Source organism: Streptomyces sp. NPDC001617 (assembly GCF_053596855.1).
In genome coordinates, this window is sequence record NZ_JBSFHA010000076.1 from 1 (window position 1) to 53463 (window position 53463).

General features: G+C 71.2%; 42 protein-coding genes and 3 pseudogenes. 25 read left to right on the forward strand and 20 right to left on the reverse strand.

The genetic code is table 11. The features are described 5' to 3' along the window. Nucleotides 1-224: 224 nt before the first annotated feature. Both ACWC09_RS39475 and ACWC09_RS39480 read left to right on the forward strand, forming a co-directional pair. A complete protein-coding gene (locus ACWC09_RS39475; RefSeq protein ID WP_450855879.1) occupies nucleotides 225-1655 on the forward strand; it encodes a protein phosphatase 2C domain-containing protein in 1431 nt (476 codons plus the stop codon). 65 nt (nucleotides 1656-1720) lie between these two features. Beyond that, nucleotides 1721-3463 (forward strand): pyruvate dehydrogenase, encoded by a 1743-nt coding sequence (locus ACWC09_RS39480; RefSeq protein ID WP_450855880.1) that lies wholly within the window; start codon nucleotides 1721-1723, stop codon nucleotides 3461-3463. Here the strand turns inward: ACWC09_RS39480 and ACWC09_RS39485 are convergent. Beyond that, complete coding sequence (locus ACWC09_RS39485; protein ID WP_450855881.1) at nucleotides 3460-4830, reverse strand: helix-turn-helix domain-containing protein; 1371 nt, start codon at nucleotides 4828-4830, stop codon at nucleotides 3460-3462. The genes ACWC09_RS39480 and ACWC09_RS39485 overlap by 4 nt on opposite strands. Nucleotides 4831-4999: 169 nt before the next feature. Between ACWC09_RS39485 and ACWC09_RS39490 the strand changes: the two genes are divergently transcribed. Then, nucleotides 5000-5134 (forward strand): hypothetical protein, encoded by a 135-nt coding sequence (locus tag ACWC09_RS39490; protein ID WP_450855920.1) that lies wholly within the window; start codon nucleotides 5000-5002, stop codon nucleotides 5132-5134. Nucleotides 5135-5234: 100 nt separating this feature from the next. Then, on the forward strand, nucleotides 5235-5696 hold the full coding sequence (locus ACWC09_RS39495) for a hypothetical protein (RefSeq protein ID WP_450855882.1): 462 nt from the start codon (nucleotides 5235-5237) through the stop codon (nucleotides 5694-5696). Between the two features lie 6 nt (nucleotides 5697-5702). On the opposite strand, the gene ACWC09_RS39500 is transcribed toward ACWC09_RS39495, so the two are convergent. Continuing rightward, entirely contained in the window at nucleotides 5703-8714 is a 3012-nt protein-coding gene (locus ACWC09_RS39500; RefSeq protein ID WP_450855883.1) for an alpha-mannosidase, read from the reverse strand. 216 nt (nucleotides 8715-8930) lie between these two features. Between ACWC09_RS39500 and ACWC09_RS39505 the strand changes: the two genes are divergently transcribed. Beyond that, nucleotides 8931-9389 (forward strand): ATP-binding protein, encoded by a 459-nt coding sequence (locus ACWC09_RS39505; RefSeq protein ID WP_450855884.1) that lies wholly within the window; start codon nucleotides 8931-8933, stop codon nucleotides 9387-9389. A gap of 79 nt (nucleotides 9390-9468) precedes the next feature. Here ACWC09_RS39505 and ACWC09_RS39510 read toward each other — a convergent pair whose 3' ends face one another. Both ACWC09_RS39510 and ACWC09_RS39515 read right to left on the reverse strand, forming a co-directional pair. Then, on the reverse strand, nucleotides 9469-10506 hold the full coding sequence (locus ACWC09_RS39510; RefSeq protein ID WP_450855885.1) for a DUF2637 domain-containing protein: 1038 nt from the start codon (nucleotides 10504-10506) through the stop codon (nucleotides 9469-9471). Between the two features lie 361 nt (nucleotides 10507-10867). Further along, nucleotides 10868-11404 (reverse strand): annotated as a pseudogene (locus tag ACWC09_RS39515) (iron-sulfur protein); the annotation flags it as partial. A 144-nt stretch (nucleotides 11405-11548) separates the two neighbouring features. Here ACWC09_RS39515 and ACWC09_RS39520 point away from each other — a divergent pair. Then, nucleotides 11549-12385 (forward strand): GntR family transcriptional regulator, encoded by an 837-nt coding sequence (locus ACWC09_RS39520; RefSeq protein WP_450855886.1) that lies wholly within the window; start codon nucleotides 11549-11551, stop codon nucleotides 12383-12385. An 83-nt stretch (nucleotides 12386-12468) separates the two neighbouring features. Here ACWC09_RS39520 and ACWC09_RS39525 read toward each other — a convergent pair whose 3' ends face one another. Continuing rightward, the gene (locus ACWC09_RS39525) at nucleotides 12469-12972 is read right to left on the reverse strand and encodes a DUF2231 domain-containing protein (RefSeq protein ID WP_450855887.1); all 504 of its coding nucleotides are present in this window, start codon (nucleotides 12970-12972) and stop codon (nucleotides 12469-12471) included. Nucleotides 12973-13213: 241 nt separating this feature from the next. On the opposite strand from ACWC09_RS39525, the gene ACWC09_RS39530 reads away from it, so the two are divergent. Then, nucleotides 13214-13510: a hypothetical protein gene (locus ACWC09_RS39530; RefSeq protein WP_450855888.1), complete on the forward strand. Its 297-nt coding sequence runs from the start codon at nucleotides 13214-13216 to the stop codon at nucleotides 13508-13510. 7 nt (nucleotides 13511-13517) lie between these two features. Here the strand turns inward: ACWC09_RS39530 and ACWC09_RS39535 are convergent, their stop codons facing one another. Together ACWC09_RS39535 and ACWC09_RS39540 are read right to left on the reverse strand one after the other, a co-directional pair. Further along, complete coding sequence (locus ACWC09_RS39535; RefSeq protein WP_450855889.1) at nucleotides 13518-14300, reverse strand: hypothetical protein; 783 nt, start codon at nucleotides 14298-14300, stop codon at nucleotides 13518-13520. Nucleotides 14301-14417: 117 nt separating this feature from the next. Next, nucleotides 14418-16091 carry a PucR family transcriptional regulator gene (locus tag ACWC09_RS39540; protein WP_450855890.1) on the reverse strand — a complete coding sequence of 558 codons (1674 nt, stop codon included), beginning with the start codon at nucleotides 16089-16091 and terminating at the stop codon, nucleotides 14418-14420. A 344-nt stretch (nucleotides 16092-16435) separates the two neighbouring features. Here ACWC09_RS39540 and ACWC09_RS39545 point away from each other — a divergent pair, with 344 nt between their 5' ends. From ACWC09_RS39545 to ACWC09_RS39565, 5 genes are all read left to right on the forward strand, one after another. Continuing rightward, nucleotides 16436-17326, forward strand: coding sequence for an FAD binding domain-containing protein (locus ACWC09_RS39545; RefSeq protein WP_450855891.1), 891 nt, complete (start codon nucleotides 16436-16438; stop codon nucleotides 17324-17326). Next, nucleotides 17326-17910, forward strand: a complete 585-nt coding sequence (locus tag ACWC09_RS39550; RefSeq protein ID WP_450855892.1) for a (2Fe-2S)-binding protein — start codon at nucleotides 17326-17328, stop codon at nucleotides 17908-17910. Before ACWC09_RS39545 ends, ACWC09_RS39550 begins: the two co-directional genes overlap by 1 nt. A 2-nt stretch (nucleotides 17911-17912) precedes the next feature. After that, the gene (locus tag ACWC09_RS39555; RefSeq protein WP_450855893.1) at nucleotides 17913-20345 is read left to right on the forward strand and encodes a xanthine dehydrogenase family protein molybdopterin-binding subunit; all 2433 of its coding nucleotides are present in this window, start codon (nucleotides 17913-17915) and stop codon (nucleotides 20343-20345) included. Between the two features lie 174 nt (nucleotides 20346-20519). Then, a complete protein-coding gene (locus ACWC09_RS39560; protein ID WP_450855894.1) occupies nucleotides 20520-21977 on the forward strand; it encodes an NCS2 family permease in 1458 nt (485 codons plus the stop codon). A gap of 37 nt (nucleotides 21978-22014) precedes the next feature. Beyond that, nucleotides 22015-23166, forward strand: a complete 1152-nt coding sequence (locus tag ACWC09_RS39565) for an XdhC family protein (protein ID WP_450855895.1) — start codon at nucleotides 22015-22017, stop codon at nucleotides 23164-23166. Nucleotides 23167-23178: 12 nt separating this feature from the next. Here ACWC09_RS39565 and ACWC09_RS39570 read toward each other — a convergent pair whose 3' ends face one another. Both ACWC09_RS39570 and ACWC09_RS39575 read right to left on the reverse strand, forming a co-directional pair. Then, entirely contained in the window at nucleotides 23179-25515 is a 2337-nt protein-coding gene (locus ACWC09_RS39570) for a protein kinase domain-containing protein (RefSeq protein WP_450855896.1), read from the reverse strand. A gap of 71 nt (nucleotides 25516-25586) precedes the next feature. Beyond that, entirely contained in the window at nucleotides 25587-26027 is a 441-nt protein-coding gene (locus ACWC09_RS39575; protein WP_450855897.1) for an SRPBCC family protein, read from the reverse strand. Between the two features lie 161 nt (nucleotides 26028-26188). Between ACWC09_RS39575 and ACWC09_RS39580 the strand changes: the two genes are divergently transcribed. Next, nucleotides 26189-26671 carry a DUF2278 family protein gene (locus tag ACWC09_RS39580; protein WP_450855898.1) on the forward strand — a complete coding sequence of 161 codons (483 nt, stop codon included), beginning with the start codon at nucleotides 26189-26191 and terminating at the stop codon, nucleotides 26669-26671. A 117-nt stretch (nucleotides 26672-26788) separates the two neighbouring features. Further along, complete coding sequence (locus ACWC09_RS39585; RefSeq protein WP_450855899.1) at nucleotides 26789-28003, forward strand: cytochrome P450; 1215 nt, start codon at nucleotides 26789-26791, stop codon at nucleotides 28001-28003. 21 nt (nucleotides 28004-28024) lie between these two features. Here ACWC09_RS39585 and ACWC09_RS39590 read toward each other — a convergent pair whose 3' ends face one another. Further along, the gene (locus tag ACWC09_RS39590) at nucleotides 28025-28780 is read right to left on the reverse strand and encodes a polysaccharide deacetylase family protein (RefSeq protein WP_450855919.1); all 756 of its coding nucleotides are present in this window, start codon (nucleotides 28778-28780) and stop codon (nucleotides 28025-28027) included. A gap of 176 nt (nucleotides 28781-28956) precedes the next feature. Between ACWC09_RS39590 and ACWC09_RS39595 the strand changes: the two genes are divergently transcribed. Together ACWC09_RS39595 and ACWC09_RS39600 are read left to right on the forward strand one after the other, a co-directional pair. Continuing rightward, on the forward strand, nucleotides 28957-30909 hold the full coding sequence (locus ACWC09_RS39595; protein WP_450855900.1) for an APC family permease: 1953 nt from the start codon (nucleotides 28957-28959) through the stop codon (nucleotides 30907-30909). Between the two features lie 327 nt (nucleotides 30910-31236). Then, complete coding sequence (locus ACWC09_RS39600; protein WP_450855901.1) at nucleotides 31237-32034, forward strand: YqjF family protein; 798 nt, start codon at nucleotides 31237-31239, stop codon at nucleotides 32032-32034. Between the two features lie 49 nt (nucleotides 32035-32083). Here ACWC09_RS39600 and ACWC09_RS39605 read toward each other — a convergent pair whose 3' ends face one another. Continuing rightward, complete coding sequence (locus ACWC09_RS39605; protein WP_450855902.1) at nucleotides 32084-32338, reverse strand: hypothetical protein; 255 nt, start codon at nucleotides 32336-32338, stop codon at nucleotides 32084-32086. Nucleotides 32339-32406: 68 nt separating this feature from the next. Between ACWC09_RS39605 and ACWC09_RS39610 the strand changes: the two genes are divergently transcribed. Both ACWC09_RS39610 and ACWC09_RS39615 read left to right on the forward strand, forming a co-directional pair. Beyond that, nucleotides 32407-32619 (forward strand): hypothetical protein, encoded by a 213-nt coding sequence (locus ACWC09_RS39610; protein ID WP_450855903.1) that lies wholly within the window; start codon nucleotides 32407-32409, stop codon nucleotides 32617-32619. Between the two features lie 78 nt (nucleotides 32620-32697). Further along, nucleotides 32698-33645, forward strand: coding sequence for an MIP/aquaporin family protein (locus ACWC09_RS39615; RefSeq protein ID WP_450855904.1), 948 nt, complete (start codon nucleotides 32698-32700; stop codon nucleotides 33643-33645). Between the two features lie 40 nt (nucleotides 33646-33685). Here ACWC09_RS39615 and dmpG read toward each other — a convergent pair whose 3' ends face one another. From dmpG to ACWC09_RS39630, 3 genes and pseudogenes are all read right to left on the reverse strand, one after another. Then, nucleotides 33686-34705, reverse strand: coding sequence for a 4-hydroxy-2-oxovalerate aldolase (dmpG, locus tag ACWC09_RS39620; RefSeq protein WP_450855905.1), 1020 nt, complete (start codon nucleotides 34703-34705; stop codon nucleotides 33686-33688). Next, nucleotides 34702-35130 (reverse strand): annotated as a pseudogene (locus tag ACWC09_RS39625) (acetaldehyde dehydrogenase (acetylating)); the annotation flags it as partial. The pseudogene ACWC09_RS39625 and the gene dmpG, both read right to left, overlap by 4 nt. 36 nt (nucleotides 35131-35166) lie before the next feature. Further along, nucleotides 35167-35805, reverse strand: a complete 639-nt coding sequence (locus ACWC09_RS39630; RefSeq protein WP_450855906.1) for a TetR/AcrR family transcriptional regulator — start codon at nucleotides 35803-35805, stop codon at nucleotides 35167-35169. A gap of 277 nt (nucleotides 35806-36082) precedes the next feature. On the opposite strand from ACWC09_RS39630, the gene ACWC09_RS39635 reads away from it, so the two are divergent. Beyond that, nucleotides 36083-36535 (forward strand): hypothetical protein, encoded by a 453-nt coding sequence (locus ACWC09_RS39635; protein WP_450855907.1) that lies wholly within the window; start codon nucleotides 36083-36085, stop codon nucleotides 36533-36535. Nucleotides 36536-36627: 92 nt separating this feature from the next. Here the strand turns inward: ACWC09_RS39635 and ACWC09_RS39640 are convergent, their stop codons facing one another. Further along, nucleotides 36628-38451, reverse strand: coding sequence for an RICIN domain-containing protein (locus ACWC09_RS39640; RefSeq protein WP_450855908.1), 1824 nt, complete (start codon nucleotides 38449-38451; stop codon nucleotides 36628-36630). A 538-nt stretch (nucleotides 38452-38989) separates the two neighbouring features. Further along, nucleotides 38990-40150 (reverse strand): magnesium and cobalt transport protein CorA, encoded by a 1161-nt coding sequence (locus tag ACWC09_RS39645; protein WP_450855909.1) that lies wholly within the window; start codon nucleotides 40148-40150, stop codon nucleotides 38990-38992. A 374-nt stretch (nucleotides 40151-40524) separates the two neighbouring features. Between ACWC09_RS39645 and ACWC09_RS39650 the strand changes: the two genes are divergently transcribed. The 3 genes from ACWC09_RS39650 to dmpI all read left to right on the forward strand — a co-directional run bounded on the left by ACWC09_RS39650 (nucleotide 40525) and on the right by dmpI (nucleotide 43027). After that, on the forward strand, nucleotides 40525-41835 hold the full coding sequence (locus ACWC09_RS39650; RefSeq protein WP_450855910.1) for a winged helix DNA-binding domain-containing protein: 1311 nt from the start codon (nucleotides 40525-40527) through the stop codon (nucleotides 41833-41835). A 39-nt stretch (nucleotides 41836-41874) separates the two neighbouring features. Then, the gene (locus ACWC09_RS39655) at nucleotides 41875-42741 is read left to right on the forward strand and encodes a LysR substrate-binding domain-containing protein (protein WP_450855911.1); all 867 of its coding nucleotides are present in this window, start codon (nucleotides 41875-41877) and stop codon (nucleotides 42739-42741) included. Nucleotides 42742-42844: 103 nt separating this feature from the next. Continuing rightward, nucleotides 42845-43027, forward strand: a complete 183-nt coding sequence (dmpI, locus tag ACWC09_RS39660) for a 4-oxalocrotonate tautomerase DmpI (RefSeq protein ID WP_450855912.1) — start codon at nucleotides 42845-42847, stop codon at nucleotides 43025-43027. A gap of 108 nt (nucleotides 43028-43135) precedes the next feature. Here the strand turns inward: dmpI and ACWC09_RS39665 are convergent, their stop codons facing one another. The 3 genes from ACWC09_RS39665 to ACWC09_RS39675 form a co-directional block, all read right to left on the reverse strand. Next, the gene (locus tag ACWC09_RS39665; RefSeq protein ID WP_450855913.1) at nucleotides 43136-43927 is read right to left on the reverse strand and encodes a S1 family peptidase; all 792 of its coding nucleotides are present in this window, start codon (nucleotides 43925-43927) and stop codon (nucleotides 43136-43138) included. Between the two features lie 208 nt (nucleotides 43928-44135). Beyond that, entirely contained in the window at nucleotides 44136-46943 is a 2808-nt protein-coding gene (locus tag ACWC09_RS39670; RefSeq protein ID WP_450855914.1) for a helix-turn-helix transcriptional regulator, read from the reverse strand. Nucleotides 46944-47099: 156 nt separating this feature from the next. Next, nucleotides 47100-47933, reverse strand: a complete 834-nt coding sequence (locus tag ACWC09_RS39675; protein ID WP_450855915.1) for a response regulator transcription factor — start codon at nucleotides 47931-47933, stop codon at nucleotides 47100-47102. Between the two features lie 146 nt (nucleotides 47934-48079). Here ACWC09_RS39675 and ACWC09_RS39680 point away from each other — a divergent pair, with 146 nt between their 5' ends. Together ACWC09_RS39680 and ACWC09_RS39685 are read left to right on the forward strand one after the other, a co-directional pair. Continuing rightward, nucleotides 48080-49753, forward strand: coding sequence for an AMP-binding protein (locus ACWC09_RS39680; protein WP_450855916.1), 1674 nt, complete (start codon nucleotides 48080-48082; stop codon nucleotides 49751-49753). Continuing rightward, complete coding sequence (locus ACWC09_RS39685) at nucleotides 49750-51336, forward strand: AMP-binding protein (protein ID WP_450855917.1); 1587 nt, start codon at nucleotides 49750-49752, stop codon at nucleotides 51334-51336. The genes ACWC09_RS39680 and ACWC09_RS39685 overlap by 4 nt, the downstream gene beginning before the upstream one ends. Before the next feature lie 30 nt (nucleotides 51337-51366). On the opposite strand, the gene ACWC09_RS39690 is transcribed toward ACWC09_RS39685, so the two are convergent. Next, nucleotides 51367-52077, reverse strand: coding sequence for a hypothetical protein (locus ACWC09_RS39690; RefSeq protein WP_450855918.1), 711 nt, complete (start codon nucleotides 52075-52077; stop codon nucleotides 51367-51369). 192 nt (nucleotides 52078-52269) lie between these two features. Between ACWC09_RS39690 and gcl the strand changes: the two are divergent. Then, nucleotides 52270-53367 (forward strand): annotated as a pseudogene (gene gcl / locus ACWC09_RS39695) (glyoxylate carboligase); the annotation flags it as partial. Between the last annotated feature and the right edge of the window lie 96 nt (nucleotides 53368-53463).

Here is a 53463-nt window from a genome sequence, read left to right on the forward strand (position 1 = left end):
CCACCCCCCAGGTCATCCGTTCGACAGGGGGCAACAGTCATGCCGGGCCCGGAGGCCAGCGGCCCTCTTGCAGGACCGCAAAAAACATAACGGGGGAGCCGTCCAGCGGCTATTTCGTATGACTGTTCGATGACTCGCTCGACACGCCGTTCGACGCGGCGTGCCGTGCCGGTTTTTCCCGATGCCCCGTTTTCATCCGGCCCGTGCGGTGGACAATTAGGGGCATGAGCCAGCAGGGGGGAAGGTCCACCGGCCACGAGGACGACTGGTGGACGCAGCTGTACGGCAACACCGCCGAGGACACGGGCCCCGCACCGGCGGCCGACACCCTGGACGACCGGTTCGCTTCGGCGGCGGGGGCGGTGAAGGGCGGGGTGGCCGAGAGGGCCGGAGTTCCGCCGCAACGGCCCAGGTCCACGGAGACACGGGACAACGGCGAACACGCCCCTGGGGACCCACCTCCGCAGGACCGCACGTCCACGGATCAAGCCGCGGGCAGTCGCGCCGCCGGTGCGGCACCCGGCCCACAGAAAGACGGCACCCCGCCCGCGCGGGCGAGCGACACCCACCCCCCCACACTCACGCCGAGCACCCTCGAAACCCAGGCCCCCGAAGCCGACTCCCCACCCACCGACCCCTCGCAGCCCACCCACGCAGCCACCCACCTGGACCTCCCCACCCTCCCCCCACCCCACCTCGACTACGTGGGCTCCGGCCCTCCCACCTACGCCGCCGAACCCACCGCCCTCCCCCCGGCCGACCCCGACGACCTGGACGACCTCGTCGCCGACACCGTCCTGGACGGCGCCCGGTACGGCGCCTGCACGCTCCGGGCCGTCTCCGTCCGGGGTGACTCCGCCCGCTACCGGGGCGAGCCCCGCCGTGACTCCCTCCTCACCGCCCGCTTCGGCAGCGCCGAGAACGCGCTGATCCTGGTCGCCATGGCCACCGGCGCCCGCGCCACCCCCGGCGCCCACCGCGCCGCCGCCGAGGCGTGTCACTGGATCGGCCGGGCCGTCGGCCGCAGTCACGCACGTCTCGCCGAGGACCTCAGGGCGGCGCGGCGCGGTGACCTCAAGTCGGGCCTGCACCGCCTCACCGACCGCAGCCTGGGCAAACTCCGCGCCAGCGCCGTCGAACAGGGCATCGACCCGGAGGAGTACTCGGCCACCCTGCGCTGCCTGCTCCTCCCGGCCGACCCGGAGTGCCGTACCCGCGTCTTCTTCGGCGTCGGCGCCGGCGGCCTGTTCCGCCTGAGGGACGGCGACTGGCAGGACATCGAACCCCGCGTCACCGACACGACCGGCGAACCCGTCGTCGGCTTCGGTTCGCTCCCCGCCGAAACCCCCGAGGGCGACCGCCTCACCATGGACCTCGGCATCCCGACACCCCCGAGCCCCTACGACCCCGCCCCCGAACCACCCCGCGAACCCTTCCGCTTCCGTGCCTCCGTAGCCCGCCCGGGTGACACGCTCCTGATGTGCACCGGCGGCCTCGCGGAACCGCTCCGCGGCGAACCCGACCTCTGCCGCTACCTCACCGGCCGATGGTCGGGCCCCGTCCCGCCGGGCCTTGCGGCCTTCCTCGCCGACACCCAGGTCAGGGTCAAGGGATACGCGGACGACCGTACGGCTGCGGCCGTTTGGGAGGCGTGAGAGCGCGGCGTGTGCATGGATGGACCCGGAGGGATCCGCGGAGACCGAAGGGGCATGACAGCGCCATGGCCAAGCAGAACGTCGCCGAACAGTTCGTAGACATCCTCGTCCGCGCCGGAGTGAAGCGCCTCTACGGCGTCGTCGGCGACAGCCTCAACCCGGTGGTGGACGCCGTCCGCCGCAACGCCGCCATCGACTGGGTGCACGTCCGCCACGAGGAGACCGCCGCCTTCGCGGCCGGCGCGGAGGCGCAGGTCACCGGCAGGCTAGCGGCATGCGCCGGCTCCTGTGGCCCCGGCAACCTCCACCTCATCAACGGCCTCTACGACGCCCAGCGCTCCATGGCCCCCGTCCTCGCCCTGGCCTCGCACATCCCGTCCAGCGAGATCGGCCTCGGCTACTTCCAGGAGACCCACCCCGACCAGCTGTTCCGCGAGTGCAGCCACTACAGCGAGCTGATCTCCAACCCGAAGCAGATGCCCCGCCTCCTCCAGACCGCCATCCAGCACGCGGTGGGACAGTCGGGGGTCGCCGTCGTCTCCCTCCCCGGCGACATCGCCGACCAGCCCGCCCCCGACAAGGCCGCCGAGACGGCCCTCGTCACCTCCCGGCCCACGGTCCGCCCGGGCGACGCCGAGATCGACAGACTGACCGAACTGATCGACCGCGCCGAGAAGGTCACCCTGTTCTGCGGCAGCGGCACGGCGGGGGCGCACGCCGAGGTCATGGAGTTGGCGGAGAAGATCAAGTCTCCGGTGGGGCACGCCCTCCGAGGGAAGGAGCACATTCAGTACGACAATGAATTCGACGTCGGCATGAGCGGTCTCCTCGGCTACGGCGCCGCCTACGAGGCCACCCACGAGTGCGACCTGCTGATCCTGCTCGGCACCGACTTCCCGTACAACGCCTTCCTGCCCGACGACGTGACGATCGCTCAGGTCGACGTCAGGCCCGAGCACTTGGGGCGCCGGTCGAAACTGGACCTGGCGGTCTGGGGCGACGTACGGGAGACCCTGCGCTGTCTCCTCCCGCGGGTGAAGGAGAAGACCAACCGCCTTTTCCTCGACCGGATGCTGAAGAAGCACGCGGACGCGCTGGAAGGGGTGGTGAAGGCGTACACGCGAAAGGTGGAGAAGCACGTCCCCATCCATCCCGAGTACGTGGCCTCCGTCCTCGACGAACTCGCCGACGACGACGCGGTGTTCACGGTGGACACCGGTATGTGCAACGTCTGGGCCGCCCGCTACATCACGCCCAACGGCCGCCGCCGCGTCATCGGCTCCTTCTCGCACGGCTCGATGGCGAACGCGCTGCCCATGGCGATCGGCGCGCAGTTCACCGACCGCAGGCGCCAGGTCGTGTCGATGTCCGGGGACGGCGGATTCACCATGCTGATGGGCGACTTCCTGACGCTCGTGCAGTACGACCTCCCCGTCAAGATCGTCCTCTTCAACAACTCCTCCCTGGGGATGGTCGAGTTGGAGATGATGGTCGCCGGGCTGCCCTCGTACGGCACCACGAACAAGAACCCCGACTTCGCCGCCGTGGCCCGCGCCTGCGGTGCCTACGGCCTACGCGTCGAGAAGCCCAAGGACCTCGTCGGTGCCCTGAAGAGCGCCTTCAAGCACAAGGGCCCGGCCCTCGTGGACGTCGTCACCGATCCCAACGCCCTGTCCATCCCCCCGAAGATCAGCGCCGAGATGGTCACCGGGTTCGCCCTCTCGGCCTCAAAGGTCGTGCTGGACGGGGGAGTCGGCCGCATGCTCCAGATGGCCCGGTCGAACCTGCGGAACGTGCCGCGGCCCTAGCTGTCGTACGGCACCCACGCCCGTTCGCCCGAGCTGTCGGTGCCGTACCAGAGGCGGGACAGTCCCTTGATGCTGGTCGTCCGGAACGGGCGGCCGTGGTCGTCGATGCGGACCGTGCCGGTGCGGCCCTGGGAGGACCAGTCGAGTTCGAGGTACCAGCTGCAGTCGTAGGTCTCCGTCGTCGCGGTGACCAGCAGCACCTCGGGGTCCGTGGCGGAGACGCGGTAGGGGAACTGCACCGCCGGGATGGTGCGGCCGGTGTCGTTGCCGGCGACGGGGTGGGCGATGGGGCGGTCGATGTCGAGGTTCACGTCGAAGCCACGAGGAGTGAGCCCGCCGCCGCAGCCCTGGTCCATCGCGTACGCGGTGCCGGGTGCCGGGGAGGTGCGGCCGGCGATCCGGACGCGGAGCGCCTCCAGGACGACGGCCGTGGACGATCGTCCCTGCACGGAGATCTGCACCATCGTCTGCCGCCCGTGCACCGCCCCCTGCGTCGCCGCCCAGCTCCCGGCGTCCTGCGCGACGGGGGGTGGGGGGACCTGGGCGGGTGGCTTGTCGATGACGTAGTCATGCCCGCAGCCTCCCTGCCAGATCTGGGAGTTCGCGCTCCAGGCGAGGGGAGTCCCGGTGGTCTGCTTCCCGGCTCCGGTGGAGCCGGTGCTGGGGGAGGGCGAGGCGGAGTTCTTCTTCCCGGCGTCGGGCGACGAGGAACTCCGGGGAACGGTGGGAGAGGCGCTCGCTGACGGTTTCGTCGAGTGGCCGGGCGAACCAGGGGCGGTTGCCCGCGGACCACCCGAGCCGTGAGCGTCCGTTGCGGAGGAGCGGTCGTTCGACAAGGCGGACAGGCTGCCCAGTGTGGCGAGCAGCGCGCACGCGACGGCGGTGGACACCAGAACCCGTCGACGGCGGGACCAGGGGCGGGGAGCATGAGAGGGGGCGGGTTCCGTTACGGGTTCTGCGGCTACGGTTTCCACGGCCGTTTCCACAGCCGCTTCCGGGTCCGTTTCCGGAGCCCTTTTCGGAATCGGTTCCGGAACCGTTTCCTCCCCGGCACCGCCCGCCCGCACCCGCTGCCGAGCCGCCACCGCGAGCAGCCACAGCCGGTGCAGTTCCAGTCGCTCCTCGGCCGTCGCCCCGCAGAAGGCCGCCAGCCGCTCCACCGGTGCGTACTCCTGTGGAACCGCTTCCGCCGCGCAGTACCGGTGGAGCGTGGAGGTGTTCATGTTGAGGCGGCGGGCCAGGGAGCCGTAGCTCCGGTCCGTGCGGTCCTTCAGGCGGCGCAGTAACGCCGCGAACTCCTCCACCTCGTCCCCAGCCGACACCGTTCCCCCGTCTTCCCGTCGATTTCCGTATCCCAGGCACCTCATATACCTGCACGTCAGATGGGCTGGGATGGTTCCACCGTCGCCGAAGGGCCGTCGGCCGTTGCGACGGGCTGCCGTGACAGCCGATGCTCTTGGTGTCGCACCGACCAGGACCGACCGACCGGCGTCGCGGCGCAGTCCACACCCATGCACTCACTCACGGGGGACACCCATGCCGGACCGGATCGAGCAGGGCGCCCATGTCTGCGGCCTGCACACCGTCACCTCCTGGGGTGCGTCCGACATCCGCCTGCTGTCCGTCGGCCGGGACGGCAGGACCGTGACGGCCGTCGACAAGCTCCACTGACCGCACCACCGGAGCAGAACCGGGGCCGCCCTCCCGCACGGGGGTCGGGCGGGCGGCCCCACAACCGACCGGAAAACGTTCCAGAAACGGGGAAACACACATGAACAGCAAGACCCGCACCGCCCTGACCGCCGGTGTCCTCGCCGTCGCCCTCGGCCTCGGCGCCACCGCCCAGGCCGCCTCCGCCGGCGCCCCGCACAGCGTCGGCGGCAAGCCGTCGGACAGCATCACCCGTGTCGCCGACTTCTACGGCACCTACATCGACGCCGTGACCGACGAGGACCGCGGCAACCTCGGGACCGCCCTGCGTGCCCACTACCTGACCACCGGCTTCCAGAAGCAGCTGAACGCCTGGGAGGAGCGGGAGCACGCCGACGGCGTCCTCCGTGCCCAGAACGTCCCGCTCGCCTGGAAGGTCACCGACAACGGCACCGCCCACCACACCGAGTTCGTCGTCACCCTGACCTGGAGCCGCAACACCAGCACTCAGCTGGTCGTCGACGTGACGCGGGACAGTCACGAGATCTACCGCATCGGGGAGAAGCACGCAGCCAAGAAGTGACCCGCCCTACGCGGGCCTCAGGCGCAGTGTGAGGATCTGGAACGGCCGCAGCTCGAAAGCCAAGTCGCTTTCCCGCTGCGGCCGTTCCAGCAGGTCCGTCACCTCCGCCCGGGCCACCGGGAACCCCGGCGTCAGTGTGGCCCGCGCCCGTCCGCCCCGGGACTCGTAGAGCCGTACCACCACATCCCCGCTGCGGTCCTCCGCCGGCTTGACCGACTCGACGGTCACCGCCGGATGGTCCAGCCGCACCAGCGGCTCCACGACCGGCGCATGGGCCACCCGCAGCGGCAGGTTCAGCGCCAGCCCCTCGGCGACCGCCTGCCCGACGTCCGCGCCCGGCAACAGGGCGTAGGTGAACCGGTGCCGGCCCAGATCCGTCTCCGGATCGGGGCTGTGCGGGGCGCGCAGCAGAGTCAGGCGTACGGTCGTGCCGAGGCCGCCCTCGGCCGGGGTGCGGGTCACGTCGTGGCCGTAGGTCGAGTCGTTGAGGACCGCCACGCCGTAGCCCTCCTCCGCGACCCTCAGCCAGCGGTGCGCGCAGATCTCGAAACGGGCCGCCTCCCAGCCGGTGTTGGTGTGCGTCGGGCGGTGGACGTGCCCGAACTGGATCTCCGCGGTGGAGCGTTCGGCGTGGACGTCGATCGGAAAGGCCGCCTTGAGCACCTTCTCCGACTCCTGCCAGTCGACGTCCGTGACGATGTCCACCCGGCGGCTTCCCGCCGCCAGCCGGATCTCCTGCGTGATGCGGGACCTGCCGAAGGCCCGCGTCACCCGCACCGCCGCGCTCAGTGGCCCCCGCTCCACCAGCTCCACCGACTCGACGTCCGTCAGGTCCGTGTGCCGGCGCCGGTAGTGCCGGTCGATGTCCCAGGCGTCCCAGGCGTTGGGATGGTCGGGGTGCAGCTGCAGGAGGTTGCCGGGGGAGCAGAGGACCTCGCGGTCGGCGACGAGGTCGCGGACGGAGGAGAGAAGTCCCTGAGCGTCCACGGTGACACGGAGCCGGGAGTTCTCCAACAGGATGGTGTCGCCCTCCTGTTGGGCCCGCACGCGCTCGGAGGCGCTGCCACCGAGCGCGGCGGACCCGAGCCCCGGCACGGTCACGAGCGCACCCTCCACGACCTCCGTCCTCTCGTACGGCGACGCGTTGAGCACCGTCGGACCGCCGCCCGCCCCCAGCGCGGCCACCGCCCCCGCCGTCAGCTCCTCGACCTCGGCCAGCACACGCGCATATGTCTCCCGAGCCTCCCGGTGCACCCACGCGATCGACGACCCGGGCAGGATGTCGTGGAACTGGTGCAGCAGCACCGTCTTCCACAGCCGGTCCAGGTCGTCGTGGGGACAGCTGTACGACGGATTCCGTACGGCCGCCGTAGCGCACCACAACTCGGCCTCGCGCAGGGCGTGTTCGGAGCGGCGGTTGCCCTGTTTGGTCTTGGCCTGGGTGGTGTAGGTGGCCCGGTGCAGTTCGAGGTACAGCTCGCCGGACCAGACCGGGGCCTGGGCGCCGTACTCCTCCTCGGCGGCCGTGAAGAAGACGGACGGCTTCTCGACCTGGACCGTCGGTGAGCCCTCCAGGGAGCGCAGGCGCCTTGCCTTCTCCAGCATTTCGCGAGTCGGACCGCCGCCTCCGTCGCCCCAGCCGAAGGGGACCAGGGAGCGGGTCGCCCGGCCCTTGTCGGCGAAGTTGCGTTCCGCGTGGGCGAGTTCGCGGCCGTGGAGCTGGGAGTTGTAGGTGTCGACGGGCGGGAAGTGGGTGAAGACGCGGGTGCCGTCGATGCCCTCCCACCAGAAGGTGTGGTGGGGCATCTTGTTGGACTGGTTCCAGCTCAGTTTCTGGGTCAGGAACCAGCGGATTCCGGCCAGTTTCGCGAGCTGCGGGAAGGCGGCCGTGTAGCCGAAGGAGTCCGGCAGCCAGATCTCCTCCGTCTCGACGCCCAGCTCCTCGGCGAAGAAGCGTTTTCCGTGGATGATCTGCCTGGCCAGTGCCTCGCCGCCGGGCATGTTGGCGTCGGACTCCACCCACATGGAGCCGACGGGCTCCCAGTTGCCGTCCTGCACGGCCTTCCTGATCCGCTTCCAGATGTGCGGCTGGTGTTCCTTCACCCAGGCGTACTGCTGGGCCTGCGAGCAGGAGAAGACCAGCTCGGGGTAGTCGGCGGCGAGTGCGGTGACGTTGGCGAAGGTGCGCGAGGCCTTGCGGACCGTCTCGCGCAGGGGCCACAGCCAGGCCGAGTCGATGTGGGCGTGGCCGGTGGCCGACACCCGGTGGGCGCTGGCCGAGGCGGGGCGGGACAGGACCTCGGCCAGGGCGGTGCGGGCCGCTTCCGCCGTGCCGGAGACGTCGTGCAGGTCGAGGGTGTCGAGCATGTCCTCCAGGGCGCGCAGGACCTCGTGGCGCCGGGGGCGGTCCATGGGCAGCTCGTGCATCAGCTCCGACAGCACCTCGACGTCCAGGACCAACTGCCACACGGGTTCGTCGAGTACGGCCAGGTCGGCAGAGCGGAATCGGTAGACGGGGCGATCCCCGGCGGTCAGGACGTCACCCAGGCGCGTAGGCGTGAAGCCGTGCAGCACGGCCGGATTGGCGGCCGCCTCCAGGAGCAGATGGACCTGTTCGCCTCCGCTCGCCGGGGAGGCGACGGGCTGGTGGCGGTTGCGCGGGTGAATGCCCTTGAGGGGGACGCCCGAGGCGTCGTAGAGCAGCCCTTCGGCCTGGAAACCGGGCCCGTCACCCGAGAACCCGGGGTCGATCACCGCCTCCACCCGGCGGCCCGCCCACTCCTCCGGGACCCGTCCGGCCAACCGGAACCAACTCGTCGACCAGGGCTTTCCCCAGGCCTCGCCGGTCGTGAAGGGCTCGTAGGAGGCCTGCAGTGCCTGGTCCACCGGGACCGGCTCGCCCGGCGCGTGCCACACGGACAGGACCAGCGGCACGCGCGCCGCGTACTGCACGGGACGTACGAACTGGCTCATGGCCCGTTCCAGGCGCGCTTCCACCAGCAGTCGGTCGTCGTGCACGGCGGCTCCCTCGACGCTCGTACGGCAGTGTCCAGGGTGTCACTTTCCCGGCCGGAACGACCGCGTCCGTGGCCGAACACCTGGTCGTTGACGATTCGACATGACTGGCGCGTGTGCCATGGGGCATGGATCCGGTGAACGTGTTCGACAAGGAGGGGAACCGACATCGGCACGCGGGCGGGGGTCATGAAGAGGCAGGCACGAGGGGGCGGTCCCATGGCGATCGGGGCCTCCTCGGCTCAGACAGCGAGGACAGTGGAGGACAAGACCGACGGCGTCACGGAGGCGCAGCCGTCCCAACTACGGCGGAGACTCGGACGGGCGGACCTGAAGGCGGTGCCGGAGGCGCGCAGGGCGCTGCGCGAGCTGTTACGGCACTGGGGGAGGCCCGGGCGCTCCGAGATAGCGGAGCTGCTGACCAGCGAACTCGTCACCAACGCACTCATCCACACCGACCACGACGCGGTGCTCATCGCCACCGTGGGACCACACGGACTCCGCGTGGAAGTAAGGGACTTCGTGGCCCGAAGGCCCAGACTGCGGGTACCGATCGCCGACGACGGTACGCACGGCAGAGGCCTGGTCCTGGTGCAGTCCCTGGCGGACGCGTGGGGCGTACGGGCGCACGGGGTGGGGAAGGCGGTGTGGTTCGAGCTCGACGCCGAAGCCGCCTGACCGGAGTCCCTGACATCGTCCTCCGAACGGGAAGGGGGCGCGGCCCGCAGGCCGCGCCCCCTTCCCATGACGGCTGTTTCTAGCCGAACTGCTGCTCGAGGTCCTTCAGCTTGCGCTCAAGGGAGTCGAGACGCGGGAGGGCCATTGTGTCGTCCTCCGCGGTGAGGTCGACGGTGATCGCGTCAGAGCCGCCCTTGCGGACGGGCTGCAGCGACGGCCTGGAGCGTACGGGCAGTGGTTCCGGCGCGGATATGGCAGGCTCCGCGGTGGCCTGGCCGGGCGCCCGCTCCAGGGCCTGCGGCTCCGGCCGGCCGCCGCGACCGACGAACCCGCGGTGGCCCCGGCTGATCGCCTTGAGCTGGGCGCGCTCCAGGCGGTCCGCCTCGCGGCGGCGCAGGCGGTCCTGCTCCTGCTGCCGCTTGTCCTCGCGCACCTCGTCGACCGCCTCGTCCAGGCTGCGCACGTTCTCCAGCAGCATCAGCGACCAGGCCTTGTAGGTCTCACGGGGAGCCCGCAGCCAGCGCACGATACGGATCTGCGGCAGCGGACGCGGCACCAGACCCTGCTCGCGCAGGGCGGCCCGACGGGTCTGCTTCAGCGCGCGGTCGAACAGCACGGCGGCCGAGAGGGACATGCCGGAGAAGAACTGCGGTGCGCCCGCGTGGTCGATGCCCCTGGGCGCGTGCACCCAGTTGAACCAGGCCGCGGCACCCGCGAACGTCCACACCAGTATCCGGGAGCCGAGCGCCGCGTCACCGTGGCTGGCCTCGCGCACCGCGAGCACGGAGCAGAACATGGCGGCGCCGTCCAGGCCGAACGGCACCAGGTACTCCCAGCCGTCGGTGAGGCCGAGGTTCTGCTGGCCGAAGCCGACCAGGCCGTGGAAGGAGAGGGCGGCGGCGACCGCCGCACAGCAGAACAGCAGGACGTAGGAGGCGGTGCCGTATATGGCCTCCTTGCGCCTACGGCGCTCCTCGCTGCGCTCCCACGAGTCGTCCTTCGCGTGCTCCCCGCCGGACCGCTTGCTGCGCGCGAGCACCGCCACCGCCGCCAGCATGCCCAGGAGCAGTACGGCGCCCGGAAGCAGCCAGTTCAGCGATATGTCGGTCAGTCTCATCTAGGGGTCCCTTGCATTGGGATAGGGCGTAACGCCCGCCATAGTGGCCCAATCCCAACGGCCCTCAGGCGTTTTCGGGGCAAGAGGCCGCCAAGGAAGTGCAAGGGGATGCCCAGGGCGGCGTTCTGCTCGAACTGCCGCTTGAGGTGCGGGAGTTGAGTTCGAATAAGACTACCCGTACGGGTGGTTCTTCGGAAAGTTCCTGCGACGAGTGAGGAAGTTGTGAAGTAACCGTAACCAAGGGCGGTCCCGCTCGTCGGCGATCTTACGGGACGGCCGTCCGGGCCCGCGCATGAGGGTCCCTCAAATGGCGGTCGCGGCCGACGGCTTGGTCACCCGGTCCCGGTGGGCGGCGACTCCAGTCCGGCCCGGTCGGCACGCGGAAGGCCCCCGACCCGCCGTACGGCCGGGTGGCCCCCGGCAGAAGCAGCTCCGACTCCCGCATCGCCCGCTGCTGTTCGCCGAGCGGATGGGCGACGTACCGGAGCTCTTCCGCCATCTCGTCGGTCGCCATGCCCCACGGCGTCCGCCCGCGTCGCCGCATCCGCGACCCGAACCCGCCGAGCACGGGCCCCAGATGCTCGGCCACAGCGGCCCGCACCTCCGCCCGCAGCGCCTCCTCGCCGTCGACCACGCGCACGCCGGGCAGTGCGGCGGCCGGATCGCCGGGCAGGCGGGCGAAGCCTGCGGACCGCATGGCCGGGCGGCCGATGGAGAGGCCGGGGACCGTGCGGTCGTACGAGACATGGGTCACGGGGAAGCGGAGGGCGCGACGGTGCGGGAAGGGGCACGGTGGCGAGGAGGCGGGCGGGTCAGGCGTACCGGTGCTCGCGACGACGTCCCCGTGAGCCCGCTGCCCGTCGTCCCGCAGCACCTGTGCGTCGTCCCGCGAGAGAAAGGGCACCGATCCGGGCTCTAGCGAAGGTAAACCTAACCTTAGCTGTGATCGCTGGGTGTGCGCGTCTTGTGGGGGACACCCCCATTACCCCCGTGACGGCTTATCCGCTTATGGTGCTTGACGGGCGAGTAACAACCCGCCGTAATGACCCCAAGTACCGACACGTCCGGAGGAGGACCCGTGAGGCAGAGCGTGCACGGCTCGGCGGAGACGGGGATTCCTCAGGTGCGGCCGACCGCGTCGCGGGTGCCGCCGCAGCCGGTGGCGGCGGACGTCGACCGGGAGCGGGGCATCGCCGCGGGCGGAGGCACGCGCGGCGAGCACACGCACAGTGAGCAGCCGATACCGGGCCCGCGTACGGTCCAGCGGGCCTCGGTGCGGGGCCAGATCCTCGCGGCGCTGCGTACCGCCCTGGTGTCGGGACAGCTGAAGCCGGGCGAGGTGTACTCGGCGCCGGCGCTGGGCGATCGCTTCGGGGTCTCGGCCACGCCGGTGCGGGAGGCGATGCAGCAGCTGGCGCTGGAGGGCGCGGTCGAGGTGATCCCCAACCGGGGCTTCCGGGTGGTCGAACGCGGGACCCGCGAACTGGCCGAACTCTCGGAGGTGCGGGCGCTGATCGAGGTGCCGGTGATGCTGCGTCTGGCGCGTACGGTCCCGGTCGAACGCTGGGCGGAGCTGCGGCCGTTGGCGGAGGCGACGGTGCGTGCCGCGTCGTCCGGGTGCCGGGCGACGTACGCCGAGTCGGACCGGGCGTTCCATCGGGCGATGCTGTCCCTCTCCGGCAACGAACAACTCGTCCGCATCGCCGACGACCTCCACCGCCGCGCCCAGTGGCCACTGGGCGGCGGCCCGGGGGCGGGGGGCCGGGGTGAGCTGATGGCGGACGCGGCCGAGCACACGGCGCTGCTGGACGCGCTGGTCGCACGGGACCTGGACGTGGTGCGGGCGCTGGTGGGGGAACACTTCGCGGGCGCGTCCTGAGGACGACGGTCCGGCATGTGGTCCGTGCGAGGGTTCCCGCCGACCGGGAACCCTCGCACGTCCCGTCTCCGGGGCGACGGAGTTCAGTTGTCCCCGTCGGCCGACCCCGTCGCCGTCTTCGAGTAGCCGTCGTGCCAGGCCGCCTTCGCGCCGGAGTCGCCGATGCGGTAGACGTCGACCACGGCGCCCGCCGCCACCGCGACGGACAGGACGGCGGCCGCTATGCGCACGATCGACGCGGACCGGTTGCCGGTCTGCTCGGCCGGCGTCCGCCGGGTCGTCCACCACACGCCCGCGGCCAGCACCAACAGGCCGAGCGCCCAGGGGAGCAGCCCGTCGCCGAGCTCCGCGTGCCGCTCGATCAGGGCGTTGCCGCTCACATGGCGCTCCAGCCACTCGCCGGCACTCGTGGTCAGCGGCACGCTCGCCAGGGTGACCAGCGCGAGCAGCGGCAGCATCAGGCCCATCCGGCGCGCGGCCTTCGGCCACACGGCGCACACCACGACGGCCAGTGCCGTCAGTGGTACGAGGACGACTACGAAATGCACCAGGAGGACATGTGCGGGCAGGCCGTTGACGAGGCTCATCGAGGCACTCCTATGAGGGGGTTGGGCGCGCCAGCCTGGCACAGCAACTTCTCAGGTTCCTCTCAGTGGGCTCAGGGTCCGGGGCGCCGGCCGCGGGCCGGTTCCGGGCTTGTGACGGCAGTCACAGAATCGTGGGTTCCCGATGACGGTTCGCCACGCCGGGAACGCGCTTCTCCCGCCCCCGCGTGGCACCCCGTACAAACCCGGCACGCAACGGTGCCGTACGTCGGAGGTGACACCGATGCCCGACCCGTCCTTCATGGCACAACAGCAGGCACAGCAGGCCGCCCAACAGGCCCAGCGCGCACACCAGCAGGCCCATCGCCAGGCCATGCAGCACCACATGAACCACGTCCACCGGGCCGGCCACCGCCCGCCCCCGACGCACGGCGGCACGTCCTACCGGGGTCGCGGCGGCAGCGTGGTGTCCTTCCTGGTGGTCGCCGTGGTGGCGGTGGCCCTGGCCCGCGACACGGCGCTGCGCGACTCCATACTGGGTTCGATCGAGCACCTCTGGGCCCGCATCCACAACGGCTAGGGGTCCCCTAGGCCGTCGCGGCGTCCGGGGTCGGTGGGCTCAGCTGGCGGGCCAGCCAGGTCGGTACGCCCCCGAGGAGGCGGAACAGGCGTCGCGCCTCCTCTCGTAGCCGCGAAGCCTCAGGCTCCGCCTCCGCGTCGGCCAGGGACGCCAGAGCAGGGGCCGTGCCCACCAGGTACCCCAGCTCCTCCCGGATGCGGAGCGATTCGGCGAACCCGTGCCGTGCCTCCGCCAACTCCCCGTCCCGCAGGGCGAGTCCGGCGAGATGCCGCCAGGTGAAGGACAGGAGCAGCGGGTCCGACTGTGCCGTGGCCCCCGCATGCGCCCGCCGGTAGGCCGCCCGGGCCGCCTGCGGAGAGTGGGTCAGGTTCTCGGCGAGCAGTCCGCGCCGGAAGTCCAGCAAGGCCCGCCCCGCCGCCCCCGGAGGGATCAGCGCCGCCGCCCGCCCGAGCGCCGCCCGCGCCTCGTCGGCCCGGTCGCGCACTCCGTGCAGGGTCGCCGCATAGGCAAGTTGCCCGCGTTCACAAGCGGCCGCCCCCCGCTCCTCGTCGTCATGGGCGAGCGCCTCCGCGGTACGCAACGCGTCCTCGGCCTCCTCCCACCCCTGCTCCGTGTACAGGCACTTCTCGACGAGGAGAGCCGTCCGTTGCAGCGCGGACGCGGCCGTGACCGGTTCCAGCAGCGCGGCCGCGTCGGCCCAGCAGGCGCGCGAGCGCAGCCGCCACACCGCGGTCTGGAGGGGATCGTCACCTGCGGTCGTTCCGGTACCAGACATGGCGGTATGCGCCACGTTGCCCTCCCCGAGCACGCCATCGAGCTATGAGTGGTGGCCGCATCTCAGCACGAATATCCGCGCCCGGCCAAGGGGGTGGGTGAAGGATTTCACAAAGTCGTGGGACCCGAGGCCTCAGCTCATGCGCAACGCCAGGAAGAAATCCAGCTTGTCCTCCAGCCGGGACAGGTCACGACTCGTCAACTGCTCGATACGCCCGACCCGATAGCGCAGGGTGTTGACGTGCAGGTGCAGCCGGGTCGCGCACCGCGTCCAGGAGCCGTCGCAGTCCAGGAAGGCTTCCAGGGTGGGGATCAGCTCGGCCCGGTGCCGACGGTCGTAGTCCCGCAGCGGATCCAGCAGCCGCGCGGTGAACGCCCGCCGTACGTCGTCCGGCACGAACGGCAGCAGCAGCACATGCGAGGCCAGCTCCTGATGCCCCGCCGCGCACACCCGCCCCGGTCGCGCGGCGGCGACCCGGCGTGCGTGCCGCGCCTCTTCCAGCGCCCCGCGCAGCCCCTCCGCCGAGTGCACCGCCGCGCTGACACCCAGCGTGACCTGCCCGTCGTCGTCGAGACCGGCCGACAGCGGGTCCCGTACGGACTCCAGGAGCGCGTCGGCGAGGATCCCGGACTCGGAGCCGTCGTGTTCGGAGGAGACCGCCGGAAGGGGTACGAGGGCGATCGCCTCGTCACCCGTGTGCGCCACGGCGATGCGGTCCGAGGGCTCCGGGCCCGTCGACAGCGGGTCGACCAGGATTTCCTCCAGCAACGACTGCGCCACCGGACCCGCCTCGATGTCGGCGCCCTCCCAGTCGACCCGGGCCACGACCACCTGCCAGTGCGGGGCCGCGCCGAGACCCGGCAGCAGCACCGGGGCGGCCACCCTCAGGCGCGCCGCGATCTCGGCGGGCGCCGCGCCCGTCTGGACCAGCTCCAGGACCTCCTGGGCGAGCCGGCGGCGGACCGTGCGGGAGGCGTCCCGGCGGTCGCGCTCGACGGAGATCAGCTGGGTGACGCCCTGGAGGAGGTCGAGGCGCTCGGCGGGCCAGTCGCCCGCGTCCGCCTCGACGGCCAGCAGCCAGTCCGACAGGACCGTCTCACGGACGTCCCGGGAGGCCTGCGGGGAGCGGCCGCTGCTGCGGATCGGGAAGAGGCTGTACGTCGCCGGGCCGAGCGTCAGCCGGTGGGGGCCCCGGCGTCCGGCGCGGGCGGCGGCGAGGTGCTCGGCGGCCAGCTTGGCGCAGGTGTCGGCGGGAAGGCCGGGGCCCGCGATCTTCGAGCCCGCGATCAGGCGGCCGGTGGGGGAGAGCACCCAGGCCCGCAGGTCCAGGTCGGAGCCGAGCAGGTCCAGGACCACGTCCGGGCCGCCGCCCGCCGGGCCCGAGGTCATCATCCGCCGGTGCCGGTCGACCACGGCCGCGAGGTCTCCGGCGCGCTCGCCGCTGACCTGCCGTACGACATGCTCGGTGATCGTCGCGAACGCCACCGACTCGTGCACGGCGAAGAGCGGGAGGCGGTGGCGGGCGCAGGCCAGGACGAGATCGTCCGGGACGTCACCCAGCTCCGCCTCACCGGCCGCCAGCGCGGCCACCCCGGCCTGCACCAGGATCCGTACGAAAGGCTCCGAGTCGTCGGCGTCCCGGCGCCAGGCCAGGCCCGTGAGCACCAGCTCGCCGCCCGAGAGGTAGCGGCTGGGGTCCCGGAGGTCGGTGGTCATCACACCCCGCACGGTGCGGTCCAGCTCGTCCTCGCCACCGAGCAGCCTGAGGCCCAGCGCATCGGTGTCCAGAAGTGCGCGCAGCCGCATTCTCGTCGCCGCCGTTCTTTGTCTCGAAATCTACGATGAATCGTGAGGGTGGTCGGAGGCAGGAGCCCGCCGGACGGTGCGGGAGCCGCACTCTTCGACTGCCAGGCTGTTTCCCGCGTTTCTACAGGAAAACAGGGAGGTTACTGGTGACCTCCGTTCATACGAATCTACAAGATGCCAGCCCTGGCCAGCCAACTCCTTCATGGTTTCGGTGACTGACCCCGGTGGAGCACGCCGCTGTGTACTGACCTCACTCCGCGTAAACAGCACATGAACGAGCCGGTCCCGCCGCACCCGATCTGGCTCGATCCGTACCACTCACGAGACGAAGAAGAGAGCCGGTCATGGACTTCCTTCGCCCCGCCAGCTGGGAGGAGGCGCTCGCCGCCAAGGCCGAGCACCCCACCGCTGTGCCCATTGCGGGCGGCACCGACGTGATGGTCGAGATCAACTTCGACCACCGGCGGCCCGAGTACCTGCTCGACCTGAACCGCGTCACCGACCTGACCGAGTGGGAGGTCGGCCAGGACACGGTGCGACTGGGTGCCTCCGTCCCGTACACCAGCATCATGGAGAACCTCCGCGCCGAGCTGCCGGGTCTCGCCCTGGCCTCGCACACGGTGGCCTCCCCGCAGATCCGCAACCGCGGCGGCGTCGGCGGCAACCTCGGCACCGCCTCCCCGGCCGGCGACGCCCACCCCGCGCTCCTCGCGGCCGGCGCCGAGGTCGAGGTCGAGTCGGTGCGCGGCACCCGCCTGATCCCGATCGACGAGTTCTACACCGGCGTGAAGCGGAACGCGCTCGCCGCCGACGAACTCATCAAGAGCGTGCACATCAAGAAGGCGGACGGCCCCCAGCAGTACTCCAAGGTCGGCACGCGCAACGCGATGGTCATCGCCGTGTGCGCCTTCGGACTGGCCCTGCACCCCGAGACACGGACCGTCCGCACCGGCATCGGTTCGGCCGCACCCACGCCCGTCCGGGCGAAGGCCGCGGAGGAGTTCCTGAACGCGGCGCTCGAAGAGGGCGGCTTCTGGGACAACGCAAAGATCATCACCCCGTCGGTCGCCAAGCAGTTCGCCGAGCTGTGCTCCGGTTCCTGCAACCCGATCGACGACGTCCGGGGCACCGCGAGCTACCGCCGCCACGCGGTCGGCGTCATGGCCCGCCGCACGCTGACCTGGACCTGGGAGTCGTACCGCGGCGCCCGCCGCACGATCGAGGGAGCTGCGTGATGCGCGTCAACTTCACTGTCAACGGACGTCGGCAGGAAGCCGACGACGTGTGGGAGGGCGAGTCCCTGCTGTACGTGCTGCGCGAGCGGCTCGGTCTGCCGGGTTCGAAGAACGCCTGCGAGCAGGGGGAGTGCGGCTCCTGCACGGTCCGTCTGGACGGTGTGCCGGTGTGTTCGTGTCTGGTCGCGGCCGGGCAGGTCGAGGGCCGGGAGGTCGTGACCGTCGAGGGGCTGGCGGACTTCGCCAAGCAGCGCGCGGAGCACGGTGGTTGCGCCTCCGGTGCCTGCGGTACGTCGCTGCAGGACGCCCAGCACTGGGCCGCCCAGGGCCAGGACTCCCATACCGGCGAAGGAACCGAGCTCTCCCCGATCCAGCAGGCGTTCATCGACGCCGGCGCGGTCCAGTGCGGCTTCTGCACCCCGGGTCTGCTGGTCGCCGCCGACGAGATGCTGGAGCGCAACCCCAACCCGAGTGACGCGGACATCCGCGAGGCCCTGTCGGGCAACCTGTGCCGCTGCACGGGCTACGAGACGATCATGGACGCGGTCCGCCTGGCGGCCGCACGGCAGGGAGAGGCGGTCTGACGATGCCCTCCCCCACTCCCGAATTCGCTCGAGCGGGCGGTGCCCCCGTCGGTGCTCCCCTCGGCACTCCCACCAAGGTCACCCAGGGTTCCCAGACCAAGGGCGGCGTCGGCGAGTCCACGCTCCGCCCGGACGGCACCCTCAAGGTCACCGGCGAGTTCGCGTACTCGTCCGACGTGTGGCACGAGGACATGCTCTGGGGCCAGATCCTGCGCTCCACCGTCGCGCACGCCGAAATCGTGTCGATCGACACCAGCGAGGCGCTGAAGACCCCGGGCGTCTACGCCGTCATGACGTACGACGACCTGCCGACCGAGGTGAAGAACTACGGCCTGGAGATCCAGGACACCCCGGTCCTCGCGCACGGCAAGGTCCGCCACCACGGCGAGCCGGTCGCCATCGTCGCCGCCGACCACCCGGAGACCGCGCGCCGCGCCGCCGCCAAGATCAAGGTCGACTACCGCGAGCTGCCGGTCATCACCGACGAGGCCTCCGCGACCGCGCCGGACGCGATCCTCATCCACGAGAACCGCGACGACCACCACATCGGCCACGTCCCGCACCCGAACATCGTCCACCGCCAGCCGATCGTCCGCGGCGACGTGGCGGCGGCCCGAGAGCGGGCGGACGTGATCGTCGAGGGCGAGTACACCTTCGGCATGCAGGACCAGGCCTTCCTCGGCCCCGAGTCCGGCCTCGCCGTGCCGGAGGAGGACGGCGGCGTCCACCTCTACATCGCCACCCAGTGGCTCCACTCCGACCTGCGCCAGATCGCGCCCGTCCTCGGCCTGCCCGAGGACAAGGTCCGCATGACGCTCTCCGGCGTCGGCGGCGCCTTCGGCGGCCGCGAGGACCTGTCGATGCAGATCCACGCCTGTCTGCTGGCGCTGCGCACCGGCAAGCCCGTCAAGATCGTCTACAACCGTTTCGAGTCCTTCTTCGGGCATGTCCACCGGCACCCCGCCACGCTCCACTACGAGCACGGCGCCACGAAGGACGGCAAGCTCACCCACCTGAAGTGCCGGATCGTCCTGGACGGCGGCGCCTACGCCTCCGCCTCCCCGGCCGTCGTCGGCAACGCCTCGTCCCTGTCGGTCGGCCCGTACGTCGTCGACGACGTCGACATCGAGGCCATCGCCCTCTACACCAACAACCCGCCCTGCGGCGCGATGCGCGGCTTCGGCGCGGTCCAGGCCTGCTTCGCCTACGAGGCGCAGATGGACAAGCTGGCGAAGAAGCTGGGCATGGACCCGGTGGAGTTCCGGCAGCTGAACGCCATGGAGCAGGGCACGATCATGCCGACCGGCCAGCCGGTCGACTCCCCGGCCCCGGTCGCCGAACTCCTGCGCCGCGTCAAGGCGATGCCGCTCCCGCCGGAGCGCCAGTGGGAGTCCAGCGAGGGCGCGGACGTACGGCAGCTGCCCGGCGGTCTGTCCAACACCACCCACGGCGAAGGCGTCGTGCGCGGAATCGGTTACGCGGTCGGCATCAAGAACGTCGGCTTCTCCGAGGGCTTCGACGACTACTCGACGGCCAAGGTGCGCATGGAGGTCGTGGGCGGCGAGCCCGTCGCCACCGTGCACACCGCGATGGCGGAGGTCGGCCAGGGCGGCGTCACCGTCCACGCGCAGATCGCCCGCACCGAGCTCGGCGTCGCGCAGGTGACCATCCACCCGGCCGACACACAGGTGGGCAGCGCCGGTTCGACATCGGCCTCCCGGCAGACGTACGTCACCGGTGGCGCCGTCAAGAACGCCTGCGAACTCGTCCGCGAGCGGGTGCTGGAGATCGGGCGCCGCAAGTTCGGTACGTACCACCCGGCCTGGGCCACCGCCGAGCTGCTCCTGGAGGGCGGCAAGGTCGTCACCGACGGCGGCGAGGTCCTCGCCGACCTGGCGGACGTCCTGGAGGGCGAGGCGGTCGAGCTGGAGGAGGAGTGGCGGCACCGGCCGACCGAGGCCTTCGACCTGCGCACCGGTCAGGGCAACGGCCACGTCCAGTACTCCTTCGCCGCGCACCGCGCCGTCGTCGAGGTCGACACCGAGCTCGGCCTGGTCAAGGTCATCGAGCTGGCCTGCGCCCAGGACGTCGGCAAGGCGCTCAACCCGCTCTCCGTCGTCGGCCAGATCCAGGGCGGCACGACCCAGGGCCTGGGTGTCGCGGTGATGGAGGAGATCATCGTCGACCCGAAGACGGCGAAGGTCAGGAATCCCTCCTTCACCGACTACCTGATCCCCACGATCCTCGACACGCCGACCATCCCCGTCGACGTGCTCGAACTCGCCGACGACCACGCCCCGTACGGGCTCCGTGGCGTCGGCGAGGCGCCCACGCTGTCGTCGACTCCGGCCGTCCTCGCGGCGATCCGGGAGGCGACCGGGCTGGAGCTCAACCGCACGCCGGTCCGCCCGGAGCACCTCACCGGAACGGCGTAGCACAGTCCCTCCGGGCGGCACCGGGAACGTCACACTTCGCCGCGCCGCCCGGAGTACTCAGATCGTTCGTCTCGGGCCGTCCCCCGGGTCGTGCGGCCGAAGCACCTTCCCAAATCCCGTAGCAGTCGAGGTGACTGACACGGGTGCCCCTGTGAACCTTGGGAGTAGGCCCACATGACCCAGCAGTCACTGGAGCCGCGGACCACCGCCGACGACGCGGGTGCAGGAACCCGTGTCCCGGCCGGCAGGTCCTGGCTCGACCGGTACTTCCACATATCCAAGCGAGGATCGACGGTCGCGCGCGAAGTGCGCGGCGGCGTCACCACCTTCATGGCGATGGCGTACATCCTCCTTCTCAACCCCCTGATCCTGTCCGGCAAGGACGCGGCGGGGGACACGCTCGGCCAGAAGGCCCTCATCACGGCGACCGCCTTCGCCGCGGCCTTCACCACGCTGCTGATGGGTTTCGTCGGCAGGGTTCCGCTCGCCCTCGCCGCCGGCCTCTCCGTCTCCGGCGTGCTGTCCTCGCAGGTCGCCCCGCAGATGACCTGGCCGCAGGCCATGGGCATGTGCGTGATGTACGGCGTGGTCATCATGCTGCTGGTCGTCACCGGCCTGCGCGAGCTGATCATGAACGCGATTCCGCTCGCGCTCAAGCACGGCATCACGATGGGCATCGGTCTCTTCATCGCGCTCATCGGTTTCTACAAGTCCGGCTTCGTACACCAGGGCAAGGCCACCCCGGTCACCCTCGGCCCGGCGGGTGAACTCGCCGGCTGGCCGGTGCTGTTGTTCGCCGGCACTCTTCTCCTGATCTTCATGCTGCAGGCCCGGGGCATCCCCGGCGCGATCCTGATCGGAATCATCAGCGGAACCGTTGTCGCGGCGATTCTCAACACCGCCGGTGTCATCGACCCCCAGGAGTGGGCCAACGGTGCCCCCGAACTGCACGGCAGCGCGGTCTCGATGCCCGACTTCTCGCTCATGGGTCAGGTCGAGTTCGGCGGCTGGGGCAAGGTCGGCGCCATGACCGTCGGCATGATCGTCTTCACGCTGGTGCTCGCCGGGTTCTTCGACGCGATGGCCACCATCATCGGCGTGGGCACCGAGGCCGAGCTGGCCGACGACAAGGGCCGGATGCCGGGCCTGTCCAAGGCGCTGTTCATCGACGGCGCAGGCGGTGCGATCGGCGGTGTGGCGGGCGGTTCCGGCCAGACCGTCTTCATCGAGTCGGCGACCGGCGTCGGCGAGGGCGCCCGTACCGGACTCGCCTCGGTCGTCACCGGCCTCTTCTTCGCGGCCTGTCTCTTCTTCACTCCGCTGACGGCGATCGTGCCGCAGGAGGTCGCTTCCGCCGCCCTGGTGGTCATCGGCGCGATGATGCTGATGAACGCCCGGCACGTGGACTGGGCCGACCGCGCGACCGCGATCCCGGTCTTCCTGACCGTCGTCCTGATGCCCTTCACGTACACCATCACCACGGGTGTCGCGGCCGGTGTCATCTCCTACGTCGCCATCAAGGCCGCCCAGGGCAAGGCGCGTGAGATCGGCGCCTTCATGTGGGGCCTGACGGTGATCTTCCTGATCTACTTCGCGCTCCACCCCGTCGAGAGCTGGCTGGGCGTTCACTAGCCACTGCCGTATCCAACCGCTGTAAGGAGACCGAGAGATGCTGGACATCGCCGAGGAGCTGAACCGGTGGGTCGAGCAGGGACGCGACTTCGCCGTGGCCACCGTGGTGGCCGTCGGCGGCAGCGCCCCGCGCCAGCCGGGCGCCGCCCTCGCGGTGGACGCCGACGGCACGGCGATCGGCTCGGTCTCCGGCGGCTGTGTGGAGGGCGCCGTGTACGAGCTGTGCCGACAGGCGCTGGAGGACGGCGAAACGGTTCTTGAGCGTTTCGGCTACAGCGACGAGGACGCCTTCGCCGTCGGCCTCACCTGCGGCGGCGTCATCGACATCCTCGTCACTCCGGTGCGGGCCGGCGACCCCGCCCGCCCGGTGCTCGCGTCCGCGCTGAACGCCGCCGCCCAGGGGGAGGCGGCGGCGGTCGCGCGGATCGTGTCGGGACCGGCCGCACTGATGGGCCGGGCCCTCCTGGTCAGCGCCGAGGGCTCCTACGACGGCGGCTTCGGCGCCCACCCGGAACTGGACCGCACGGTCGCCGCCGAGGCGTCCGCCTTCCTGGACGCCGGGCGCACCGGCACCCTGGAGATCGGAGAGCGGGGCTCTCGCTGCGGAGCACCGCTGACGGTCCTGGTCGAGTCCTCCGTCCCTCCGCCCCGGATGATCGTCTTCGGCGCGATCGACTTCGCATCGGCCCTGGTCCGGATCGGCACGTTCCTGGGCTACCGCGTCACGGTGTGCGACGCGCGGCCCGTCTTCGCGACGAAGACCCGTTTCCCGGAGGCCGACGAGATCGTCGTCGACTGGCCCCACACGTACCTGGAGCGCACGCGGGTCGACGGCCGGACCGTCCTCTGCGTCCTCACCCACGACGCCAAGTTCGACGTGCCCCTGCTCCAGCTCGCGCTGCGCCTCCCGGTCGCCTACGTCGGCGCCATGGGCTCCCGCCGCACCCACCTCGACCGCAACGAGCGCCTGCGCGAAGTCGGCGTCACCGAACTGGAGTTGGCCCGTCTGCGTTCCCCGATCGGCCTCGACCTCGGCGCCCGTACCCCCGAGGAGACGGCCCTCTCCATCGCCTCCGAGATCGTCGCCAACCGTCGCGGCGGCAGCGGGGTTTCGCTGACCGGCGCGCACACCCCGATCCACCACGACGTGACGTCGGTGCCCGCGAGGGGCATCGGCTCGGTGGCCTGAGAGGTGCGACGGTCAGCCCGAGGCCTTGGTCGCGGCCGGCGTCGGCATCACGGTCGCAGGGCTCGACGTCTTCTTGGGCGCGGTCGAACCCGACGACGACGTGGACGTGGCCGAGTCCGACGCCGCCACGACCGTCGGGCGGTCCGGGCGCACCGAGAACGCCGTGTCGCCCGCGACGGCCACGATCGCGTCCTTGACCTGGAGCACGTAGGGCACGGTCTCCGAGGCGGAGTCGCCCGGATCGGAGATCGCGGCCGTACGCCAACGCACCGCCCCCGTCGTCCGGTTGAGCGCCAGCAGACGGCCGTACTCGTTCGACAGGTACAGCGTGTTGTACTTCGCGGACAGTACCGGCGTCGACAGGTTCTCGACGTCGGTCGTGCGCTGCCACAGCTGTGCGCCGTCGGTTCCGCGTACGGCGACGACCGTGCCGTTGGGCCGGACGAAGTAGACGACCCCGTCGAGCAGGGTGGCCGTGCCGCGCGCCCCGGCCCGCAGGGGCAGCCGCTGGACCCTGCCGGTGCCCGGATCGAGGAGGAACAGCGCCGAGTACGGCCGGTCGCCGTCGGGGGTCGACTGGTACTGCTTCGCGTTCGGTGCCACGAGCAGCGGTCGCCCGCCGACCACGCCCAACGGCTGGGTGAACACGGGCAGTTGTACGATCTCCTTCGCGGTGCCGGCGGCCGGGTCGAGGCGCACGAGGCTCTCGTTACCCGTGGTCGGGTCGTCGGCGTCCGAACACAGGCCGTACGGGGCACCGTTGAACACGACCGGCGTGCAGGAAGTCCCGGACGACGACTTCGCCGGTGCGGTCCACAGCTGTCGGCCCGTCTCGTCGTAGGCGACGAACTCGGTCTTGTCGTTGTTCAGCGTCAGGATTCCCTTGCCGAACAGCAGGGCCGGCTCGTCCTCGGCGACCGGACGGGCCCACAGTTCGGTGCCGGTGGCCGCGTTCAGGGCGACCAGGCGGCGGGCGACGTAGGTCTCGGTCGAGTCCGGCTTGCGGTAGGCGTAGACGCGGCCGTCCCGGACGCCGATGGGGCGGGAGGTCTCCGGGCTGGTGCCCCGGCGCCATACGACGCGGCCGGACGAGGCGTCGAGCCGGGCCACCGTGAAACCGGTTCCGGCGCAGTACACGGCGGTCGAGCCGCCCGGTACACAGCCGGACTCCAGGTAGTCCAATGGATCGTCCTGCTTCGCGGTGCGCAGGCTCGCCCGCCAGGGCTTCCAGCCGGCGGGCAGGCCGGGGACGGGGGCGCCGGTCGCGCTCGCGTGGGGGGAGGGAGAGGCCTCGGACGGGGTCGCGCTGGATATGTAGTGCAGCGTCGTGAGGCCGCCGACACAGACGGCCAGTGCCGTACCGATGCCGATGAGGATCCGCCGTCCCCGGCGACCGCTGCCGCCGCCGGGCCCGCGCCTCGAGGGCGTGACGGTCCGGTCCGGCGGGCCCGGACGAGGCATCCGCGACCGGCTCCTGCCACCACCCACGAGGTCCGGCACGGTGTGGGCGCTCGCGTACTCCGGCACGGCGAAGGTGCCGGCGTCGTCCGGCAGCCTCCGCAACAGCTCGTGCAGCTCGTCCAGGTGGGGACGTGCCTCCGGGTCCTTGTCGAGGCAGCGCGCGGCGATGCCGCGCAACGGCTCCGCCACCCCGTCCAGCTTCGGCTCCTCGTACATGACCTGATAGCCCGTCATATACGGGCTGCCGCCGTCGAAGGGCCGGTTCCCGGTCGCCGCGTACACCAGCAGCGAGCCCAGCGAGAACACGTCCGAGGCGCCGGTCACGTCCTTCGGCGCCGCGAACTGCTCCGGGGACATGAAGGGCGGGGTGCCGATCAGCCGGCCGGTGACGGTGAGGTCCTCGTTGTCGGCGGCGCGTGAGATGCCGAAGTCGATGACGCGTGGTCCGTCCTCGGCCATCAGGACGTTGCTCGGCTTCAGGTCCCGGTGGACCATGCCGACCCGGTGGATGTCCCGCAGCGCCTCGACGAGCCCCAGCGCCAGCGTGCGCAACGCCCGCCCGCCGAGCGGCCCTTCCTCGACCACCAGGGCGGCCAGCGTCCGCCCCGGCACGTACAACGTTGCCATCCACGGCTGCTCGGCATCCGGATCGGCGTCCACCACCGGCGCGGTGAAGGCCCCGCTCACCCGCCGTGCCGCCGCGACCTCCTGCCGGAAACGCGCCCGGAACTCCTCGTCCAGCGCGTACTGCGCGTGCACGACCTTGATCGCGACCTGCCGACCCGAGGCGGACAGCCCGAGGTGTACGACCCCCATGCCGCCGCTGCCGAGCCGGTCGAGCAGCTTGTAGCCGCCTATGGACTCGGCATCCCCGGAGCTCAGCGACATGCGCCGGTCACCTTTCCCCCATGGCTCTGCGTGGACGAAGCGTTCAAGGACATCACCCTAGCCCGCGGCCGTCACTCCATCCTCAGCAGCCGGTTCACCGCCCGCCCGAACACGAACCGCGCCGCCCGCTCCAGCACCGGATCGAACACCCCGGGCAGCCACCGGACCCCCAGCTCCTCCCGCCACACCACCCGGCTCCGGCCGCCCGGCCCCGGCCGTACCTCGATCTCCGCCCAGCCCTGTACCACCCGCCCCCGCTTCTCCAGTCGGCACATGCCGGGCTCGTCGTCCGTCGGCGGACGCCAGACAGTGACCTCCATCCGGTCGTCGAAGGAGAGCGGACCGAGCCCCGAGCGGGCGACGACGACCGTGCCCTCGCCGGTGGGCGGGGGCGTGACCACGGCGACCCGGGTGAGCGGGACCACCTCGCCGTGGCGGGGCCACTCGGTGAGGCGGCGCCAGGCCTCGGCCAGGGTGAGTGGCGCCGTGCGTTCGAGGAGGAAGTTGACCACGTAACGAATCGTAGGGAATCCGGGCTGCTCAGAGCGGTGTTCATGTAGCCGTCACGCACTTGGCCCAACAGTGTAATCGCCGGAAGGCGTAGCCAGAACGGTGGTACGGAGCGCCGCCGGACCGATGGTCGCATAAGCCGCATCTCGCTACCATTCAGCCCATGGGCGGGCAAACCGCCTGCCCACGGGGGAAGTTGGACGTCATGCCACTCAAGGTCTACGGCGTGCTGATCGCGCGCGCGGTCGACACCCGGCGCGAGGGCGCCACCGACACACCGCACTACCAGATCCACCTCACGGACGACGCCGGCACCGACTACCGCGCCGCTGTGAACGTCCTCTCCCAGGAGCGGCCCTCCGAACGCTCTATCGTCGACGAGGACTTCCGGAACCCGGTCACGGACCGTCTGGACGGCCGGCCGAGCGGCTGGACCGCCCTGCCGCCCGGAGCCGACGGCCCGAACCTCGACTTCGTGCGCGGCAAGCTCTTCGGCCCGGCGCGGCTGCGCACCCTGCCACCGGACCGCTCCGGCCCCGACAACGACCTGGCCGACCTCCTAGACCACTCCGTACGGCGGGCGGTGAGCCAGTCCTGGCACACGGACGACATCACCGGACACACGAAGGGGCCCGGCGGTACGTGAAGAGAGGTACGTGAGGAGCGGTGGGTGAAGAGCGATAGGTGAAGACACCTACCGCATCCGCACACCCGTACGGCACCATGAGCGCGACCCGCACTACCGCCGGCCGGAGGGCGTCTCATGGACCGTCAACTGCACGGCAGACTCGACGAGTTGCAGCGCGATCCGTACCCGCACTACGCACGGGCCCGAGCCGCCGACGGCCTGACCCATGTCGCCGAGCTCGACGCCTGGCTGGTCGCCCGCGACGCCGACGTACGCGAAGTCCTGCGCCGGCCCGAGGACTTCTCGTCGGCGAACGCCCTCATCCCCGACGTCATGCCGTCACCCGCCGCGCTCGCCGTCCTGGGCGGCGGGTTCGGCGGGCGCCCTGTGGTCGTCACCTCCGACGGCTCCCACCACGAGCGGCTGCGCGCGCCGATCGTGCGCGGGCTCTCGCCGGCGCGGGTGGCGGCCGTCCTGCCGTACGCTGCCGAGCGGGCCGCCGCCCTGGTCGACGGGTTCGTGAAGGACGGGCACGTCGAGCTGATGTCGGCGTACGCCCGCAGGCTCCCCGGCGACGTCATCGGCCGTATCGCCGGTCTCGACCCGGCCGACGTGCCGGTCGTCGTGCACGGCGGCCACCGCGCCGAGGAGCTGCTCTTCCGCCCGCTGGAGGAGGCCGAGCAGATCGCCGCGGCCGAGGACGCGGTCGCGATGCAGCTCGTCCTGGAACGGTACGCCCGCGAGCGGTACGCCGACCCCCGCGACGACCTGTGCACGGAACTCATCAACTCGGTCGTCACCGAAGGTGAGTTGAACCTGGACCACCGTCACGAACTCGTCGCCCACCTCCAGAACCTGTTCATCGCCGGTCATCTGACCACCACCGCCCTGATCGGCACGACCGTCCTGCACCTCCTCCGGCACCCGCACCAGTGGGAGCTGCTCTGCGCCGAGCCCGACCGGATTCCCGCCGCCGTCGAGGAGGCCGCCCGCTACGACGGCGCCCTGCAGGGCTTCCGCCGGGTCACCACCCGTCCCCTCACCCTGGCCGGCACCGAACTCCCGGCCGGGGCAACGCTGTTCGTGGCCTTCGGCGGCGCCAACCGGGACCCGGCCCGGCACCCGGCCCCCGACGAGTTCGACATCACCCGCCCGACACAACGCCACCTGGCCTTCGGCCTCGGTGTGCACGGCTGCCCCGGCTCCCAACTGGCCCGCGAACAACTACGGCTCACCCTGGAGGAGTTGACCCGCCGGCTCCCGGGCCTGCGGCTGGCGGAGGGCCGTCCGGTGGTCATGCGGCCGACGATGATCCACCGCTCACCGGAGGAACTCCACCTGACCTGGTGACCTGACCTTGGTGTGCGAGCGCTACGGCCGGTACACCTTCCCCGGCTCCGGCTTCCCCGGCGCGAGCAGTTGCGGCACGGTGACGAACACGTACCCGCGCTCCTTGAGCGCGTCGATGATGCCCGGCACCGCCGGCACGGTGCCCTTGTAGATGTCGTGCAGCAGGATGATCCCGTCCCGGGAGGCCTGGGCGAGGACGCGCCGGGTGATGAGGTCGGAGTCGGTGGTCGTGCAGTCCTTGGCGGTCACACTCCACAGCACCTCGGACATGCCCAGCTCCTGGCAGATCTTCTGCACGGTGGCGTCCGTACGGCCCTGGGGCGGGCGCATGAGGGTGGGGCGGTGTCCGATCAGGCGCTCTATCGCCTCGTTCGGGCGCTCCAGCTCCTCGCGTATCTGCTCGGGTCCTATTCGGGTCAGGATCTTGTGGTCCCAGGTGTGGCCGGCCACCTCGTGCCCCTCGGCGGCCATCCGCTCGACGAGCTCCGGGTACTTCTCGATGTGCCGTCTGCCGAGGAGGAAGAAGGTCGCCGGGACGTGCTTCTCCTTCAGGATGTCGAGCAGCCGCGCCGAGTTCTCGCTGGGCCCCGCGTCGAAGGTCAGCGCGGTGCACTTGGCCTCACGGCAGTCGACGGTCCCGAACCGCGCCTGCGCCGAGACATGGGAGCGTGCGGCGCTGGGCGCGGTGGTGTCGACCTTGGCGCACCCCGTCAGCGCCAGGGAGGCGGCCGCCACGATTACGCCGGCGGCGCGCAACCCTGACGCCCTTTTCTTCATCTTGCCGGTCAGAGAAGGCATGCCGGGACTATGCGCAGCGGCTATACACTGCGTGTATAGCGCTTTGGTCTGCGGCCGTCCGCCGCGGCCGCGCTCATCGCGGCTTTACACCCCTTTGGCCCTCCGTCGGGGTGGCCTGACGGCTTCGAGCGGGGAACCTCGCTGTCATGGGTCATATGTCCGTCAACGACCGTGCCGCCGGCCTCGTCGAACCGCTCGGCTACCGCCTCAAGCGCCTGCTGCTCGGCCCGCCCCTGGCGACCGCGCGCATCCGCCACGAGAAGCTCGGCAACCGCACCGCCCTCGGCGTGCTGGCCTCCGACTGCATCAGCTCCTCGGCGTACGGCAGCGAGGAGATGCTGAGGGTGCTCGTCCCGGTCGTCGGGGTCGCCGCGTTCACGCTGCTGATGCCGGTCACCGGCGCCATCCTGTGCGTCCTCGTACTGCTGACACTGTGCTACAGCGACGTCGTCATGATCTACACCCGGGCCGGCGGCTCCTACGTCGTCGCCCGCGACAACCTCGGCCCCGACATCGCGCAGGTCGCGGCCGTCGCGCTGCTCGTCGACTACGTCGTCACGGTCGCCGTCCAGGTGTCGGCCGGCACCAACGCGATCATCTCCCTCGCGCATCTGGTCGGCGGCGGCTGGACCGGCCTCGACCACCTCCAACTCCCGTTCAGCGTAGTGGTGGTGGTGTTCCTGGCATACGGGAATCTGCGCGGGCTGCGCGAAGCGGGCCGGATGTTCGCGGCGCCCGCGTACCTGTTCATGGTCTCGGTCGGACTGGTCCTCGTCATCGGCCTCGCCCGCTGGGCGTTCGACGACCTGCCGCACGCCGACGTGCACGCCGCCGGGGCCGTCCCGCTCGGCACACAGGGCAGTGGCTGGCTCTACGGCGCCTCCCTCTTCATGGTGCTGCGCGCCTTCGCCAACGGCGGCTCCTCGCTCACCGGTCTGGAAGCGATCTCCAACGGCATCTCGGTCTTCCGCGAACCCCAGGGCCGCAACGCCCGCCGCACGCTCATCACCATGAGCTGCGTCCTCGGCGTCCTGGTCCTCGGCGTCTCCGGGCTCGCCCACCTCACCCACGCGATCCCGTACCGCGACGGCACCCCGACCGTGCTCGCCCAGGAGGCCGACCTGGTCTTCGGCCACTCGTGGGCGGGCACGGCCGGGCTGACCGTGGTCCAGCTGGCCACCGCGCTGATCCTCTACACCGGCGCCAACACACCCTTCACCGGCTTCCCGTACCTGGCCAGCTTCGTGGCCGAAGACCGCTTCCTGCCACGGCAGTTGACCCGGCGCGGCCACCGCCTCTCGTTCTCCAACGGCATCATCACCCTCTCCGTGGTGGCCCTCGCCCTGCTCCTGGTCACCGACGCCAACGTGGACCGGCTGGTCGCGCTGTACGCCATCGGCGTGTTCACCGCGTTCTCCATGGCGGGCGCCGGTCTGACGACCTATCACCTACGACGCCGGGAGCCCGGCCGGGCCTGGAAGATCGTCGTGAACGCCTCGGCCGCGGTCGTCTCGGCGGCCGTCGTGCTGATCTTCGCCGTCACCAAGTTCACCGAGGGCGCCTGGCTCGTCGTCGTGGTCTTCCCGCTCGGCGTGTGGGCGCTGATCCGCATCAACCGCGAGTACCGGGCCGAGACCGCCGCGCTCCAGAACCTGCCGCCCGCCCAGGAGAGCGATCGCGCGCGCTGGCGCCGGCACATCGTCCTGGTCCTCGTCGACGTCTTCGACCCGGCCGTGTTCCAGGCCCTGCGGTACGCGCACGAACTACGGCCCGACGAGGTACGGGCCGTGCACGTCGCCGTAGACGCCCCGCGCGCCCAACGTCTCACCGCCCTCTGGCAGGCGACGGACGCGACCGACGTCCACCTGGAGCTCGTCGACTGTCCGGACCGCCGCCTCGTCCGCGCCCTGACCGAACTGGCCTCCGCGACCACGGCCGACGGGGACACCGCCCTCACCCTGCTCCTCCCGCACCGCGCCTACCCCAGCCTGCTCGGCCGCCTCCTGCACCGCGGCACCGCCGAGCGGCTCGCCCACGCCCTGGGCAACCTCCCCGCGGTGGCGGTCACCGTCCTGCCGTACGCCGTCGGGACCGGCCGGCCCGGCTGACGGCGCCCGGCCGGGTCACCTCCTCCGGCGAGGGCGGGGCGGAGTCCGAGCAGGCGGTGCGGGCGGCGCTCAGCGTGTGATCTCGGCAGGCGGGGGTCCAGCACCCGGTTGGCCAGCTGCTGGTAGATGATCATCGTGCGGACCGACCGCTCGAAGTGGACCGCCTGACCCAACAGGAAGCCGTACAGCGGGTGCGGGCCATCGGTGACACCGTACGCCTGCTGCACCGGCGGCCGTCAGGCGGACCGCGCTGCGGTGAGGACCCACCCTGCCCGGTCGGCTCCACCGTCCTGTCCGCCGGCCCCGTTCCCCTGTGATACTGGTCGGATGCCGCCGACCGTGCCGCCATCGCCGCAGCCCCCGGTACCCGCCGAGCCCATCACCGCCGACGCGCCAGGGGTCATACGGCGCGCCCTGCTCACCCAGTCCTGGCTCGACCTCGCCTTCCTCCACTGGGCCGCCGACCCGGCCGACGTCGCCCCGCTCCTCCCGACCGGGACCGTGCCCGACATCCTGGACGGCGTCACCTATGTCGGCCTGGTCGCGTTCCGGATGCATCGCGTGGGCTGGCTGCACCTCCCCGGCGTCCCTTATCTGGGCACCTTCCCCGAGACCAATGTGCGCCTGTACTCGGTGGACGCGCACGGGCGGCGCGGAGTCGTGTTCCGCTCGCTCGACGCCTCGCGGCTGATCCCGGTCGCGGTGGGGCGGCTCGGTTTCCGGATCCCGTACATATGGGCGCGTATGGAGATCGAGAGGCGGGCCGACGCGGACGGCGAGACCGTCACCTACACGAGCTCCCGCCGCTGGCCCGGCCCGCGTGGCGCGAGCAGTCGTATCACCGTCCGCGTCGGCGAACGCATCTCGGAACCAACTGAGTTGGAGCACTTCCTGACCGCGCGCTGGGGCATGCACAGCGCGTTCTTCGGCCGGCAGATGTACCTGCCCAACGCCCATCCGCGCTGGCCTCTGCACCGGGCCGAGCTGGTGGAGTGCGAGGAGGAGCTGGTGGTCGCGGCGGGGCTGCCCAAGCCGTCCGGGGAGCCGGTGAGCGTCCTGTACTCGCCGGGCGTGCCGGTCCGCTTCGGCCGCCCCGCCCGCCCGGCGGGCATCCCGACCCCGTAGGTCTCCCTCCCGCTCGTCCGCCCCGTGCTCCGGCGTCGAGAAGTGATCCTCACTCCGGCCGGGAACCGGCTCCCGGTGAATCGACCACTCTGGCCGGGGAGTTGGGCCGGCGCGAGTCCGTCGACGACTTCCTCACCGCCCTCACCGCCACCCGCCCACCGACCCGGCTCTCCGCCTTCGCCGCCGAGTCGATCTCACGGGCGACCCCGTCCTGCACGACGCCGTCGCCGAGCGCCTGCCCTGGCTGCTCGCCTTCGGCGGGCGCCGGCCCCACGCCCGTCTCCATGGCGTCGCCATCCGGCACCGGGACGGCTTCTGGTTCGGTGCCGACCGGCTGTGGGGCGACGTCTTCCCGCACTGCTGGAGCGCCTGATGGCCGCGACCCGCCCGCGCCTGCCGCTCACCCTGCGCACGCCCGACACCGACCGCCCCGCCGACGCGATCCTGCGCGCCAACCTGTCCATTTTCCGCGAGGACTCCTCCGCGACCTGCGCTTTTGTGATGCCCTCGACGGTCGATGGCAGGGCCGGGCACCCGCCGACCCGCTCGCGAGCGACCAGGCCGGCCATCTCCATATGTGGATGAGGGCTCATGGATGATGCGCTTGATGCGTCCGCGGCGGACGATGGAGGTGCTGAGCGGACTCATTCCTAGGGGGCCGACATGGCTGTGGAAATCCCTCCCCTGGTGAAACCCTCCAGGCTCAGGCGCCGCGGAGGGCTGTGGGGTGAATGCCTGGCAGAGTTCCTGGGGACCTTCGTCCTCATCTCCTTCGGTTGCGGTGTGGTGGCGATGGCGGTCGCGGCACTGCCCGGATCCGGCCGTACGTCCGGGCCCACGACGATCTTCGTCGCGGCGGGCGACTGGCTGCTGATCACCTGGGGTTGGGCCATGGCGGTCGTCTTCGGCGTGTATGTCGCCGGCGGCGTCAGCGGGGCCCACATCAACCCCGCCGTGACCCTGGCGATGGCGGTGCGCCGGAAGTTCCCGTGGATCAAGGTCCTGCCGTACTGGGCGGCCCAACTGGTCGGGGCGTTCGCGGGCGCCGCGCTGGTCTTCGCCGTCTACCACGACGCGATCAACACCTTCGACAACGTGGCGAAGGGCCCGAAGACGAACGGCCATACGCTCGCCACGTTCTCCATCTTCGCCACCTTCCCCGCGCCGTACTTCCACGGCGGGATCTGGGGCCCGCTGATCGACCAGATCGTCGGCACCGCCTTCCTGGTGATGCTGGTCGTTGCTCTGATCGACCTGCGCAACACCGCCGTGAAGGCGAACCTGGGCCCGCTGCTGGTCGGCTTCGCGGTCGCGGCCATCGGCATGTCCTTCGGGGCGAACGCCGGGTACGCCATCAATCCCGCCCGCGACCTCGGCCCCCGTCTGTTCACCTGGGCGGCGGGCTGGCAGGACCTGGCGATGCCTGGCACCCTATCGGGTGCCTTCAGCAACTACTTCTGGATACCGATCGTCGGGCCGCTGGTCGGCGGGGTGATCGGAGTCCTGGTGTACGACCTGCTCATCGGCGACGTCCTGTACATCCGGGCCCTGGAGCACGAGCTGCCGGAGCCCGGCCGGACACGGCCGGTGACGACGACGGACGAGGAGTAGTCCTGCCCGGGCGGCCGACCCCGGCCGCCCGGTTCCCGGGTCAGGAGGCGGCCTCCGCCCGCGCCACCAGGTCCAGCGCGATGTCGGTGATCATGTCCTCCTGGCCGCCGACCATGCCCCGCCGGCCGACCTCGACGAGAATGCTCCGCGTGTCCAGGCCGTACCGCGCGGCGGCGGTCTCGGCGTGCCGCAGGAAGCTGGAGTACACGCCCGCGTAGCCGAGACTGAGCGTCTCGCGGTCCACCCGCACCTCGCGGTCCTGCAGCGGTTGTACGAGATCGTCGGCCGCGTCCATCAGCGGGAACAGGTCGCAGCCGTGCTTCCAGCCCATCAGGTCGGCGACCGCGACGAACGCCTCCAGCGGGCAGTTGCCCGCACCCGCGCCCTGCCCCGCGAGCGAGGCGTCGACACGTACGGCGCCGCCCTCGACGGCGACGACGGTGTTGGCCACGCCGAGGGCCAGGTTGTGGTGGGCGTGGATGCCCAACTCCGTTTCCGGGTCGAGGACTTCGCGGTAGGCGCGGAAGCGGTCGCGGACGCCGTCCATGGTGAGGCGGCCGCCGGAGTCGGTGACGTAGACGCAGTGGGCGCCGTACGACTCCATCAGCTTGGCCTGGCGGGCCAGTTCGGCCGGTTCGGCCAGGTGGGACATCATCAGGAACCCTGCGACATTCATGCCCAACTCCCGTGCGGCGGCGATGTGTTGCGCCGAGATGTCGGCCTCGGTGCAGTGGGTGGCGATGCGCACCGAGCGGATGCCCAGGGTGTGGGCCTGCCTGAGGTCGTGCAGGGTGCCGATGCCGGGCAGCAGCAGGGTGGTGGGCACCGCGTGGTGCGTGACGTCGGTGACGGCCTCGATCCACTCCCAGTCGGTGTGGGCGCCGACGCCGTAGTTGATGCTGGAGCCGGAGAGTCCGTCGCCGTGGGCGATCTCGATGGCGGCCACGCCGGCGGCGTCCAGGGCGGCGGCGATCGCGCGCGCCTGGTCGACGGTGTAGCGATGCCGGACGGCGTGCATGCCGTCCCGCAGGGTGACGTCCTGGATGTACAGAGCGGTCACTCGGCCGCCTCCTTGCTGTGGGCGGCCATGCGTTCCGCGGTGCGCAGCGCGGCCGAGGTCATGATGTCGAGGTTGCCGGCGTAGGCCGGGAGGTAGTGGGCGGCGCCCTCGACCTCCAGGAAGACGGACACCTTCAGGGCCTCGTCGGTGCCGGGGCCGAGGGTGCGCAGGGGATCGTCCGCGGCGACCTTCTCGTACTGCACCTTCTGCTTGAGCCGGTAGCCGGGGACGTACGCCTGCACACGCCCGACCATCTCCTCGATGGACGCCGTGACGGCCTCGGTGGCGCAGTCGGAGACCAGGCAGTGCACGGTGTCCCGCATGATCAGCGGGGGTTCGGCCGGGTTGAGGACGATGATCGCCTTGCCGCGGGCGGCGCCGCCGACCTGCTCGATGGCCGAGGAGGTGGTCTCGGTGAACTCGTTGCCTGGAAGAGGCGCGGTCGGCGCTGCCCCTTGCGGCTATCGGTCGAGGTCGGGCAGCGGGCGCCCGGCGACCTCGTGGGCGTCCTCCGCGGTCAGGCCCAGCATGCGCAGCACCATCTCGGCGAGGTTCGAGGCGGCCTCGTCACCGTCCAGGTCGGGGCGGGCGAAGCGCAGCTCCACCAGGGACAGCAGCGTGCCGCCCAGGGCGGAGAGGGCGACGACGGGGTCGAGGGCGGTGAAGCGGCCCAAGGCGATACCGACCTCCAGGTCGCGCAGGGCACGGGTGGCCAGACCGTTGTCCGAGTGGAGGTAGCCGAGCGCCTTCAGACGCAGGACCTGCATCAGCTCCGGGTGCGAGTCGGCCATGCGCGCGCTGAGCCGGAAGCCCGCCGCGACCAGTTCCGCCGGGTCGTCGATGCCTTCGAGGCGCTCGTCGAAGGTCTGGCCGAACTCCTCCAGCGCGTCGACCACCGCCGCCTCGAACAGCTCCGTCTTCGACTCGAAGTGGTTGTAGAAGGAGCCGAAACCGACGTCTGCGCGCTCCGCGATCGTCTGGATGCTGGCGCTCGTGTCGCCGCTCTCGGCGAGGATCTGCCGGGCCGCGCGCACCAGCGCCTGACGGGTCTCGGCACGGCGCCGCTCGAAGCGGTTGCGGGGCGGGGCTGACGAAGGCATGCGCGGAGTCTAGCCGCGCGAGGCGATACGGCGACAATTCTGATGAGGTCATCAGTCGAGGGGCGGGCGGACCTGTCGATCGGCCGGAGTCGGATAGGTCCGAGCTGCTGCTCGCCTTCTGCGCGAGCATGGCCGCCGGCACCCTCACGATCGTCCCGGGCGGCCCCGGCCTCGTCGACAGCGCGCTTCGGCGCGGGCCGGATCACCTGGCCGATCATCCGCAGGCTGAACCGACGGGAGCCGGTGCCGGAGGCGGCACAGCTCTCGTGACCGCTCTGTGCTGTACGCGCTGCTCGGTCTGAGCCGGCTGGTGGGGCAGGGCCTGGACGCGGCCGCCGCCCGCATGCCGGGCCGGCCGGCCACGTCCACCGCGGCGGCCCTGCTCGCCCTGGTGTCCCTCGCCGCCCTGTCGTTTCCCGCCCGGTCGAGCGTCCGTGAGGGGGACGGACACGGCGACGAACTGCGCGCACTCGCCCGCGTCGTGGCCGCGAACGCGCAGGACGGCGATGCCGTGCTGTTCCAGCCGAAGGCCTGGCGTTCGACCGCTGTCGCGTACCCGAGCGCCTTCTCCGACACCACCGACATCGCCCTCCAAGCGCCGTTCGACCCGACCGACCCGGACGGGCTCGAGCACACCCCGTCCCAGGTCACGGCCGCGTCTGGGTGGTCTCCGGTCCCGGCCGGCACCGCAGACCCGGATCACGCGACGCCATCCTGTGGGACGCGGTGAACACCGCCTACCGCCTGCACCGCACCTGGCACGTCGGCGTCCAGGCCGTACGCCTGTATGTCACCCCGGCGCCCCCGTGACCGCGGACAGGGTCAGGCCTTGCCCTGCAGTCGCCAGATCTGGTTCTTCTTGGTGGCGAGGACGCTCGCGGCGTCGCAGGTCCACTGGTGGACCAGGGCCCGCGGCGAGGTCGAGACGTCGGAGACGTCGACGCACTTGCCGCTGTGCACGGCCACGAGCTGGTAGTCCTGGCTGTTGCCGAGCGCGGTCACCGGGTTGAGGGTGAACATCTGGTTGGTGCCGCCGTTGCAGGTGTACTGCTCGACCGCGGCGCCGTCCGCCGTCGAGGCACCGGCCACGTCCAGGCACTTGCCGCTGAGCTCATTGACCACCGTGTAGGTGTTGGTACGCCCGGACACCGGCTTGAGGTCGAGCATCTGCTGGTAGCCGCCCTCGCAGTAGTACTGCTGGTACTGCTTGCCGTTGGCGGTGCTCAGATCGGTGTCGTCCAGGCACTGGCCGCTGTTCTCGCTCACGGCGACCGTCGGGACGGTGGTGTCGGACGGCGGCATCAGGGTGACCGTGTAGCCGTCCTTGGCGTTGGTGAACGGGACGCTGACCGAGGCGGCGTTGTTGCTGACCGTCACCGTGGTGTCGGAGACCGTCGTCGGTCCGGTGACGGCCGCGCCGCTGTTGTACGGGACGCGCTGGACGACGGCGCGGACCTTGCCGCTCTCCACCACCGACGTCGTGTTCAGACCGGTGAGGTTGACGGTGACCGTGCCGGTGTTGCCGCTGCTGCCGAGCAGAATCCTGGCGTTCTTGGCGGAGTTGTCCTTGGTGGCCAGGCCGTCGGTGCCGGTGCCCGGTATCAGGTTGACGATGTTGCCGGTCTGGGAGCCGTAGTAGCGGTACATGAACCACTCGCCGAGCGGCAGGTACTGGCCGGCACTGTTCTTGGTGAGCAGGTTGGCCTCGTAGTCGTGCAGCTTGGTGCCCGAGGCCCAGTTGCCGCGCAGCCCGTCGGCGCCGGCCCGCTCGAGGCGGCCGATGAACCAGGCGCCGCCGCCGGGAGATTGCATGGCCAGCGTGGCGTACTCGTTGATCTGGTACGGCCGCGTGTTCGTCAACCCGGCTGATGCGAGGGTCGAGTTGGCGCGGCCCACGTCGGTGACCGGGTCACCCGGCTCGTCGTGCCAACTCCAGATGTCCGGCGCGACGTTGTTGGCCTTGACGTAGGAAAGGAACGTCGTCCACCAGGAGTTGGAGGAGTTCGGCTGGCCCGCGATGCTGGGTCCGACGATCAGCTGACCCGGGAACGCGGCCCGGACCTTGGCGTAGAACCGGGACCACATCTGCAGGTACTGGCTCTGCGAGGCGCCCCAGAAGCCGCTGCCGTCGGGCTCGTTCCACAGATCCCACTCGACGGTCATGTTGTTGGCCTTGACGTCGCCGATCAGCTGGGTGACGAAGGCGTCGAACTGCGTCCAGTCACCGTTGTCGCCCGGCCAGCCCTGGCTGGTGGTGCCGTCGGCGCCCCACAGGTCGTGCGGGAGCAGCACGAAGGTGCCGCCCAGGGCGGCGGTCCGCTTGTACTGGGCCAGGGTGGAGGCCCAGCGGGTCTGGTAGTCGGCGAGACTCGTGGCGTAGCCGCCGCTGTTGAGCTGCGCGCCGCCGGCTCGCATGAAGTGCCACTTGATGTCCTTGAAGAAGTGGTCCTGCGGCAGCGAACCGTCCGGGGTCATCCCGTAGATCATCCCGGAGGCGTGGTAGGTCGGGGCGCCACCGGCCGTGGCGAAGTCGACGGTGACGCCGGTGTCGGCGGCGTGCGAGGTGGTGGCGGGCAGCAGGCCGGCGGCAAGGGCGGCCAGCAGGACGGCGGTTCTGGACAGCGGACGCGATGAACGCTGACGCATGGGCGGCTCTTTCTGGTGTCGGGAGTGCGAGAACGGGCACACGTATTCGAACCGGTTCGAGGAGACATCGGGCTGCCCCGCTGAGCTCACGGGTGCCGGAGGAGGTGTCAGGTCGAACCGGTTCGGCGGAACTTAGCACCGCCGAAACCGGCCAGCAATACCTCGGCGGGGTCCGCTCGAACAGCTCACGATCATCGACTGGGCTCAGGTGCAGGCCGGACAGGACGGGATGCGCTCTCGGGGGCTCGCCGTGCACCAGGCGTTTGTGCTCAGCCGTCTCGCCCGCGCGGCAAACGCGTTGTCGCCACCGACGCCGGCACTGAGCTCAGGGCCGGCCGTGAGGAGGCGGTGATCGCCAAGGTGCCGTCATCGTGTCGCAAGCGGACCGGCAGCCGACCCTCTTCCTCGCCGGACATCTTGTTCTGTTCCTCGAACCGGGCGGCGTCGAGCGGCTCCTCGCCGGGGTTTCCAGCCGAGCGGGAGCGCCCTGGCCGTCACCGCCGCAGTGCACCCCTGCCGGTCGCCCGTGCGGAACCGCTCAGAGCCAGTCCCGTCGCTTGAAGATGACGTACAGGCTGACGCATACGCCTGCCATCAGGGCGATCGCGAAGGGGTAGCCGAGCACCCAGTGCAGCTCCGGCATGTGCGTGAAGTTCATGCCGTAGATCGTCCCGACCAGCGTCGGAGCGAACAGGATGGCCGCCCACGAGGAGATTCTCTTGATCTCCTCGTTCTGCTCGAAGCCCGCTTCCGCCAACGCCCGCATCTCCGCGTTCTGTTGCTGGGTGACCAGGGTGGCGTTGACGGTGAGGATCTCGGTGAGGGCCTGGCGGAAGCCGTCGACGCGTTCGCTTGTGTGGGTGACGTGGTCGGCGACGTCCCGGAGGTAGCGCTGGAGTTCCTCGTCGGTCTCGTACTTGGCGAAGCCGGCCATCAGGCTGTGCAGCATGCCGACCAGGGGGCGGGTGGCGCGCTGGAACTCGACCATCTCGCGGGAGAGTTCGTAGATACGGCGGGAGACCTCCGGGTCGCCGCGGAAGACCTCCGTCTCGATCTCGTCGATGTCGTTCTGGACGCCGGATACGACGGGGGCGTAGCCGTCGACCACCGCGTCGAGGATGGCGTAGAGCACGGCCTCGGGACCGAGCCCCAGCAGTTCCGGCGCCTCCTCCATGCGGTGGCGGACCGCGGAGAGGTCGGGGGCGGCGCCGTGCCGGACCGTGATCACGAAGTCGGGGCCGAGGAAGACGTGCAGTTCGCCGAAGTCGACCTCCTCGGGGGCGTCGAGATAGCGGGCCGCGCGCAGGACGACGAAGAGCGTGTCGCCGTAGCGCTCCAGCTTCGGGCGCTGGTGGGCCTCCATCGCGTCCTCGACCGACAGCGGGTGGAGGTCGAACTCGTCGGCCAGGGACAGGAGTTCGGCCTCCGTCGGACGTGCCAGACCGATCCAGGCCATGCCGGACGGCTCCTCGCGCAGCTCGCGGAAGGTCTCGGCGAGGGTGGCGGGGGAGGAGACCCGGACGCCGTCCCGGTACAGCGCCGCCTGGACGACGCTGGCCACCTCCGACGACTCGGTGGGGGCCGGGGCGGCCGGTGGGAGAGCGGTGTCGGCCGAGGGCGGCGGCGGGGTCGTCAGGGCGCGGCGCAAGACGGACTTCACGGAGTTCTTCGGCGCCGGACGGGCGGGTCGCTCGGACATGCGGCTGCCTCCCGGATCGAAGCTGCGGCTGCGTGATCCCGGGCAGGATATACGGGGCAAACGACGCCGGGGTGGCGGGCGGCGCCGGGATTTGGTGAGAGGTGCGGACCGAAGCTGACCGCAAGGGCGGTTAGCGTGCGGGGCATGACGAAGGAGACGGGTTCCAGTGGGCGGGGTGGGGCGAGGGCGATGAGCTCCCACGGACAGGGCGCGATGAGGGGGACCGACGGTCGGGGGACAGCGCGCTGCGGGACCGGCTTTCGAGGGAAGGGGGCGAGGGCGGTGGCGGCCTCTCGAGGGCAGGGAAGGACGGCGGCGGCGGGTTCTCCAGGGCACGGCATGACGGACATGGCGGTTCTCGGAGGTGAGGGACGGTGACCAGGACGACCGACCCCCGCAGGCGGCGCAGCCCCCGGGCATCCGCCGCCCCCGCTCCCGTGCTCGCCTCCCGCGCCCTCAACCGTGCCACCCTCGACCGGCAACTGCTGCTGCGTCGGTCCCCGCTCTCCGTCGAGGCCGCTGTCGAGCATCTTCTCGGGCTTCAGGCGCAGAACGTGAAGCCGCCGTACTACGCACTCGCCGCCCGCCTCGACGGCTTCGCCCCCGAGCGGCTCTCCGCGCTGATGGCGGACCGCGAGGTCGTCCGTATCGTCACCATGCGCTCCACGATCCACACCCACACCGCCGCCGACGCCCTCACCCTGCGCCCACTGGTCCAACCGGCCCGCGACCGCGAACTCACCATCTTCCGCAAGGGGCTTGCCGGCGTCGACCTCGACCGCCTCGCCGTCCTCGCCCGCGACCTCGTCGAGGCCGAGCCCCGCACCATGAAGCAGCTGCGTGAGGCCCTCGCCGACGAGTGGCCCGACGCCGACCCTCAGGCCCTCGGAATCGCAGCCCGCTGCAAGCTGCCCCTCGTCCAGGTCACCCCGCGCGGACTGTGGGGCCAGAGCGGCCAGGTCGCCCTGACGACAGCGGAACACTGGCTGGGCCCCCACCGCACGGCCCGCACGCTCCCGCCGCCCGCGCCCGGCACGCCGATCCCCGCGACCGCTGAAGGCGCTCCTGCCGCGAACGCCCCCGACCCGGTGTCGGACAACCCGTCCCCCACACCTGCCGAAACCGTCCCCGACCCGATGTCGGGCAAGCTCTCCTCGTCGCCCGCCGAGACCCCGCCCACCCCCACCCCCGACCTCACCATCCTCCGCTACCTCGCCGCCTTCGGCCCCGCCTCCGTCAAGGACATGCAGACCTGGGCCGGTCTCACCCGTCTGCGGGACGCCTTCGAGCGGCTTCGGCCCCGGCTTCTCACCTTCCGGGACGAGAACGGGACCGAACTCTTCGACCTTCCCGACGCTCCTCGCCCCGACCCCGACACCCCCGCCCCTCCCCGTTTCCTCCCGGAGTTCGACAACCTGCTCCTCTCCCACGCCGACCGCACCCGCGTCGTACCGCCCGAGTACCGGGGCCGCAGCTGGGTGGGCAACGTCGTCCACCGCACCCTCCTCGTCGACGGCTTCCTCGCCGGTGTGTGGAAGCTGGGCGAGGACGAGCTCGTCATCGAACCCTTCGGGAAACTCACCAAGGCCCAGCGGGAGGACGTGGCCGAGGAGGGGGAGCGGATGCTGGCGAGCATGCATGCGGGGGCCTCGTACGACATCCGTTTCGGCGCCGTGATCAAGTAGCCCACGGCCCGCCCGCCGCACCCCTCTAGAGTCGGGCCCATGGAACTGCGGCAGCTCACCTACTTCGTCACCGTCGCCGAGGAGCTGCACTTCGGACGGGCGGCCGAGCGGCTGCACATCGTGCAGTCCGCGGTGAGCATGCAGATACAGCGCCTGGAGCGGGAGCTGGGCGCCGAGCTGTTCGACCGTACGCCGAGAAGGGTGCGGCTGACGGCCGCGGGGGAGCGGCTGCTGCCCGAGGCGAGGGCGGTGCTCGCGGCCGCGGACCGGGCACGTGCCGCCGTCGCTCCGCCGCCGGGCTTCCGGATCGGCACGAGCACCGGGATGGGTGTTCATCTGGACCGCGTGCTCGCCGCGTTCGCGCGCCGGGCGCCCGACACCCCCGTCGAGCTCTTCTCGCTCCCCGCCGCCGAGCGCCTCGCCAAGGTCGCCGGCGGTCAGCTCGACGCCGCGTTCGTACGGTCCGTCGAGCCGATACCCGGCGTCCGCGTCCTCCCCTTGTGGCCCGACCCCCTGGTCGCCGCCCTCCCCGCCACCCACCCCCTCGCCGACCGCGACGAGATCGGTGTGGAGGAGCTGGCCGGGCTGCCCCTCGCCCTCACCGACCGGCGCAACAACCCGGCCCTGGTCGACCTGGTCATCGGTGCCTGCCACGAGGCCGGCTTCGAACCCCTGCCCGGACCGGCGAGCGGTTCCCTCCAGGACACCCTCGCCACCATCGGCACCCGCCCCCTGTGGACGGTCGTCTACGCGTCCCACGCGCGCGTGCTGCACACCCCCCGCGTGGCCTTCGTGCCCTTCCGCGCACCCGGCCTCGCTCTGTCGACGGGCCTCGCCGTGTCCGACTCGGCCACGCCGACGCATCTGGACACCCTGATCCTGGCCTGCGGCGATCACGAGAACTGATCGCTGCGGTCGCGGTCTGCTTCTTGGTCACGGATGCCGGACGCGATGGACTGGGGTCACCGAGAGGGAAGCCGACAAGGCTACGGACCAAGGGAGTTCAGCCATGCCGATCGTCACCATCCAGCAGGGCCCGCGCGACGTCGAGCTCAAGCGGGACCTCGTCAAGCGCGTCACCGACGCCTTCGTGGACGCGTACCGGATTCCGGCCGAGACCGTGCAGGTCTGGATCCACGAGGTTCCGGCGGACAGCTGGGGCGCGGCGGGCAGGCTCGTCGCCGACAAGTAGCGGCCCCCTTTCCCGGGGGCGTGGAAAGGGGGCGCTGCGGGCTGCTCGTGGTAGCCCGCAACGCCCCCTTGTCTCTCACCTGAGGGATACTCAGGAGACCTTCTGGAGCTAGGAGTTGACCTGCGCGGTCACCAGGCTGGAGAAGGTGGTCAGCCGGGTGTAGACACCCGGGTAACCGGCCTCCGCACAGCCCTCGCCCCAAGAAGTGATCCCTGCCAGGACGCCCCCGATGAGCAGGGGACCGCCGCTGTCGCCCTGGCAGGTGTCTGTGCCGCCGGACGTGTATCCGGCGCAAACCATGTCGGACTTGACGTAGTCCGAACCGTAGGAGCTCGCGCAGCTGGAGTCGGACACGATCGGGACGGTCGCGGTCCGCAGCTGGTTGGAGGAGCTGCCGTTCTCCGAGGTGGTGCCCCAGCCGAGGATGCGGGCGGTGGTGCCGGCCGCGTACACGGAGGTGTCGGAGGAGGAGACGTACGAGGCCGGGGTGTACGACATCGACGTCGAGAGCGTGAGGACGGCGACGTCGTCGCCGTTGGTGGCGTCGGTGTAGTCCGGGTTGATCCAGATCTTGCTGACCCGGCTGACCGTGCCGTTGGTGCCGTTCAGGTAGGTGCGGCCGCCGACGACTCTGACGCTGCTGGTGGTCTCGCCGACCATACAGTGCGCGGCCGTCACGACCTTGGTGGCCGATACGAGGGTGCCGCCGCAGAACTGGTTCTGCGAGGCGTCGGTGATCTGCATCATGAACGGGTACGCGGTCGTCGTGGTCGTCGTACCGCCCACGATGGGTTGCGGGGCGGCCACAGCGGTGGGGGCGCTGAGCAGTGCGGTCGCTGCCGCGGCAGCGGTCGCCGCGACGACGGCGGCGGTCTTCTTTGCGCGGTTGAGCCCGAACATGCGTCTCCTCGTGGGGGGATAGCCGGTGGGGGGTCGCGCGGGTGTGGGGGGTTGTGCACGGGGGTCGCGGGACCGACCCCCGTATGCCCGGGCGAGCGGCACGTTCATAAGCTAGAACGCGGAAGTTCCCGTTCCCAATGAGGGAACCCCCTAGGGGGAGTTGGGCAGGGAAAACCCTCGGTCGCCGGCTAGTAAACCCGGACAAACCTCACTTTGTGCGGCGCCCCGCCGCTAGTCGGACGATATCCACCCGAGAGCGGATGCCGAGCTTGCGGTAGACCCGCGTGAGGGTCGCCTCGACCGTCTTGACGCTGATGAACAGACGTCCCGCGATCTCGCGGTTGGTCGCGCCCTCCATGACGAGTGCGGCGACCTGACGCTCCATCGAGGCGAGGCCCTCCAGGCCCTCTGACGCAGGGGTGGGGGGACTCGGTTCCACCCGGCTCGCGACGGTGGCCGCCTCGACCTGACGCAGCCACGGCAGGGCCCGGCAGCGGCGGAAGAGACGGGCGGCCTCGTCGTACGACGCCGGGCCCGGCCGCCGGGTGTGCAGCGCGGCCTGTGCGAAGGCCGCGCGGGCCTCTTCCAGGCCGTAGCCCAGTTTGGCCAGCCGGTCCTGAGCGGACGTCAGCTGGGCGAGGGCGGCGTCGTGCTCGCCGCGCGCGGCCCGCACGAGCGCCTCGGCGCGGTCGAGCACGGCCAGCATGCTCTCCCGGCCCAGCCGCAGGGCGTGGGCGCGGGTCTCGTCGACGACCTGCTGGGCCTCGTCGAGCTCCCCGGTGCGTACGAGGGCCTCGGCGAGGTCCCCGTGCCAGCGGCCACGGGCCGGGTCGGTGATGCCGAAACCGTTCTCCAGCTCGCGTACCCGGCGCAGCGAGCCGGCCGCCCCCTCGGCGTCGCCCGCGACCAGCTGGGCGTGTCCGAGGGCGGTCAGGCCCCGCGAGATGTACATCTGGTCCCCGGCCTGCTCGGCGAGTTGCACCGCCTCCCGGCCCAGCTCCAGCGCCCGCTCCGTGTCCCCGCCGGCGGCCTCCGCGAGGGAGGCGAGTACGGCGGAGGGCATCTCGCCGATTCCGGAGTCCCGGGCCAGCCGCATGCTCTCGCGGGCCAGGTCGAGGGCCCGTCCGCAGTGGCCGGAGCGCAGTTCGGTGTCGGCGAGCAGGCGTAGGAAGTGCACCTCGCTCTCGACCATGCCGCGCCGCCGCACCTCGCGCAGCAGCGCGCTGACGGTGGAGCGGGCGTCGGGCAGTTCGTCGCTCATGATCAGCCAGCGGTAGCGGGCCGTGCCCGCCCCGTTGTGATGGCAGGCCACCTGCGGGTCCTGAGGCTCCTTGAGCGCCCGCAGAATCGTCGTCGGGGCGTCCGGGTGGCCCATCAGGGTCTCGGTCTGTGCCTGGAAGGACAGCGCGAGAAGCTCGGTGCGCCGGTCGCCGGCCTTCGCCGCCAGCTCCGCCGCGTGCGCGGCCTCCTCCCGGCCCTTGGCGAAGTCGCCCTCGACGACCAGTCCGCGCCAGGCCAGCTGGTAGTGGACCAGGGCGAGCAGCCTGGGGTCGTCACCGGCGTCGGCGAGTACCTGCGGGTAGACGGTGTCGACCTCGCCGAGCGCCTGTCCGGCCGCCTCGATCACCACCATCCAGGCCCGCACCCGCTCCGCCGGGTCGGTCGCCCGGGTCAGCACCTCGCGGGCGATGTCCCGGGCGAGGTCCACCTCGCCGGCGGTGATCGCGTCCTCGGCGGCCTGCAGCCGGCGCTCGTCCGGGCCGGGGTCGCCGTCGGCCGGCGTGTGCAGCGCGGCGAGCAGTCCGAGCGAGGCGGCCGCCGACGGCGCCCCGCGGTCGCGGGCCACGGCGGCGGCCTCGGAGAGCCGGGCCGCGGCCTCCGGGTCGGTGCCGGTCGTGGCGAGGGCGAGGTGCCGGGCCCGCTCGATCGGGTCGGAGGCGGCCGTGGACAGCGCGGCATGTGCGGCCCGCCGCTCCTGCGCGGGCGCCTCCGCGTACAGCGCGGCCGAGATCAGCGGATGCGCGAAGCGTACGGCGGGACCCTCGGGGTCCGTTGCCAGCAGCCCGAGTTCGGCCGCCTGCGCGGTCTCCGCCTCGGCGTTCTCGCGGCCGGCCGCGTGCAGCAGGGCCAGGGTGGGGCGGGCACCGGCACTCGCGACGAGGAGGGTGCGGCGGGCCTCGTCGGACAGCGCCTCCAGGCGGTTGAGGACCAGGGCGCGCAGCGAGGTCGGCACGGGCAGGGGCTCGCCGGGTCTGGGCGGGGTCGGGTTCTCGGCGAGGGCGCGGCCGAGCTCCAGGGCGAAGAGCGGATTGCCCGCGCTGGTGCGATGGATGTCGCGGACCGTGGAGCGGGGCAGGCCGGTGTAGCCGCGGTGGTCGAGCAGCGCGGAGACCTGGGCGCGGGAGAGCGCGCCGAGCCGGACGGCGAGGGTGTCCGGGGGCGACGCGCGTAGGTGACGGTCGTACTCCTGGCCCTCCGTGCGCACCGCGCACAGCAGTTGGACGGGCGTGTCGCCGAGGCGGCGGGCGGCGAAACCGAGGAGCTCGGCGCTCGCCGAGTCCAGCCACTGGAGGTCGTCGGCGACGATGAGCACGGGACCCGTCGCGGCGAGGGCGCGCAGGGTGGAGAGCACGGCGAGACGCAGGGCGAGTCCGTCCTGCTGGAGGGTGGACTCGCCACGGCCGGTGAGCGCCGACTCCAGGGCCGTGCGCTGGCCCGCGGGGAGCTTGTCGGAGACCTCGTCGAGGACCAGGCCGAGCAGGTCGGCGAGGGCCAGGAACGGGAGATGGGATTCGGACTCGGTCGCCGAGCAGCGCAACACGGTGTGATCGGCTGTCCCATATTCGGATGCCAATGCCCGCAGGACGGTCGACTTTCCTATTCCGGCGGGGCCGTGGAGCAGCACACTGCCGCCGCGGGCGAGCTGCTCACGCGCCGCGCCGAACGGCTCCTCCCGGCCGATGACCAGGTCGGGGCGGCCTCTGGCAGGCTCCGTGAAGTCCCGTCGCACGGTCACCGCTCCCCTCCGTGTGTCGTGTTCTGGCCAAATTCTAGGCAACGTTTCATTGGAATTCGGACGGACGAGGTGGTGAGGGATATAACAATGCCGCAGCACACAGAAATTCAAAGCGCCGCTGAATGAATAGCGACTGGTCCAACCGGTTGCCGACGGCTACGGCAGCAGCCCCGAGCGACGCGCCGCCGCGACCGCCTCACCCCGCGTGTGCGCACCCAGTTTCCGCATCGCCGAGCGCAGATAGCTCTTCACCGTCTCCGGCCGCAGCGCCAGCCGCTCCGACGCGGCTGCGTTCGTCGCGCCGGCCGCCAGACAGGCCAGAACGTCCAGCTCACGAGGTGTCAGACGCACCGCCGCCGGGGGAATCTCCGGCGTCAGCAGCTCGCACGCGTCCAGCAGTTCGGCCCGCAGTGTCGGGTCGGCGATCCGCGGGGCCAGCGCCCGCAGCGCCGTGTGCGCCTCCCGCACCTGCTCCCAAGCGGCGCCTGCCGTCGCGTTCCGAGGCTCGGCCCGGGCGGCCTCCGCCAGCAGCTCCCGCGTCTGGTCCTGGACCACCAGCGCCTGCTCGACGTCGCGCGCGGCCTCCATCGCCGCGTCCAGCGTGCGGTCGCCCAGCGGCTGGGGTGTGCGCAGGGCGCCGTAGAGGACACCGCGCACCCGGCGTCGTACCACCACCGGAACCGCCAGGATCGAGTGCAGCCCCTCCATGGCGACCGGGATGTCGTACTCGTGGCTGATCTGCCGCGACGAGGAGTAGTCCGTCACGGCGCACGGGCGGGCGAACGCGACCGCCCGGCCGCCGAGTCCGTTCCCCGAGGTCACCGGGAGTCCGCTGAGCGCGGAGGTCGTGTTGCCGTTCAGTTCGCTGATGCGTACGTGCTGCCGCCCCGGCTCCACCAGCCCGCCGAAGGCGACCGGCAGCCCGGTCGTGCGCCGCAGCCGCACCAGCGCGCTGCGTATCTCCACGGCACCGGCCGTGTCTGCTGTCACCTGCTCGCCCTTTCCCGCAGTGTGGGCCCTGTCCCGGGGCCCGTTTCCCACGACGCACCCCCGTTCGGGGGTAGTGAGACCTGCATCACGGATTACACGATGGCAGAGAGCCGCCCGGCAATGGTCCGGTATGAGGAGGACGCACGATGACGACGGCGACGGAAGGCTTCCGGAGCGCGCGGGACTTCCTGCTGGAGCACCGCGAGGACTATGCGAAGGCATACGAGGGGTTCAGCTGGCCCCGCCCCGAGCGCTTCAACTGGGCGCTCGACTGGTTCGACGTCATCGCCGACGGCAACGACCGGACCGCCCTGCACATCGTCGAGGAGGACGGCACCGAGGTCCGGGTCTCCTTCGCGGAGATGTCCGAGCGCTCGGACCGGGTGGCGAACTGGCTGAAGGACCGGGGTGTCCGCGCCGAGCAGCGGATCCTCGTCATGCTCGGCAACCAGGTCGAGCTGTGGGAGACCGCCCTGGCCGCGATGAAGCTGCGCGCGGTCGTCATCCCGGCGACTCCGCTGCTCGGCCCCGCCGACCTGCGCGACCGCGTCGACCGGGGCCGGGTCAAGCATGTGATCGTGCGGGCGGAGGACACCGCCAAGTTCGACGACGTGCCCGGCGCCTACACCCGCATCTCCGTCGGCGGGCTCCCGGAGGAGGGCTGGGAGCCGTTCGAGGACGCGTACGTCGCCCCCGCCGAGTTCCTGCCCGACGGCCCCACCCTCGCCGACGACCCGCTGATGCTGTACTTCACCTCGGGCACGACGGCCCGCCCCAAGCTGGTCGAGCACACCCACACCTCGTACCCGATCGGCCACCTGGCGACCATGTACTGGATCGGCCTCAAGCCCGGCGACGTGCACCTGAACATCTCCTCGCCCGGCTGGGCCAAGCACGCCTGGTCCAACCTCTTCGCCCCGTGGAACGCGGAGGCGACCGTCTTCATCCACAACTACACGCGCTTCGACGCGGGGCGGCTGATGGCCGAGATGGACCGGGCCGGCGTCACCACCTTCTGCGCCCCGCCGACCGTGTGGCGCATGCTGATCCAGGCCGACCTGACCCAGCTGCGGAACAGGCCGCGCGAGGTGGTGGCCGCCGGGGAGCCGCTCAACCCCGAGGTCATCGAGCAGGTGCGGCGGGCCTGGGGTGTGACCATCCGGGACGGCTTCGGGCAGACGGAGACGGCGGTGCAGGTCGCCAACAGTCCGGGGCAGCGGCTGAAGACCGGCTCGATGGGACGGCCGAGCCCGGGGTACAAGGTCGAGCTCCTCGACCCGGTGACCGGCGCGCCCGGCGCCACCGAGGGCGAGATCGCCCTGGACCTGTCGGCGCGGCCCGTCGGCCTGATGACCGGCTACCACGGCGACCCGGACCGTTCGGCGGAGGCGATGGCCGGCGGCCACTACCGCACCGGCGACATCGGCTCGCGTGACGAGGACGGCTACATCACCTACGTGGGCCGGGCCGACGACGTCTTCAAGGCGAGCGACTACAAGATCTCCCCCTTCGAGCTGGAGAGCGCCCTGCTGGAGCACGAGGCGGTGGCCGAGGCGGCCGTCGTGCCCGCGCCGGACGAGCTGCGCCTCGCCGTGCCGAAGGCGTATGTGGTGCTGGCGGAGGGCTGGCAGCCGGGTCCCGACACGGCCAAGGTGCTCTTCGAGCACTCCCGCGAGGTCCTCGCCCCCTACAAGCGCATCCGCCGCCTGGAGTTCGCCGCGCTCCCCAAGACCGTCTCCGGCAAGATCCGCCGCATCGAGCTGCGTGAGGCCACGGCGGCCGGCTCGACCGCCGAGTACCGCGAGGAGGACTTCCGATGACGGAACTGTCGTACACCCACGGGACCGGCACCACCGCGCTGCTCGGCGACACGATCGGCGCCAACCTCGACCGGGCCGTCGCCGCCTGGCCGGACCGCGAGGCGCTGGTCGACGTGGAGTCGGGGCGGCGCTGGACGTACGCCCAATTCGCCGCCGACATCGACCGGTTGGCGTACGCGCTGCTCGCGAGCGGTGTGGCCAAGGGCGACCGGGTGGGGATCTGGGCGGTCAACTGCCCCGAGTGGGTGCTGGTCCAGTACGCCACCGCGCGCATCGGCGCGATCATGGTGAACATCAACCCGGCGTACCGGACGCACGAGGTGGAGTACGTCCTGGGCCAGGCAGGGATCTCCCTGCTGTTCGCCTCGCTCAGCCACAAGACGAGCGACTACCGGGCGATGGTCGAGCAAGTGCGCGGGAAATGCCCGCAGTTGAGGGAGACGGTCTACATCGCCGACCCGAGCTGGGACGCGCTGATCGCCCGCGGGACTCCGGCGCCGTACCCGGACCTGTCCTGCGACGACCCGATCAACATCCAGTACACCTCGGGCACGACGGGTTTCCCCAAGGGGGCGACCCTCTCCCACCACAACATCCTCAACAACGGTTATTTCGTCGGGGAGATGATCGCCTACAGCGAGCAGGACAGGGTGTGCATCCCGGTCCCGTTCTACCACTGCTTCGGCATGGTCATGGGCAACCTGGCCGCCACCTCGCACGGTGCCTGCATGGTCATCCCGGCCCCGTCCTTCGACCCGAAGGCCACGCTGGAGGCCGTCCAGCAGGAGCGCTGCACCTCGCTGTACGGCGTACCGACCATGTTCATCGCGGAGTTGAACCTCCCCGACTTCGCGGCGTACGACCTCACTTCGCTGCGCACCGGCATCATGGCGGGCTCGCCCTGCCCGGTGGAGGTGATGAAGCGGGTGGTCGCCGAGATGAACATGTCCGAGGTGTCGATCTGCTACGGCATGACGGAGACGTCGCCGGTCTCCACCCAGACCCGGCGCGAGGACGACCTGGAACATCGCACCGGCACCGTGGGCCGGGTCCTCCCGCACCTCGAGGTGAAGGTCGTCGACCCGGCGACCGGAGTGACCCAACCCCGGGGCACGGCGGGCGAGTTGTGCACCCGCGGCTACAGCGTGATGCTCGGCTACTGGAACGAGCCCGAGAAGACCGCGGAGGCCGTCGACCCCGGCCGCTGGATGCACACGGGAGACCTCGCCGTCATGCGCGAGGACGGCTACGTCGAGATCGTCGGCCGCATCAAGGACATGATCATCCGGGGCGGCGAGAACATCTACCCGCGTGAGATCGAGGAGTTCCTGTACGGCCACCCGAAGATCCAGGACGTCCAGGTCGTCGGGGTCCCCGACGAGCGGTACGGCGAGGAGGTCCTGGCCTGCGTGATCCCGAGGGACCCGGCGGACCCGCTCACGCTGGAGGAACTGCGCGCGTTCTGCGAGGGGCGGCTGGCGCACTACAAGGTGCCGAGCCGGTTGCGGATCCTGGAGGCCTTCCCGATGACGGTGTCGGGGAAGGTGCGAAAGGTGGAGCTGAGGGAGAAGTACGGGGTCTGAGGACGCCTCTGTACGGGATGCCGCCGGGGTTCATGCCCCGGCGGCATCCATGTCGTCGGCGACGCTGTTCACCGGCTGCGGCGTCCCCGTCGGGTCCAGGACGAACAGCGGGACGCCCAGGGCGTCCGCGCGGGCCCGGGCGTCGCCCGCGTAGCCGGCCAGGGAGAAGTAGACGCAGCCCGCGGACTCCGTCATGGCCGTGAGCCACAGGCACTCCACGTCCCGCACCGAGGCCGGGCGCACCGTCGGGTCGACCTGGGCCAGCAGCCCGCGGGCCGCGATGCCGATGCCGGACGGCGGCCGCTGGTCGGCGCGGCGGATGTCCTTGTAGCCGAGCCAGCGCAGATAGATCGCGGCGGCCGTCACCGCGTCGCGTGCCGTGCGGATGGTGACGGGCTGGAAGCGGGGGCGGCGCCGCCCCTGTCCTTCCGGGTCCGGAGCCTTCTCGGTGCGGGCATCCGTCGCGGCGGCGTTCTGGGCCACCGGCACCCGCAGCACCGTCCCGCACGGGCACCCCAGCTCCGGGCGCGGCCACTCGTCCCGGCGCCCGCAGGTGTCGCAGCGCAGGGTGATCCAGTCCTCTTCCCAGACGGCGTGGGTGACGGCCGTCGCCGTGCCGTGGCGGTCCAGCGGCGGGGTGACGGGTGCCCCGCACACGCACGGATACGACGGCGCCGTGTAGAGGTGCTCGCGCCGGCAGGCCGGGCAGCGCACCGGGACGCTCTCGGACATGGCCCTCATCGTGCACCGGCGGACCCCCGCTTGTCCCTCTCTTGACGGCCTTCCTTCACCCACCTACATTGCTTCCAGATAGTAGAAAATAGTTTCCGCAATACGGAATAGCTGCGGGAGCGGCAGGGAAGTCGAACACGGAAGAGCTCACCGCGGGGCGCGACGGGCGTGCGAATCCGACAGCCGAGGCAGGAGAACTCGATGGCACGTATGACCGCTGCCCGCGCGGCAGTTGAGATCCTCAAGCGGGAGGGCGTCAGCAACGCGTTCGGTGTGCCCGGCGCGGCGATCAACCCCTTCTATGCGGCGCTCAAGGCCTCCGGCGGCATCGACCACACCCTCGCCCGCCATGTCGAGGGCGCCTCGCACATGGCCGAGGGCTACACCCGCACCCGCGCGGGCAACATCGGCGTCTGCATCGGCACCTCCGGCCCCGCCGGCACCGACATGATCACCGGTCTGTACTCCGCCATCGGCGACTCCATCCCGATCCTGTGCATCACGGGCCAGGCCCCGACCGCCGTGATCCACAAGGAGGACTTCCAGGCGGTCGACATCGCCTCGATCGCGGGGCCGGTCACGAAGATGGCGGTGACCGTCCTGGAGGCCGCGCAGGTCCCCGGCGTCTTCCAGCAGGCCTTCCATCTCATGCGCTCCGGCCGTCCCGGCCCGGTCCTGATCGACCTGCCGATCGATGTCCAGCTCACCGAGATCGAGTTCGACCCGGAGACGTACGAGCCGCTCCAGGCGTACAGGCCGACCGCGACCCGCGCCCAGATCGAGAAGGCGCTCGGGCTGCTGAACGAGTCCGAGCGGCCGCTGATCGTCGCCGGCGGCGGTGTCATCAACGCGGACGCGGCCGAACTCCTCGTCGAGTTCGCCGAGTTGACCGGCACCCCGGTGGTCCCGACCCTGATGGGCTGGGGTCTGCTCCCCGACGACCACGAGCTGAACGCCGGCATGGTGGGCCTGCAGACCTCGCATCGCTACGGCAACGCGACCTTCCTGGAGTCCGACTTCGTCCTCGGCATCGGCAACCGCTGGGCCAACCGCCACACCGGCAAGCTGGACGTCTACACGGCCGGCCGCAGGTTCGTCCACGTCGACATCGAGCCGACCCAGATCGGCAGGATCTTCGCCCCGGACTACGGCATCGCGTCCGACGCGAAGGCCGCGCTGGAGCTCTTCGTCGAGGTGGCAAGGGAGTTGAAGGCGGACGGCAGGCTCCCCGACCGTTCGGTGTGGGCGGCCTCGGCGCAGGAGAAGAAGGCGACTCTCCAGCGCCGTACGCACTTCGACGGCGGGACTTAACCCAACATCTCACGACACGAGCTGACGACAGCCATGCACCACCTGTACACCGACCACAAGGGGGCGCCTGTCTCCAGACGTTTC

Bases quoted from the DNA above. Each gene is read 5' to 3' on its own strand.
- ACWC09_RS39615 (WP_450855904.1), top strand. From the start codon at position 32,698: ATGGCTGTGGAAATCCCTCCCCTGGTGAAACCCTCCAGGCTCAGGCGC.
- ACWC09_RS39665 (WP_450855913.1), bottom strand. From the start codon at position 43,927: ATGTTCGGGCTCAACCGCGCAAAGAAGACCGCCGCCGTCGTCGCGGCG.
- ACWC09_RS39495 (WP_450855882.1), top strand. From the start codon at position 5,235: ATGAACAGCAAGACCCGCACCGCCCTGACCGCCGGTGTCCTCGCCGTC.
- ACWC09_RS39685 (WP_450855917.1), top strand. From the start codon at position 49,750: ATGACGGAACTGTCGTACACCCACGGGACCGGCACCACCGCGCTGCTC.
- ACWC09_RS39505 (WP_450855884.1), top strand. From the start codon at position 8,931: ATGGCGATCGGGGCCTCCTCGGCTCAGACAGCGAGGACAGTGGAGGAC.
- ACWC09_RS39510 (WP_450855885.1), bottom strand. From the start codon at position 10,506: ATGAGACTGACCGACATATCGCTGAACTGGCTGCTTCCGGGCGCCGTA.
- ACWC09_RS39690 (WP_450855918.1), bottom strand. From the start codon at position 52,077: ATGAGGGCCATGTCCGAGAGCGTCCCGGTGCGCTGCCCGGCCTGCCGG.
- ACWC09_RS39530 (WP_450855888.1), top strand. From the start codon at position 13,214: ATGCCCGACCCGTCCTTCATGGCACAACAGCAGGCACAGCAGGCCGCC.
- ACWC09_RS39680 (WP_450855916.1), top strand. From the start codon at position 48,080: ATGACGACGGCGACGGAAGGCTTCCGGAGCGCGCGGGACTTCCTGCTG.
- dmpI (WP_450855912.1), top strand. From the start codon at position 42,845: ATGCCGATCGTCACCATCCAGCAGGGCCCGCGCGACGTCGAGCTCAAG.
- ACWC09_RS39585 (WP_450855899.1), top strand. From the start codon at position 26,789: ATGGACCGTCAACTGCACGGCAGACTCGACGAGTTGCAGCGCGATCCG.
- ACWC09_RS39520 (WP_450855886.1), top strand. From the start codon at position 11,549: ATGACCCCAAGTACCGACACGTCCGGAGGAGGACCCGTGAGGCAGAGC.
- ACWC09_RS39490 (WP_450855920.1), top strand. From the start codon at position 5,000: ATGCCGGACCGGATCGAGCAGGGCGCCCATGTCTGCGGCCTGCACACC.
- ACWC09_RS39565 (WP_450855895.1), top strand. From the start codon at position 22,015: ATGCTGGACATCGCCGAGGAGCTGAACCGGTGGGTCGAGCAGGGACGC.
- ACWC09_RS39610 (WP_450855903.1), top strand. From the start codon at position 32,407: ATGGCCGCGACCCGCCCGCGCCTGCCGCTCACCCTGCGCACGCCCGAC.
- ACWC09_RS39550 (WP_450855892.1), top strand. From the start codon at position 17,326: ATGCGCGTCAACTTCACTGTCAACGGACGTCGGCAGGAAGCCGACGAC.
- ACWC09_RS39645 (WP_450855909.1), bottom strand. From the start codon at position 40,150: ATGTCCGAGCGACCCGCCCGTCCGGCGCCGAAGAACTCCGTGAAGTCC.
- ACWC09_RS39580 (WP_450855898.1), top strand. From the start codon at position 26,189: ATGGGCGGGCAAACCGCCTGCCCACGGGGGAAGTTGGACGTCATGCCA.
- ACWC09_RS39595 (WP_450855900.1), top strand. From the start codon at position 28,957: ATGTCCGTCAACGACCGTGCCGCCGGCCTCGTCGAACCGCTCGGCTAC.
- ACWC09_RS39540 (WP_450855890.1), bottom strand. From the start codon at position 16,091: ATGCGGCTGCGCGCACTTCTGGACACCGATGCGCTGGGCCTCAGGCTG.
- ACWC09_RS39655 (WP_450855911.1), top strand. From the start codon at position 41,875: ATGGAACTGCGGCAGCTCACCTACTTCGTCACCGTCGCCGAGGAGCTG.
- ACWC09_RS39590 (WP_450855919.1), bottom strand. From the start codon at position 28,780: ATGAAGAAAAGGGCGTCAGGGTTGCGCGCCGCCGGCGTAATCGTGGCG.
- ACWC09_RS39630 (WP_450855906.1), bottom strand. From the start codon at position 35,805: ATGCCTTCGTCAGCCCCGCCCCGCAACCGCTTCGAGCGGCGCCGTGCC.
- ACWC09_RS39555 (WP_450855893.1), top strand. From the start codon at position 17,913: ATGCCCTCCCCCACTCCCGAATTCGCTCGAGCGGGCGGTGCCCCCGTC.
- ACWC09_RS39475 (WP_450855879.1), top strand. From the start codon at position 225: ATGAGCCAGCAGGGGGGAAGGTCCACCGGCCACGAGGACGACTGGTGG.
- ACWC09_RS39485 (WP_450855881.1), bottom strand. From the start codon at position 4,830: ATGAGGTGCCTGGGATACGGAAATCGACGGGAAGACGGGGGAACGGTG.
- ACWC09_RS39640 (WP_450855908.1), bottom strand. From the start codon at position 38,451: ATGCGTCAGCGTTCATCGCGTCCGCTGTCCAGAACCGCCGTCCTGCTG.
- ACWC09_RS39545 (WP_450855891.1), top strand. From the start codon at position 16,436: ATGGACTTCCTTCGCCCCGCCAGCTGGGAGGAGGCGCTCGCCGCCAAG.
- ACWC09_RS39600 (WP_450855901.1), top strand. From the start codon at position 31,237: ATGCCGCCGACCGTGCCGCCATCGCCGCAGCCCCCGGTACCCGCCGAG.
- ACWC09_RS39570 (WP_450855896.1), bottom strand. From the start codon at position 25,515: ATGTCGCTGAGCTCCGGGGATGCCGAGTCCATAGGCGGCTACAAGCTG.
- ACWC09_RS39480 (WP_450855880.1), top strand. From the start codon at position 1,721: ATGGCCAAGCAGAACGTCGCCGAACAGTTCGTAGACATCCTCGTCCGC.
- ACWC09_RS39560 (WP_450855894.1), top strand. From the start codon at position 20,520: ATGACCCAGCAGTCACTGGAGCCGCGGACCACCGCCGACGACGCGGGT.
- ACWC09_RS39525 (WP_450855887.1), bottom strand. From the start codon at position 12,972: ATGAGCCTCGTCAACGGCCTGCCCGCACATGTCCTCCTGGTGCATTTC.